General features: G+C 41.6%; 51 protein-coding genes and 1 pseudogene (2 of these 52 cut by a window edge). 16 read left to right on the top strand and 36 right to left on the bottom strand.

The features are described from left to right. From F565_RS0116905 to F565_RS0116775, 24 genes are all read right to left on the bottom strand, one after another. On the bottom strand, positions 1-173 hold the beginning of the coding sequence (locus tag F565_RS0116905; RefSeq protein WP_483299137.1) for a TolC family protein. Its footprint begins 910 nt before the window's first position; 173 of the gene's 1,083 nt are visible here — the first part of the coding sequence; the start codon lies at positions 171-173; the stop codon falls past the left edge of the window. A gap of 1,266 nt (positions 174-1,439) precedes the next feature. Beyond that, entirely contained in the window at positions 1,440-2,165 is a 726-nt protein-coding gene (locus F565_RS21900; RefSeq protein ID WP_231559631.1) for a nucleotidyl transferase AbiEii/AbiGii toxin family protein, read from the bottom strand. 69 nt (positions 2,166-2,234) lie between these two features. Further along, entirely contained in the window at positions 2,235-2,534 is a 300-nt protein-coding gene (locus tag F565_RS23280; protein WP_020214426.1) for a DUF6922 domain-containing protein, read from the bottom strand. 899 nt (positions 2,535-3,433) lie between these two features. After that, positions 3,434-3,718, bottom strand: a complete 285-nt coding sequence (locus F565_RS0116880) for a helix-turn-helix domain-containing protein (RefSeq protein WP_020214423.1) — start codon at positions 3,716-3,718, stop codon at positions 3,434-3,436. Positions 3,719-4,217: 499 nt separating this feature from the next. Beyond that, positions 4,218-5,360 (bottom strand): hypothetical protein, encoded by a 1,143-nt coding sequence (locus F565_RS0116870; protein ID WP_244874858.1) that lies wholly within the window; start codon positions 5,358-5,360, stop codon positions 4,218-4,220. Continuing rightward, on the bottom strand, positions 5,335-6,198 hold the full coding sequence (gene traN / locus F565_RS0116865; protein WP_026300128.1) for a conjugative transposon protein TraN: 864 nt from the start codon (positions 6,196-6,198) through the stop codon (positions 5,335-5,337). Before traN ends, F565_RS0116870 begins: the two co-directional genes overlap by 26 nt. A 16-nt stretch (positions 6,199-6,214) precedes the next feature. Beyond that, positions 6,215-7,492: a conjugative transposon protein TraM gene (gene traM / locus F565_RS0116860; RefSeq protein WP_026300127.1), complete on the bottom strand. Its 1,278-nt coding sequence runs from the start codon at positions 7,490-7,492 to the stop codon at positions 6,215-6,217. Between the two features lie 4 nt (positions 7,493-7,496). Further along, positions 7,497-7,994, bottom strand: coding sequence for a hypothetical protein (locus tag F565_RS0116855; RefSeq protein WP_020214418.1), 498 nt, complete (start codon positions 7,992-7,994; stop codon positions 7,497-7,499). 59 nt (positions 7,995-8,053) lie between these two features. Continuing rightward, positions 8,054-8,617, bottom strand: coding sequence for a conjugative transposon protein TraK (traK, locus tag F565_RS21890; protein WP_020214417.1), 564 nt, complete (start codon positions 8,615-8,617; stop codon positions 8,054-8,056). A gap of 17 nt (positions 8,618-8,634) precedes the next feature. Then, the gene (gene traJ, locus F565_RS0116845) at positions 8,635-9,702 is read right to left on the bottom strand and encodes a conjugative transposon protein TraJ (protein WP_231559635.1); all 1,068 of its coding nucleotides are present in this window, start codon (positions 9,700-9,702) and stop codon (positions 8,635-8,637) included. 144 nt (positions 9,703-9,846) lie between these two features. Further along, positions 9,847-10,485, bottom strand: coding sequence for a hypothetical protein (locus F565_RS0116840; RefSeq protein WP_026300126.1), 639 nt, complete (start codon positions 10,483-10,485; stop codon positions 9,847-9,849). 4 nt (positions 10,486-10,489) lie between these two features. Further along, the gene (locus F565_RS0116835) at positions 10,490-11,113 is read right to left on the bottom strand and encodes a hypothetical protein (RefSeq protein ID WP_020214414.1); all 624 of its coding nucleotides are present in this window, start codon (positions 11,111-11,113) and stop codon (positions 10,490-10,492) included. An 88-nt stretch (positions 11,114-11,201) separates the two neighbouring features. Next, a complete protein-coding gene (locus F565_RS0116830) occupies positions 11,202-11,639 on the bottom strand; it encodes a hypothetical protein (RefSeq protein WP_020214413.1) in 438 nt (145 codons plus the stop codon). 10 nt (positions 11,640-11,649) lie between these two features. After that, positions 11,650-12,354, bottom strand: a complete 705-nt coding sequence (locus F565_RS0116825; protein ID WP_020214412.1) for a hypothetical protein — start codon at positions 12,352-12,354, stop codon at positions 11,650-11,652. A gap of 11 nt (positions 12,355-12,365) precedes the next feature. Next, positions 12,366-14,834, bottom strand: a complete 2,469-nt coding sequence (locus F565_RS0116820) for a TraG family conjugative transposon ATPase (RefSeq protein ID WP_020214411.1) — start codon at positions 14,832-14,834, stop codon at positions 12,366-12,368. A gap of 27 nt (positions 14,835-14,861) precedes the next feature. Beyond that, positions 14,862-15,176 carry a DUF4133 domain-containing protein gene (locus F565_RS0116815; RefSeq protein WP_020214410.1) on the bottom strand — a complete coding sequence of 105 codons (315 nt, stop codon included), beginning with the start codon at positions 15,174-15,176 and terminating at the stop codon, positions 14,862-14,864. A 17-nt stretch (positions 15,177-15,193) separates the two neighbouring features. Next, positions 15,194-20,200 carry a helicase-related protein gene (locus tag F565_RS21885; protein WP_020214409.1) on the bottom strand — a complete coding sequence of 1,669 codons (5,007 nt, stop codon included), beginning with the start codon at positions 20,198-20,200 and terminating at the stop codon, positions 15,194-15,196. A 303-nt stretch (positions 20,201-20,503) separates the two neighbouring features. Continuing rightward, a complete protein-coding gene (locus tag F565_RS23125; protein ID WP_020214408.1) occupies positions 20,504-20,749 on the bottom strand; it encodes a hypothetical protein in 246 nt (81 codons plus the stop codon). Positions 20,750-20,786: 37 nt separating this feature from the next. Next, positions 20,787-21,221 (bottom strand): hypothetical protein, encoded by a 435-nt coding sequence (locus F565_RS0116805; protein WP_020214407.1) that lies wholly within the window; start codon positions 21,219-21,221, stop codon positions 20,787-20,789. Positions 21,222-21,227: 6 nt separating this feature from the next. Next, positions 21,228-21,557 (bottom strand): DUF4134 domain-containing protein, encoded by a 330-nt coding sequence (locus F565_RS0116800; protein ID WP_020214406.1) that lies wholly within the window; start codon positions 21,555-21,557, stop codon positions 21,228-21,230. A 128-nt stretch (positions 21,558-21,685) separates the two neighbouring features. Then, entirely contained in the window at positions 21,686-22,165 is a 480-nt protein-coding gene (locus tag F565_RS0116795; RefSeq protein ID WP_020214405.1) for a hypothetical protein, read from the bottom strand. A gap of 244 nt (positions 22,166-22,409) precedes the next feature. Further along, complete coding sequence (locus F565_RS21880; RefSeq protein ID WP_020214404.1) at positions 22,410-23,603, bottom strand: hypothetical protein; 1,194 nt, start codon at positions 23,601-23,603, stop codon at positions 22,410-22,412. A gap of 41 nt (positions 23,604-23,644) precedes the next feature. Next, positions 23,645-24,574: a helix-turn-helix domain-containing protein gene (locus F565_RS22470; protein WP_026300125.1), complete on the bottom strand. Its 930-nt coding sequence runs from the start codon at positions 24,572-24,574 to the stop codon at positions 23,645-23,647. Positions 24,575-24,870: 296 nt separating this feature from the next. Further along, complete coding sequence (locus F565_RS0116775; RefSeq protein WP_020214401.1) at positions 24,871-25,599, bottom strand: hypothetical protein; 729 nt, start codon at positions 25,597-25,599, stop codon at positions 24,871-24,873. Positions 25,600-25,938: 339 nt separating this feature from the next. Here F565_RS0116775 and F565_RS21870 point away from each other — a divergent pair, with 339 nt between their 5' ends. The 6 genes from F565_RS21870 to F565_RS0116745 all read left to right on the top strand — a co-directional run bounded on the left by F565_RS21870 (position 25,939) and on the right by F565_RS0116745 (position 31,835). Beyond that, positions 25,939-27,639: an AraC family transcriptional regulator gene (locus tag F565_RS21870; RefSeq protein ID WP_020214400.1), complete on the top strand. Its 1,701-nt coding sequence runs from the start codon at positions 25,939-25,941 to the stop codon at positions 27,637-27,639. A gap of 136 nt (positions 27,640-27,775) precedes the next feature. Beyond that, entirely contained in the window at positions 27,776-28,654 is an 879-nt protein-coding gene (locus tag F565_RS0116765; RefSeq protein WP_020214399.1) for a helix-turn-helix domain-containing protein, read from the top strand. Between the two features lie 27 nt (positions 28,655-28,681). Continuing rightward, positions 28,682-29,884, top strand: coding sequence for an FAD-dependent monooxygenase (locus tag F565_RS0116760; RefSeq protein ID WP_020214398.1), 1,203 nt, complete (start codon positions 28,682-28,684; stop codon positions 29,882-29,884). Positions 29,885-30,123: 239 nt separating this feature from the next. Next, the gene (locus tag F565_RS0116755) at positions 30,124-30,297 is read left to right on the top strand and encodes a hypothetical protein (protein WP_020214397.1); all 174 of its coding nucleotides are present in this window, start codon (positions 30,124-30,126) and stop codon (positions 30,295-30,297) included. Between the two features lie 213 nt (positions 30,298-30,510). After that, positions 30,511-30,714 (top strand): hypothetical protein, encoded by a 204-nt coding sequence (locus F565_RS23055; protein ID WP_020214396.1) that lies wholly within the window; start codon positions 30,511-30,513, stop codon positions 30,712-30,714. A 62-nt stretch (positions 30,715-30,776) separates the two neighbouring features. Continuing rightward, on the top strand, positions 30,777-31,835 hold the full coding sequence (locus F565_RS0116745; RefSeq protein WP_020214395.1) for an HNH endonuclease domain-containing protein: 1,059 nt from the start codon (positions 30,777-30,779) through the stop codon (positions 31,833-31,835). 17 nt (positions 31,836-31,852) lie between these two features. On the opposite strand, the gene F565_RS0116740 is transcribed toward F565_RS0116745, so the two are convergent. The 8 genes from F565_RS0116740 to F565_RS0116700 all read right to left on the bottom strand — a co-directional run bounded on the left by F565_RS0116740 (position 31,853) and on the right by F565_RS0116700 (position 40,997). Beyond that, the gene (locus F565_RS0116740; RefSeq protein WP_020214394.1) at positions 31,853-33,079 is read right to left on the bottom strand and encodes a 5'-methylthioadenosine/S-adenosylhomocysteine nucleosidase family protein; all 1,227 of its coding nucleotides are present in this window, start codon (positions 33,077-33,079) and stop codon (positions 31,853-31,855) included. Further along, the gene (locus tag F565_RS0116735; protein ID WP_020214393.1) at positions 33,076-33,522 is read right to left on the bottom strand and encodes a response regulator; all 447 of its coding nucleotides are present in this window, start codon (positions 33,520-33,522) and stop codon (positions 33,076-33,078) included. The genes F565_RS0116740 and F565_RS0116735 overlap by 4 nt, the downstream gene beginning before the upstream one ends. Next, positions 33,515-36,931 (bottom strand): hypothetical protein, encoded by a 3,417-nt coding sequence (locus F565_RS0116730; protein ID WP_020214392.1) that lies wholly within the window; start codon positions 36,929-36,931, stop codon positions 33,515-33,517. The genes F565_RS0116735 and F565_RS0116730 overlap by 8 nt, the downstream gene beginning before the upstream one ends. Positions 36,932-37,488: 557 nt before the next feature. Further along, entirely contained in the window at positions 37,489-38,100 is a 612-nt protein-coding gene (locus F565_RS0116720; protein WP_020214390.1) for an SEC-C domain-containing protein, read from the bottom strand. Between the two features lie 121 nt (positions 38,101-38,221). Continuing rightward, positions 38,222-39,139, bottom strand: a complete 918-nt coding sequence (locus F565_RS0116715) for an RES domain-containing protein (RefSeq protein ID WP_020214389.1) — start codon at positions 39,137-39,139, stop codon at positions 38,222-38,224. A 169-nt stretch (positions 39,140-39,308) separates the two neighbouring features. After that, the gene (locus F565_RS21865) at positions 39,309-40,112 is read right to left on the bottom strand and encodes an SMODS domain-containing nucleotidyltransferase (protein WP_020214388.1); all 804 of its coding nucleotides are present in this window, start codon (positions 40,110-40,112) and stop codon (positions 39,309-39,311) included. A 2-nt stretch (positions 40,113-40,114) separates the two neighbouring features. Continuing rightward, complete coding sequence (locus F565_RS0116705) at positions 40,115-40,636, bottom strand: SLATT domain-containing protein (protein WP_020214387.1); 522 nt, start codon at positions 40,634-40,636, stop codon at positions 40,115-40,117. Further along, a complete protein-coding gene (locus tag F565_RS0116700; protein WP_020214386.1) occupies positions 40,611-40,997 on the bottom strand; it encodes a helix-turn-helix domain-containing protein in 387 nt (128 codons plus the stop codon). Before F565_RS0116700 ends, F565_RS0116705 begins: the two co-directional genes overlap by 26 nt. 615 nt (positions 40,998-41,612) lie before the next feature. Between F565_RS0116700 and F565_RS0116695 the strand changes: the two genes are divergently transcribed. The 5 genes and pseudogenes from F565_RS0116695 to F565_RS0116685 all read left to right on the top strand — a co-directional run bounded on the left by F565_RS0116695 (position 41,613) and on the right by F565_RS0116685 (position 48,626). Further along, positions 41,613-44,633 carry a SusC/RagA family TonB-linked outer membrane protein gene (locus F565_RS0116695; protein ID WP_020214385.1) on the top strand — a complete coding sequence of 1,007 codons (3,021 nt, stop codon included), beginning with the start codon at positions 41,613-41,615 and terminating at the stop codon, positions 44,631-44,633. 9 nt (positions 44,634-44,642) lie between these two features. Then, positions 44,643-45,656, top strand: a complete 1,014-nt coding sequence (locus F565_RS21860; RefSeq protein ID WP_231559633.1) for a RagB/SusD family nutrient uptake outer membrane protein — start codon at positions 44,643-44,645, stop codon at positions 45,654-45,656. Between the two features lie 28 nt (positions 45,657-45,684). Continuing rightward, positions 45,685-45,891, top strand: a pseudogene (locus F565_RS23270) (RagB/SusD family nutrient uptake outer membrane protein); the annotation flags it as partial. Positions 45,892-45,897: 6 nt separating this feature from the next. Next, on the top strand, positions 45,898-46,050 hold the full coding sequence (locus F565_RS23265; protein ID WP_231559634.1) for a RagB/SusD family nutrient uptake outer membrane protein: 153 nt from the start codon (positions 45,898-45,900) through the stop codon (positions 46,048-46,050). Continuing rightward, positions 46,050-48,626, top strand: a complete 2,577-nt coding sequence (locus F565_RS0116685; RefSeq protein WP_020214384.1) for a S9 family peptidase — start codon at positions 46,050-46,052, stop codon at positions 48,624-48,626. The genes F565_RS23265 and F565_RS0116685 overlap by 1 nt, the downstream gene beginning before the upstream one ends. Before the next feature lie 46 nt (positions 48,627-48,672). Here the strand turns inward: F565_RS0116685 and F565_RS0116680 are convergent, their stop codons facing one another. The 4 genes from F565_RS0116680 to F565_RS23050 form a co-directional block, all read right to left on the bottom strand. Beyond that, a complete protein-coding gene (locus F565_RS0116680) occupies positions 48,673-48,945 on the bottom strand; it encodes a DUF6520 family protein (protein ID WP_020214383.1) in 273 nt (90 codons plus the stop codon). Positions 48,946-49,025: 80 nt separating this feature from the next. Then, positions 49,026-50,534 carry a MauE/DoxX family redox-associated membrane protein gene (locus F565_RS0116675; RefSeq protein WP_020214382.1) on the bottom strand — a complete coding sequence of 503 codons (1,509 nt, stop codon included), beginning with the start codon at positions 50,532-50,534 and terminating at the stop codon, positions 49,026-49,028. Between the two features lie 182 nt (positions 50,535-50,716). After that, positions 50,717-51,010, bottom strand: coding sequence for a hypothetical protein (locus F565_RS0116670; protein ID WP_020214381.1), 294 nt, complete (start codon positions 51,008-51,010; stop codon positions 50,717-50,719). 299 nt (positions 51,011-51,309) lie between these two features. Further along, positions 51,310-51,594, bottom strand: coding sequence for a hypothetical protein (locus F565_RS23050; RefSeq protein WP_020214380.1), 285 nt, complete (start codon positions 51,592-51,594; stop codon positions 51,310-51,312). Positions 51,595-51,658: 64 nt separating this feature from the next. Between F565_RS23050 and F565_RS0116660 the strand changes: the two genes are divergently transcribed. The 5 genes from F565_RS0116660 to xseA form a co-directional block, all read left to right on the top strand. Further along, positions 51,659-52,051, top strand: a complete 393-nt coding sequence (locus F565_RS0116660) for a plasmid mobilization protein (protein WP_020214379.1) — start codon at positions 51,659-51,661, stop codon at positions 52,049-52,051. Then, positions 52,036-53,349, top strand: a complete 1,314-nt coding sequence (locus F565_RS0116655; protein ID WP_020214378.1) for a relaxase/mobilization nuclease domain-containing protein — start codon at positions 52,036-52,038, stop codon at positions 53,347-53,349. The genes F565_RS0116660 and F565_RS0116655 overlap by 16 nt, the downstream gene beginning before the upstream one ends. Positions 53,350-53,366: 17 nt before the next feature. Beyond that, entirely contained in the window at positions 53,367-55,349 is a 1,983-nt protein-coding gene (gene mobC, locus F565_RS0116650; RefSeq protein WP_026300123.1) for a conjugal transfer protein MobC, read from the top strand. 57 nt (positions 55,350-55,406) lie between these two features. Then, positions 55,407-56,429 carry a PDDEXK nuclease domain-containing protein gene (locus F565_RS0116645; RefSeq protein ID WP_020214376.1) on the top strand — a complete coding sequence of 341 codons (1,023 nt, stop codon included), beginning with the start codon at positions 55,407-55,409 and terminating at the stop codon, positions 56,427-56,429. A gap of 89 nt (positions 56,430-56,518) precedes the next feature. Further along, positions 56,519-57,671, top strand: partial view of an exodeoxyribonuclease VII large subunit gene (gene xseA / locus F565_RS0116640; RefSeq protein WP_020214375.1) — the 5' portion only. Its footprint extends 287 nt past the window's final position; 1,153 of the gene's 1,440 nt are visible here — the first part of the coding sequence; the start codon lies at positions 56,519-56,521; its stop codon lies off the right edge, out of view.

The raw sequence follows: 57,671 nt of genomic DNA, 5'->3' as shown, positions 1-57,671 counted from the left end.
GATTGCTGGAGGTTGAGTGCTGCCTGCTGCCGGTTGTATTTGTTCGCCCTAAGCCCGGTAAGGAGTGCCTGGTCGTAGAGTACCTGGTCTACCTGCGCCGTGGCATTGCTGGCAAATTTCTTGGTAAGGCTGACCCTTAGGTCCTGGTCACCGAATATCCCTGCCGGTATCACGGTTTGCTGCAGCCTGAGATTGTCGTCGAGCGTGGAGGTCAGGCTGATGCGCGGCAGGTAGTCGGCCAGCGCTTCCCGTGCGCGTGCGTCGGCGGCGCGTTTCTGATTGGTGTAAATAGCATTATTACGGTTGTGTTCAAGGCCGTATTCGATACACTGCCTGAGCTGCCAGGTTTCCTGTGCATAGAGCTGGCAGGATACAGCAATGAGAAGAAGTGTGATGATTTTTTTGCTCATAATTGGATACTCTGGTCATTATGAGTGCCAAAATACCCGTTTTTATAAGGCTGGTTTTGGAAATTATACCAATTCCCCCCGTTCCTATACCAAATGGTGCCTACAACAGCTATTCGATTTTAGAAACTCTTATACCATGCACTTCGCAGTTTTATGTTGTACCTGAGCAGTTACGAGCAAAAAGCATTTATAAGCGGGTAGGGGATACGAAGTCTCCTTTTATAGTTGGGCATTAGATATTCTTTTTTAAAGGGACTAAAGTTATTTAGATAAGATTAGATATGCTTTTCAGAAAGTTAGGGTTTTGTTCCGGCTGGGTTCTTTTTTTCGGCACGCCTTGCTTCTTCAAACGCTCCCAGTAGGGTAGCAGGCGCTCCTGATGGTCGCGTTGGATATTTTTTACAGCCTGGTCTTCATTAAAAATTTATAAATAATAAATAGTTACAGGGCGTTTAATTTGTTGTTTGAGTAGGAGTAGTAGTCCGACAACCTACTCGTAAATACTTATAAAATAATTAGATGTGCCTGAATTTTAACTCTTGCACAGAATAACTCACGCATGAATTTTAACGGTAATTTTAAAGAGGATTTAGTGATTTCTTCACAGAAATACCTCATATTTGAAATTGGTTTTCGGGTGTCATCTGACCTCTTTTTTTATCGCTTATCAGTTTAAGGATATCGCAATATTTATAGTAAAGTATTCCTCCAATTTTGCTATAAGGTGAAGTACCATTTATGCCTAGGTATTGGAGCGTGCCTGTTGATATGTCCAAGAGTTTACGCACCTCCTTACTCTTAAGCCAGGTTTTGCCAAGAATCGAACCTAAGCCCTAAAACCCTTGCAAATACTGAGCTTTTTACTTTTTTAAAATTGGATTGCCCCCGATTTTGCCAAAGATTTAAATACACCCATTTTTAGGGTATAAATTTTTTATGTAGTGGGAAGCTCCTGCACGAAGCTTAAATAATTTAAATGATCGTTATAATCCAATGGATATATAGTGCAAAAGTACTAATAATCTTAGATTACAGATACATCTTTGTAATTTTTCTAAAAGTAATTCTTTTAAAAATCTTGGCTGAATGCAGGAGTTTGATATTCACTAAACTTACTAATTTGCTAGGCATCTTAATTTTAAGGCTGTGCCTGGGCGTTGGGGAGCTGTTCATTGTCGATTGCACTAATAATGTCTTCTTTAATAAAATCCCAATAATAACCACGCAGGCAAACAGGATCAAAATCATCATCGGCTTCAGTGAAATTTTTGAAATTTCGCGGATTAGTGCCTCGTCGTGCGAATACTGGTAACGTCTTTTATGAAGTGCAATCATCTCTTTTATACTATATCGGGGTAATACATCATACAGATCATAAAAGTCTTTCTTGCGGCCTGTACGTTGCACAACATCGACTTTCATGGCTATAATCTCATCTAAAGTTGCCATCCTTATTTCTTCGATTAGTAAAGGTGGTTCCATAAATGGGTCTGTTGTGTAAAAGAGGTCCAATTTTACGGTGTTTTCACGATCTTCTCCAACTAAATAAGACTTTCCCATTCCGGTTATTGTTCCAAACCCTTTGTCAACATACCCAAAATTAGCATCAAGAAAATCCTCAATGATTTTAAAATCAATGGAGCCGTAGTCGGCATCAGTAAAAAGATCTATATCTACCGATAACCTGTGCCCCAATTGCAGGCTGAGCGCAGTGCCGCCTACTAAGCGAAATTCATCAAATTCTGTGGAATTCATAAGTAATACCAAGGTCTTGCGAAGAAGTTCGTTTACCGTTTGCCAATGCATAATTAAGCGTTGTTATAGTTAGGGCTTATGGCTTCTCGTGAACTTAGCCTTTGTACTGGGGTTTGAGATGATACTCCGTACTTTCGGAGTTCCATAGAACCGGATTATTACTTTCTTTTCAGTAATATTCCCCCTTTCAAATATCCGCTCAATGACTGCCTTTGACTTTTTCTCCCAGTCAATTGCATCAATATCCGTATCCCAGAACAAGCTTTTTCTCAGGCGCGTAATATTAGGCTTTGTTATTGTGGCATCTTTTAATTTTTGGATTTCAATGTCATAATAGGTTTGTAGTACCGCTAATGCACCTTCTTCCAAACTAAGCGCTTTTTCTATTTTTAAAGCGGCTGATAAGGGTAAAGGCCTTTTTGCTTTTATAATCTGGTTAAAAGATTGAGGTGCAGTACCTATTTCTTAGGCAAAAGGGCGTTGTGCAAGTGCTCTTTTTTTTAGCTCACGTGCTACTATCGCTCCGGGATGTATTCCTTTATATTTATGAAATTGCATATCCATACATCAAATGTAAGCATTTTTGCTTACAAAATAAGTGGTTATTTAGTTTATATATCACTCTAATTTGATATTTCACAGTATTTATATGTACTATGAAATCTTAAACTATGATCTTTAATTATTTTTAGGTTATACTATTTCATTTCTAAAGTCTGGGGGTGGTAGTAGGGACTACAATTTGTATACCCAAACGATTGAATCTGTTTAAAATAGTTACAATATGGATCAGGACAATATTTGTGCAAGTAAAGCAGCTGTCTTTCTGTCCGTGCTTCTTTCTTAACAAGAACAATTAAAACAAGGCCATTACTTGTGGAAATGATTTTGACATTGAAGACCGCAAAGCAGGGCAGAAGTGCGTTAAATAGTAGAATATATCTACTAAATGAAAAGCCATAAAAAATTAAACGGTACTAACATAAATCCTATGTTAATACCGTTTTAATAAATCTATTTCACTCCTGCAATCAGGATGGAAGGAAGGGATATATTTTATATATCCGAAATCCTGTAGTTCTTTAAAGTATTTATGGTAGGTCGGTAAAGTATTTACATGGGACAATTTCATAATTTTGCTGCGGCTAACTCTAATAGTCTGGTGCTGCTTTTGCTTATACGCTAACGAAATTATTGCGACTAGCAATGCTAAGTGCCAAACATTTAATCTTTCATCCTGCTCGTAGAATGATATATATTTCAATAGTTTATCCGCTTTCATGACTCTTACTATCTTCGTTAAACAATCGCTGTAAGTCTGCTTTATTATAATAGTAGGAGCCAAGGATCTTTTTATACCGTACCTTTCCGGTAATACGCAAATTCTGTAGCGTTCCAGGCGACATATCCAGCAGCTTTCTAACTACCCTGCTCTTTAACCAGTCAGGATGTATATCATCCTTGTCAGGTGCTTTACCAATTATTACTTTTATGTTATCCATTAATAGCAGGCCAAATTGCCTTAAATCGTCTTTAGTAATACCTTCGCTCATGATAGTTTTTTTAATAATTGAATAGTTACATAAACACCTTTTACACTTTTACTAAACAGGATTAGCGAAGTAAATCGTACTCCTTTGATTCCTTTTGCGTGTAGGGAGGTACACGATATATCCGTACTCGCTCAGTTCTTTCATACACCTGTGGTAGGTGTACGGTGCTGAAATCTTAGCAATATCCATTATTTCGTAACGGTATGCCCTCACAGGTACTACGAACCCTTTTGTGATCCAGAACTGTAACAGAGCGGCGTAGATACCAATATGTGTTGTACTGATCCGATAGTCTTTATCAATAGCTGTAAAGAAGTCCGTAAAAGGCTTTTGTAATTCCATTACATGTTAATTGATTTGGTCTCTTTTCCGCTTATTTGGATATAGAGCTTGTATGAAGTCAGGATATTTTACTGTAGTTCAGATTTTAATAACCTAAGCCATTTCTGAGTAGGAACATTTCGTTAGTAAAACTCAGCAATGGCTTAGTGGCTTGCAGTTATTTCATAGATTTGGCCTGGCTTTTCCTTTTCGGCTTGCCGCCTACATCATCTTCAGCATCCTGTCCCTGTTTTGCGCTTTGGTTAGCAGAAGATTTCTGACCCTGCAACTGCGTTTGATCGTTAGACTGCCTGTTGTCAAGCCTTTTCATGTGTTCGTCATAGAGATTCACTGCCTTAAATTGTGGATTAGCCTCCACAAAGTGCATAACTTCCTTGCCATCCTTTTCAAAAGTGACCGCCTGCCTGTTTCCCCTGTTTAAGGAATCAACCAATTGATCTTTTTGCTGTTGGTCCGATAATTCCATGATTGGATGCTTGGCAAGTTCCGCTTCAAGGTCGTAGCCGTAATTCTGGTGAAAATGGTTCAGTTTATAGTTACCCCGCTCGTCGGGATTTTTGAAGTCCATTTGGACCCAAGAATTATATCCCTCGCCTTCTCTATTTATGAGATCTTTATTGACGGCGCGGCCCTGCATAAGGTTGTAGGCCTCCTTTAACGTCATGGTATTCCCGTAATTGATGTAAAAGGTCTGCTCGGTCTTTTCCCTGGAATACTCATTCTCTACATTGAGTTTGTAAGAGTTAAAGAAGTACATATCAGTTTGGTCAGACTTCCTGAAGTTTAAGGTTGCGACAGCTGCGTCCTGGCCATATTGTGACGTGTGCTGTAGGGTAAATTCCGGGAGCTTCTGCTCAATCTTCGCCCTTAGGTCATCTTTCATTTCTTCACCGAATCCTGTAAATTTTACCTGTTTTTCCAGGTACTCAAAATTTTTCTCGTTCATGATCGTATTGTTTAAATTAGTATTTTGATATTCTGTGCTTCCACGGTACAACATAGCCATTCCTGAAATTTCGATGGCTTCGTTAAGAGTGGTATCGATCCCAAATGGCGCTACTGCCTTTAAGTCGTCGATTACCTCTTGCAGGGGCAGGGTTTTGTAAAAGTCAACATCGGTAGACATCTCATAACAATGCTCTGAAGCTTCGTAGGCTGTTTTAAAATAAGCCAGGTTACTTATATCTGATACCTCATCAGTAGGAAATGCCACAAGCACAAACCCTTCGCCCGCCAGTAAAGTCATCGCTTTTAAAAGTTCGTCAGTGTCAAAACTATTGATGATCATTGCTGCCGGCATTTATTGGTTCAAGGAGTACCGAATTAAGGATAGTTTTGTTCTTTACCTTAAGTTCAAGGTGCCGGCCCCCATTTTTTTCCATAAGTTGTATAGCCATGTATTTCTTATCGGGGATGGTGAACTTGGGCAATGCATAAACGACAGTATTTTGGCTATTACCTTTCACCTGTGTAACAGGTCTATCAACATAGACCGGTGTAAGCTCTATCTCCTGGGACGCAGTCCGTTTTGCCTTTTTTTGGTCACGGATAAAGAAGCGCAGTTGCTCAATATCATAGTTAATATTGGAATCGTTTTTAATAGTTATCCTGTAATACAAAATCCCCTCATGAATGAATAAACCAGTAAGACGGAATCTGATGCTACTTTTGTAATCTTTTACACCCCTTAACTTTTTCCTGTGCGCTAAAGCCAATGTTGAAAATTGTTTAAGTTCTTCTGCATTGGCCCCATTAAATGAAAATGCATTTACGGGGGCTCCATTTTCAGATTTAGTAACTTGTATATTAAAAACTTTAGGCTGCTCGTTATAGTTGAGCAAGAAAGAATAGAGTTTTCCATCGGAGGTTATTACCGTCAGGTTCGTTTCTGTAAAGCATTCCACAGCTGCTTTTACCTGTAATACATTTTCAAAGCCTTTAGCTTTCTGGACCAGTATATCCAGGCTGCCCCTGTCAACACTTTTAATAGCGTAAGGGAACACGACACTTGTAGTCTTTGTACAGGTGATTGACAAAGAGTCCGCCTTTACGACGGTACCCGTGATATTTTGCTGCGGGTAGGCCATACTGATCAACAGGAGGAAACAGGTTGTTACAATTAATTTGATATTTTTCATGATACTATAATTAAAATTAGTGGGTAGTTTTTTGTTTTTCATCTTTCAGCAGCACCTGGTAACCGGATTTGACGACCACTTTGATCAGTTTAATTTTCTTACTGAAAAGGGTTTTGGCAGCTTCGATACCTGCACCTGCCGCCTGCGCACTCCAGGAATCGTCGAGGGTGGCCACACCTAAGGTCTGTACTGACCGATCAGCTGATGCTTTGCCCACATCGCGGCTGATCGCACCGGGAATATAAATGCCCTCCATGCCGTCCATATCATAGACCGAGAGTTCCACTGGAAAAAGTGAATTATTAAACCGTAGGCTGTTTATCGTTATAGAAAGCCTTTCACCTTTAAGGGAAGCAGTACCGAACAGGAAATTATCTTTAGGGACTTTAATCCCATTAATGAAGATATCTGAGGCCAGCCTTAGCTTTACCGTGGAGCCGTTTACTACGGTTTGTGTTTCATGGATAGCAGCCTGGACCGCATTTTGAAGGACATCGCCATATAAAGGCTCCTCAATAGAATAAAATCCGTTTCGTGTTGAATGGCCCGCCGCTAAAGCCGTACTGCTATTGGATGCATTTAATGAGGATACACTTTCTTCCGCTGTACCGGTGCCGACCGCGAAAACCTGTCCGCGTTGCGCCTCTGAGGCCTTTTTCAATTTTTCCTGTGCCCTCTGCGGGTGCTGGATGTCGAGGATATTCTCAAGCATCCCGTTAAGTTGCTGCATTTCGGGATCGGTTCCCTGTGGCTGGTTCATCGATTGCATCATCGCTTCCAATTTTGCAATATCTTCGTCAGCATCCTCAGAAGCGGGCTTTGGGTATCGGGATGCTACATTATGTCGCTGGGATGTTGCTGGCTTGTTCATTGCTTTTTGAAGGGCTTCTAATTTCCTGTACACCCTCTCTTCATTAGGGTTGCGGTACCCCGAGGTTTTCAAGCCGTCGTTACTTCCCTGGGATGTGGTATCCTGTAAAGGTTTTTCCGCATCTGTCTTTGCGGCCTTCGATAAATAGTTAGGGTCTTTTTTTATCAGGTCTTCAAGTTTAGCGGAATCAAGCGCAGCCCTCTCATAATAATTCATCTTGTCTAAGGCGGTGCCTTCTTTTAGATTGGAGCCCGGCAAGGTCAGGTTAAATCCTTCCTTCACCGCATTGGCGTTTGCGGTATCCATTTTGCCCCCTCCCAACGCCCAGAATGCCATAGTTATAAAAGGCAGTACAAGCAGGGGCAGTACCAAAAGCATCTTACGTTGCCTGAGCAGTTTTGCTGATTTAGGTTTCTCTTCCATGATTTTAATGTTTAAGATTTCGGTAATAATAATTTTCAACTATAGTTAAGCTATCCAGCAGCCCAGAACAATTTTGTACAATACTATCGTACGATTTAGTTCCGCTTGCTGTTGTTTTAAGGCTGTCCAGATAATGCCTGAATGCTATGATGCGATCCATTTCCTCATCGGTGATAACAGCCCCGCTTTTATGTGCTATTGTTTTAGACAAAGCAGCCTGCCGCGAAATTTTGGTTGTAGTTATTGAGCTTGTTGCTTCGACATGTGTTAGCAGGCTGTATACTATTAAGTATGTGCTGTAGGCCCCTGTTACAAAGCAGAAAAACACAAGGGTTGCGGTTAGTTTCCTTTTGGACCATTTAGAGGTTTTCCTTGCCATCCATTTTGCCCATTTCATCTGGACAAATGAATATCCTTTGGCAAACTGCCGTGCTATAGCATTAGGAACCGGCGCATTATTTTCGCCCGGCTTATCGTTATTTTTTTTAAATAGTGCTTTCATAGTCTACTTTCTGTTTTCGGTACTTAAATCGCGGTTTTCAATGGTGTTCCAACGCTCAATCAAAAATCCATGGGGTTGTTGTCGCTGCGTGAAACGTTTCGCAGGTTTCCCTCTGTGATCAGGCTTCTGTGGGCAATACTTGTCGTCCTTATAATATTTTGTGTGGCATAGCACCTGAAGTGGTATGGGTAATCGTTTATGCTTATCTGGACACTATCCACTGCAATGGTCTGGCTTACATTTCCTGAAATGATACCGGAATAATAATCGTTCTCTTTCAGGTCGTCATAAACCCGCTTTGCGCTGTCATCGGCCAGGTAGAGTGCTTTGGTGACATTGAAGCGGATGACCTTTTCATCGGGATCGAGGGTAAAGAAAAGTTTATGGAACGTCTTTACATGGTCTCTTGCCTCTACAGGTATGTTATCTTTCCTGTCGGAAGCATAGGCTTCGAGGGCTTTGCCATTAGCGAGGATGTATACTTTTTCCTGCATCCCGGCCACAAGGCTAAAGCTTTTGTAAAGCGCAAAGCCACTCAGTAGTACGCATGCCGCAATAATGAGCATTGTAAAACCCCGTACATGCCGGAATGCGGTATCTATATTTTTCATTTTAGTGAACATAGTGGTTGTAGTTTAGGTTAGGAGTTGCCTTTCAATTTGTCGTGCTGGTGCCCGCCGGACTTTTCCTGACCGCCGTTTTGGTAACCATCCATAATGTCTGAGGGTGCGTGGGCCATATTTACAAGGCCACGGCCCATACGCTCCGCAAAAGCCCCGCCTCCAGCTTGGCCATAATGTATTGCCGAAGAACTGCCACTATTGAATAGGCTCGTTACTTTTTGGCTTAATCCGCTGCCGCCGGCCTGTACAATGTAGTTGGCAACCGAAGGAACCGTAAAATAACCTATGATACCAATGATCATAAAAGCGAGATAGGCCATATCGGTCTTACTGAAAAATGTATCGCCGTAATCGTTTACCTGCTCGATATCGAGCATCAGCATCTTTTCCTGTATCTTGCCAATGATACTGCCGAAGATATTGGCCACCGGCAGCCATAGATATATATTGATATAGCGCGCCAACCAGGCAGTGAGGGTATGCTGGAAACCGTCGAATACAGATAGCCCGAATACCAATGGCCCAAGAATCGAAAGTACTACAAGCTGGAAGGTTCGCAGGGTATCGATACACAGTGAGGCAGCTTCAAACAAGACCCTGAGTACTTCACTCATCCATTCTTTTACAGAATTCTGGAAGTTATAGGCCGCCTTTGCCATAGCGAATTTGATAGAAGTCCCTATGCCCGATATAATTCCCTGGTCATCGGGGTCATCGCCGTCATGTGTATATTTGTACCAGCGGTCCTCGTCACCGCTACCGTCTTCCCCAACATACATTTGCCATACATCGGTTGTTTTTATAGCTTCTTCCTTCTTTTGGAGCAATACTTCTATGGCTTTGTTAGAGCCTTCCACCATGGCTGCGGTAGCAGTGACTGTCGGCTTCATGATGCCGTTGATCATAGCCAGTACGGATGGGAATATCATAATGCAGAAACCAATAACGAAAGGTCGGAACAGCGGATAGAAATCTATGGGTTCGGCATTTGCAAGGTGCCGCCAAACCCTTGAGGCGATGTACCAAAGGGCAGCAAACCCTGCAATTCCCTGTCCAACACCGAGCAGGTTACTACATAAAGGCATCATCTCATCATAGAGTTGCTCAAGGACGCCGTGAAGGCTGTTCATTTCATCTCCAAGGGCCTGAGAGTTTGCAGAATAGGGCAGTACCAGCCCTGCGGCTGTAAGGATTACAGCCTTGCTTATCCTTTTCATAGTAGTAATGTTTTAGTTGTTTACCCTGTAAATGCTGCGCATTGTATTTACTTCGTTGCGCTCTTTGGCGCGCTGTACCGCAAGCACTGAAGTGTTATTATTGAAGTCCCTTAAGAATAGCAGCTTGTCCTGCATATCAGCATGGATTTTATCAATGGCTTCAAGGCGTTCACTGTCCGACATGCGCAGTTCCCCGGCAGTAATTACAACAGTAAGTTCATCGAGGTTACGCAGGCTCTGGTTAAAGAGGTTATCGTAGACCCGTTCCAGGTAGCCCAGTTCTTCATCATTAAAATCACCGCTATCCCTGAAACGGTTCAGCGCAGTCGAATATTCATGCACCAACTGTATTTGGTATTCAACGATTTCAGCAACTTTTTTATAATTCCTTACCGTAGGGCTAACTTCAAGAAGAGCATCCAGGAATGTTTTATGGAGGCTGAAGTTCCCTTCCGTGAGGTCCTTTACGGTATTATAGCCTTGAGTCAGTATTTCATAACCTTTTTTCATATCCTTCAGGATCTGTCGGAACTGCGCCAGCTTTTCGATGTTGAGCGCCAGTTGCTGCAATTCCTGGGCTTGTGCATATCCCGTACTTGGGCAGGATAAAGAGATTGTCAGCAGTAGTAGTAGTATACATAGCTTTTTCATAATTTCAGTCGTTTATGCCGCGCAATGCACGGGCGTTTTGTATATCCATCTCTTCTTTAATCCTTGATACGGCGAGTACTTTGGTGCTATTGCCGAAACGCTTACAAAAAATATAGTTGTCCGTCATATTCGCATGGAGCATATCAATGCGTTCCATGCGCTCGTCGTCTTTCATCTCCAATTGGCCGTCGGTAACCACTGGTTCCAGATCATTGAGAATACGTTCGCAGTCTTCCAGCAGCTTGTCGTAGACCTTCCCCACGTATGCCAGCTCATTGCCATTAAAAAGGTCAGCATCCTGTTGTAATAAATTCCGGGTATTGTTAGAGCTCTGCAGTATTTTAGCCTGTAGGGCAATGATTTCAGCAACCTTTATGTACTCTTTAACCGCTGGGTTAACCATCCTCAGGGAGCTGAAATAACCGGCATGCAGGTTGAGTTCACCGCGTTTAAAATCCCCGATAACGTCCAGCCCATTTTTAACTGTACTATAGCCATCCTGTACATAGCCTATATAAATGTGTAGGGCGGCAATTTGTTCCAGCAGTACTTTAGCCTGCTTGTTCTGTGCCTGCAGGCTACCTGATAATAGACCGGTCAGCAGGCAGTATATTAATAGTTTTTTCATCTTTCTTTGTTTAAAGTAGTCCGTAATATTGTACAGTCATGGGCAACGCTAAAGGCCATCATGGCAATACATTTATAGAAAAATGCTTTCATAACTTATATCTTTTAATATTTCTTTTTCTTGTTTCGCTATTTTGTGTAGATAAATTCCTGAGTGTATCGCTCAAATGCTGTTTGTCAGGAATATCGCCAGGTTCCGGTTCATTTAGAAGTTGCCTGGATATTTCACCATTATGCGTACCCCTGTTATAGCTCAGGTCTAAAAGCCTGACGCTAATTTTTTCATCTTTATAGCTGCACAAAACATAACTGGATACATAGGGAGCGCCCTGCCGCTCCCAAACTGGGTAGGAAGACAAACTGAAAGTGCTTATGCCAATCTGACCGGCAAATTCCTGCTGTACCCGCTGCAAACCAGCCTTAATGGTATCTGTGAACTCAAATGATGGGGAATAGAACCGTGTAAGGCCCGTATATCCTTTGGCATCGAATAATTCAAAAAGATTATTAGCTGTTAATTCTGACATACTATTCGCTTTAGGGTAAACCATATATCTTTTTCACTGCATTGGCATCATTAATATCTTTAGCCCTCTGGAGGCTCAATAACATATTTTGCTTGTTAAAGAGTTTCAGGTCGTCGTAGTTGCCATCGATCTGATCCGCCGCTGCATTAATGAGTTCCAGCCTTTTTGCATCGCTCATCTGTGTTGTAAAGGAATCCAGAATCATAAAAATCAGGTCAATATTTTTGATGCTCTCGTCCAGTATCCCTGAATAGACTTTATCCATATACTGCAACTCGCCTTCATTGAAATGATCATCCTGCCTCAAAAGTTCCCAGGCCCTCTGATACTCATCCACCAGACGCACCTGCTTATCGGTAATGTCCCTGATGCGTTTATAGTACGTGATGACTGTTTTCACCTTCATCAATTCATCATAATACTCTTTATAGAGTTCCTTCTGTTTTTCAGTCCATTCCGATATTTCATCCAGCTTTAGCTTTGACAACGTATTTTCGAGTTTCTTCTGGGCATTCTGCAGCCAGATCGTCTTGTTCTGCAAGCGCTGGATTCGAAGGTCGATGGCTTTGATGACTTTTTTAATGGCTTCCTTAATGATATTGACCAGCGGTATAGCAGCCGTCGTAGTTGAGCTTGCAGGTATGGCAGGCAGTACCGGCGGCGTAGCCAGTAAAAAGCAAAGAAGCAAAAGCGTGATTTTAGTTTTCAGTTTCATGGTAGTATGTTTTAGATTCCGTTACGTATATCATTAGCCAGTGCCGCAATGCCCTTTTTAATGTCGCCATCAAATTTTTTGGCATAGGCCTGCACCTTGACTTTTTCCGTTTCTTCCGTTGTGTAGACCAGATATTCTTCCAACGATACTTCGGTACGGTAGACCTTTGACTGTGTGCCGCCGAGGGATATGAAAACTTCTTTGTATTTCCTGGAAGGGTCATTAGCCTTATTCATCGACAGCACAAGGGCTTTTTCCTTATCGGTAAGGCCAAGCAGTTCCTGAATCTGGTCGAATTTGTTTTGGTACTTTGACTGGTCTAAGAGTATTTTACAGTCACTGTTATTCACAATGGCCTGTTTTACCACAGGGGAGGATATAATATCTTCAATATCCTGGGTAACCACTATAGCCTCGCCAAAGAATTTCCTGACCGTTTTAAATAAATATTTTATATATTCTGCGAAACCTTCCTTCATTAAGGCTTTCCAGGCCTCCTCGATCAGTATCGTTTTTCGGATGCCTTTCATCTTGCGCATCTTGTTGATGAAGACTTCCATAATTATGATCGTAACCACCGGAAACAGTATGGGGTGGTCCTTAATATTATCCAGTTCAAAGACGATAAAGCGCTCCTGCAGCAGGTCAAGGTTTTCCGTCGCGTTCAGCAGGTAGTCAAATTCACCTCCTTCATAATAGGGGCGCAGCACATACAGGAAATTGTCAATATCAAAGTCCCGTTCCTTTACATGGTCATCCTTAAGTACCTGAATATATTCATCGCGCAGGAATTCATAAAAACTATTGAAGCCCGGGAATACGTCATCTTTAGCCTCAAGGTTGCTGTAGTAGCCCGCGATGACATTAGATAAGGCTACATACTCACTTCGACGGAACGACTCATCATCCTTCTTCCACAGGGCCAGCAGTAATGTTTTAATACTTTCTTTTTTTTCGGTATCCAATGCGTCGCCCTCCCCGATAAAAAAAGGGTTGAAACGGATAGGATTTTCGGTGGTGTACGTGAAGTAATAGCCATTTACCATATCGCATAACCCTTTATAGCTATGGCCTACATCCACAAGTACGATGTGCGCGTTTTGCTCATAATAGCTCCGTTCCATATGATTCGTGAAAAAAGACTTCCCACTGCCTGACGGCCCCAAAATGAATTTATTCCGGTTGGTAATAATTCCCGTTGCCATGGGTTCATCACTAATATCGACGTGTACCGGCTTTCCGGTCAGGCGGTCCCCCAAACGGATGCCGAATGGGCTTATAGAAGAACGGTAGCCGGTCTCTAAATTGAAGAAACAGGTAGCCTGCTGTGCAAACGTATCAAAGGTGTCGTTCATTGGAAAATCAGCTGCATTACCGGGTATGCCTGCCCAATAGATCTGCGGGGCGCCTACGGTTTCCTGCTTGGCTACGGCATCCATTTGTGCAATAGCCGAGGAGATCATGTTCTTCAAATCTTTAAGTTCCTCTTTAGTATCCGTCCATGCCAGTACATTGAAATGTGCCTTAACCGGTAAACGTTGTTGCCCAATCGCCTCATTGAGAAAATCGTTGGTGGCATCCCTGGAAATCGTATTCTCACGGCTGTAGGCCGATAGCGATTGCAGGCGCAGCCTTTTACTTTCCAGTTTTTGGAGTGTCTTTTGGGCATCTTCAATAAATACATACTGGTTATAAATATGGTTGCACGAAAGCAACTGGCCCAGTGTAGATGCAAATCCCACGCTGAATTTAGTTTTGTCCGTAGAATATTTATCGTAGTTGATACGGCTGCCGCATAGCGCCGGCAGGTCTTCAGCATCTGCAAGGGTATACAGTTGGCAATATTTGTCACCGACCCGCAAGCCCTCATCGAATTTGAGGTCGTTAATAATAAGGTTATCATCCTTCTCTGCCAAGTAGCAGTAGCGCTCAATAAGACCAAGCTTGTGGCTCTGGCTTTTCAGTTCTTCTTCTTTTAACCGCGTAAGTTTTACAAAACCACTGTCTTCCAGTATTCTCTGGAACTGGCCTGCACTGTCCAGAAATTCCTGTAGTAGCTGTGGCTTGAGCGTTTCTTCCGGTACTACGGTAGTACGCAGCAGGCTGGAGAAAAGCGATGTTGACGTCTTTCGGCCTGCCGGCTTTTTAGTCAGCATAATGTAGCAACTGTGCTCTAAAAAAGGACGTTCGTTAAAAAAACGCTCGCTGCTGCGGCTAAGGAAACTTGTATCTTCCTTAGTAAAATCAGCCGTGTAGCTGCTGTCCAGGAACCAGTCCTGTTTATGGAATATGCTGAATTTTGGAAGTATCTTAATGGCCTTTACCCACGTCTGGTGAAAGGTTTCATATTCCTGGTCGGAAAGCGTAAAGATCTCAGGCAGGTCGGCCCGAAATACAATAGTCACATCTCCCTGTTTGCTTATGATACAGTCATGTTCCACATCCATTATAGGAAACATATTTTCAATTGTCTTTTCCATAGTATTGTCGTTACATAGTTTGATGGCTTATTTTTTAAGGAATAGCTGCCTGCCCCGTATTTTGATAATTTTAGGTACCTGCTTTCGCGCCATGGCTTTCATCAGGCCATGCTCACCATATTTATTGCTCATCCCATACACTTTCATTACCAGTAGTGCGCCTGCTATGAGAATTACTCCCACGCAAAGTAAGGAGGGTAGGCCTATGAGGTACATTGCGGAAAACCCTACCAACAATCCGGCGATGCCACCACCGAGATACCATATATATTGTGCTTTCAGCCCCTTGAATTCTATAGATTTATTGATCCCTTTATTGACTTGGTAAACGCTGTTTGACATAGTAGCTTACTTTAAAGTTATAATCGCATCTTGCTGCGTATTCGTTCCGGTTCCGTTTGGGTTACATTTACTGCTTCCTGCACCGTGGGCCCGCGTGCGGCTGCTTCTTGTTCCGCTGCTACCGTATGGCTTATCTCAACAGTACCCTCGTCACCAGCGTTGCCGAGATGTTCCTGCTGTTGCTTGAGTTGGCTTTCCTGGATTTTAATTGTGATCTCCCGTTCCAGGCCTGCAAGCTCATTTTTCATCTGCTGCAGTTCATTTTCCTGCGCGAAAGATTTCTGTAATAACTTTTCCAGTTTTGGTATTTCGGTTATCAGCTCTCTTAATTTTGAATCGTACTTTTCCTTGAGGCTGTCCACCCGGTCAATGGCGTTGAGGAAGTGGCGTGCCGCCAGTTTAGAGTTATCAATATTGGGCAGCCCGTCATTATAGGTATACTTGATCCCGTCTGCCTGCCGCTGCGCATAGAAGCTGTTGGAATACCGATACTCATAGCTGCCTTTTTCTTCGTAGGCTTCATATTTTCGCTGGATGAAAAGGTCAAACCCATAGAGGCTTCCGATCTTCTGCTCCGCTTGTCCTTCCGGGGGTTTCCATCCCTCATACAGGCTGATAATATGTCTTCCTATAGCTTCAGGATCGGAGGTGGCAATACCGTTTAAGGTTACAGGGTTTTCCTTAGCCCCGTCCTGTGTGTATTGCAGCAGTGATTTATAGTGGGCCGCATCATCGGTCAGCTTTTCCAGTGTGGCTGCAGTACTGAACCTTTTATTCTGCATTTTTTCCAACCCGATCCTTGTACGGCTGGCTTCGCGGAAGTGGACGGTCTTCAGGCTTTCCATTACGGCTACTTTCTTTTCCAATTTGCTTTTTTCCAGCAGCGAGGTATCTCCCGAGAGGATGGCAATATATTCCGAGAAGTTCATGCCGCTCTTTTCATCGATTGACCCCTCATCAATGGTGCGTACATTCAGTTCGCAATTTTTCATCTGTGCAATGAACGTTTCTTTGTTTTTCAGCAGGTTGAACTTATAATTGTCCAGTGACTGCTCCGTGGCATAAATAAAATTCTGGACTTTGTTGTCGTAATGTTCCTTTGCCAGTTTATTGCCCTGCCTGCCGCCACGTCCATTGCGCTGTCCCAGGTCAGATGGCCGCCATGGTATATCCAAATGGTGCATCGCCACAACGCGCTCCTGCACATTCAGGCCGGTCCCTGCTTTTTCAGTACTCCCGATCAGTATACGGATTTCCCCTTTGTTCATTTTCCGGAACAATTCCGGCTTTCGCCGATCCGTCCAGTCATGGATGTAGGTCACCTGGCTGGGTGGGATATTAAAATCACTGACTAGTTTATCCTTTAGCGCATCATACATATTAAAGCTGTCCGGCTTGGGTGTCCCGATATCTGAAAAAACGATCTGCGTGCCCTTATGCGGGGTGCTAGCTTCATAGATCGATGCGATATTCCGCGCCGCTGTATTCACTTTATTATGGGGGTGGTCGCTATATTTATCTTCATCTATAAGGCGTAGGTCTGCTGCCATTTTCTTGGCATAATTGGTGGCGATTAGCATACGTCCCAGGTCTTCTTTTGGCGTGAGCTTGGCGCGGCCTATTAATTCTGCATTCCCTGTTTTGGCAAAAGCCATCAGGTTTTTTATGAATTCCCTCTGCTCGTCGCTCGGGGCTATATTCACAAGGGTCTCCTGTAATTCAGGCTTGTCAAGGTTAATATGCTTCGCCGTCTTATAATCCGTGATCTCGTTATAGAACATTGCTAGCTCCGGTACTTTGATAAAATGCCTGAAGCGCTCCTTGGCAACGATTTCATTGGTAACACTAAATTCAAAGTCAGTAGTTTTCTTGGCGAATACTGCTGCCCAGCCGTCAAAATTCTCAATGCGCTGGCGCTCCATTTCCCGTGGGCGCAGGTATTTGAACAAGAGGTACATTTCCGTAAGGCTGTTAGAAATCGGTGTACCTGATAAGAAGGTAACGCAAAGGTCCGAGTCAAAGCGCTGCTGTAGTGTCCGCACCGCGAACAGCATGTTCAGCGCTTTCTGGCTGCCCTCGGTAGTACCAAGCCCTGCTACGCGGTTGTGCCTTGTCGTAAAGGTCAGGTTCTTGAATTTATGGCTTTCGTCCACAAACAGGTGGTCAATGCCCATTTCCTTAAAGTTGATGCCTGTGTCTTTTTTTTCCTCAATATCGCGCAGTATGCCCTTTAAGCTACCCTCAAGGTTATTCTTGCGTATTTCAAGGCCCTTGAGCATCTTTTTGGAAATGTCGCCACCCAGTTCCCGAAGGGTATCCAGATCCCGCTCGATGTTATCCAGCTCCTCCTGGAAAATTTGCTTCTGTATCTCAGGAGATTGCGGGATTTTTCCAAACTGGTCATGTGTCAGGATAATACAGTCCCAATTATTATTCTTAATCTCGTGTAGCAGCCTGGTCCGCTGCGCCGGGGTAAAATCATTTTGCCCGGGTGCCAGTATTTTTGCCGCAGGGTAGGCCTTGCGGTAGGTCTCTGCAATCTGGTCCACGTTCGCTTTAAGGGCAATGATCATCGGTTTATGGATGGTCTTAAGCCGTTTCATTTCCTGGGCTGCCACGATCATGGTAAGCGTTTTTCCAAGCCCCACCTCATGGTCCACCAGCGCACCGCGGTTCTGCACAATGCGCCATGCCGCATTCTTCTGGGAACTGTACAGGTCATCGATCTCAAGTGCTTTTTTATCCAGCCCTGGGAAGGTCAGGTGGCTGCCGTCGTACTCGCGCAGCACATAGCAGTTGAACGTGTCGTTATAAAGGTTCTCAATATATTTCTTGTCTGTATCAGGTAATTCCTTTAGCCAGTCCACAAACCCACTCCTGATCTGCTCTATCTTTTGGTGCGCCAGTTGTATCGCATCGTTATCCGGGACACGGACAGTTTTACCGCCTCCAACCGATACCTCATAGGTAAAGAATGGGGTCGTATTTTCCAGGGCATGTTCCAGTATGGTATAGCCGTAGGTGATCCTTCCATTTTGCGGTGTAACCGCATATTCACGGTCGATTTTGATGTTATGGGCCGTTGCAACCTTAAAGGTGTCCAGTGACGGAAAGTAACTGATATCCGTTTCCTTTTCAAAAAGTTCCGTGGCATACTGCCTGTAATAATCGGTGGGTATCCAGCGCTCCCCGAGGTTAAAGTCCAGCATTTCAAAGGGGATGCGTTCCGGCTGTATTTGCTCCAATGCGGTAACGCTTCGCTCGTATTGTAAATTTCCGGGCGCTTTTTCACGATGTACCCTTGCCACATTGAGTTTTTCCACTACGTTTCCGCTGAGGTACTGGTCTGCAGTTTCCCATTCGTCCGATCCCGGATTGAGGTAAATGGTATCACCAAGGCGTTTTATGGCTTCGATTTCATCGATACCCAGAGCCACTTTTATAAAGTCAAGGTGTACACTGCCGGTATCATTTAAGCTATGGGCAAGCGCTTCTATGGGGTCATCCGTAACAAAACGTTCTTTCGATTTTTGGACCGAATGGGTGAGTATGTCAGATTTCACATAGTGTTCGCCTTCTTTGCGCTCCAGCGATGCCAACAGGGATACACCAAAAGCACTGTCTTCCGTAATGCGCCTGCGGTTGGCAGGGCTATTCAGCATACCGTAGCTTGATACGAAGCGGTCGTATTGCCCGTTCAGGGCTTCCCTTTCGCCGCTGCTGATCGCATTGCCTTCAATTTCGTGGGCGGACAATTGCAGGTAGTTGTCACGCAGTGCGATATAACTCCTATAAAAATTGATATCGCCCTTCCCGCCGAGGGGATGGAACGCAGCCTGTTTAAATTCAGGATCCGGGTTGTCCAGTTTACCTGCCTGTCCCATGTGTACCACCAAAGTGCCCTGCCTGTAAAAAGGCAGCAGTTCCGTAACGGGCCCGATTTCCTTTTCGTGGAAGCGGAACAGGCTTTCCAGCGTCTGGTCGCCCTCAAACCTGAAGGCCTGCCCGAAACCATTCAGCATCGTGTTGATCGCATTAATCTCATACGCTAACAGCGATGCGTTCATCCAGTTAACCGATAGGTTATTGACTTCCCCAAGGTTGGAATGTAACCTGTAGAGGTACCGCTCTCCCTTAAGTTGTTTGGCGGTCAACAGGACAATGTTCTCATGGCCGGGGTTCTCCGTATTGCGGACTGTACCAATTAGCCTGGCTGATTCCTTGCGGATGATACCCTCGTCAGTACTGTTGAGGTAGGCCGAAGCACGGTTACTATTTTCTGCGGGTGCCAGGTCAAACAAGCCGAGCTGTACCGCTGAACCCTGTGCCTTATTTTGCGGCAGGGGCAGGTAAGTCAGCTTTTGATGTAAGGGTGCCGGTTGCCCAACAGCTGTAGCCTGGGCTTGTGCTTTTTTGAAAAGCTCGCTATCAAAGCGGTTCTGGAACTGGTGGGCAAGGCTGGCGTGCAGGCTTTCCCCGATCTGGTTGATGTCCCCGTCCTGCCATATAACTTCGGTAGCCCTCCCGTACTGGTTGGTTCCCGGTTTGCGGGAGTTTCCTATCACCACATCATGGTCGTTTATGGACAGTAAGTAATTGTAAGGGTACCTGCCAAACTCATTTTCTTTTTCACGGACCTCATTTAGGAAATCTTCTTCCCAACTTAATTTCTCCTTGCTGTTATTCTTTTGGACAATCAGTAAATGGCTTGGCGCCTCTGTATTTCCGGTATCCTTCATCAGGTTGTCCGGCATTACTGCCACACTGATCAGGTCCGCATGCTTAAAAAGGTACTCCCTTGCACCTTGGTTGGAAGGGCTGTTTAAAAAGGCATCGGTTGTAATATAGGCCATTAGTCCGCCATCCGCCAGTTTGTCTAGTCCCTTAGCGAAGAAATAATTGTGGATTTTTCCTGAAAGGTCTTTACTGGGGAACGATGCATCAAATACAGGGAAGTTACCAAAAGGGATATTGCTTACCACAAGGTCGTAGGTGCCATTGTCGGTTATCGGTGCCTGTTCCAACCCGCTAATATGGGTAGCTGTTTTTACCGGAAGTGTGCTGTTAAGTGCTGAAAGTATCAGGCCGGTGAGCCGGTCCTTCTCAACCGCCGCAACCTGTTCAAGGCTTGGGAAAGCCTGGACTGCCTCGCTGATAAATACACCGGAACCTGCCGAGGGTTCATAAAGCCTTTTAGGTGCTATCCCTCTTTCTTTTAAAACATTGTATATCGTGCGGGGAATGACTTCAGGGGTATAGAAAGCGGTTAGTACGCTATTTCTAAGGGAGGCTACAATCGCTTTGTATTCCTGTTCCGTATGGTTCTCTTACAACAGGTCGTGCAACGCCATGATATCGGGATACAATTTTAGGTCGTCATTCGTAGCCCCGTTTGCCTGCCAGCCTTCCTCGGAGCCATATGGGTACAGGATGGCTTTAATACCGCCAAAACCTGCGTAACCTTGAAGGGTGGCAAGGTCTTCCGATGAGAGCGGTTGGCCTTTTTGGAAATCCATCGCCACACGGATGGCGCGGACATTGCCTTCGAGTTTTTTTGAGATATTGTAAGCCATAGTACCCTGTTTTCATAGTTCCCTTTCATCAATTGCATTACCCCAGGAGATAGTAATATATTTCTGCAATGACCGCATAGCGAAGATGCCGGTCCTCCAGATTGTCCGTCGTAAAGCCTAAACTTTTAAAAACCGTAGCATTACAGATCGTGATGAGGTTGGCCACCTCAAACGTCAGGATCCCTGTTTCCTTCAGCCGCTCAAAATCGTCACTGAAATCTTCTTCAATTATCGAACGGATATAATGGAATTTTGAGGGTATCAGGTCTGATGTAAGGGCTTTCAAACACAGTTCCTGAATGATATACTGCGGTTTTGCCTCAGCAACTAATTGCGCTATCATTGGCATAATACCTTTCATTTTTTCATCAAGGTATTTTGTTACCGAATGGTCCGCCTGCAGGTTGAGCATGAGGTCCGGATTATGATGGGCAATGTGCGCCGATAGTTTTTCCTTAAGTAAGCTTTCCATAGCTTTTTAAACACCAAAGAAGGACTGGATGATCGTCGCTACAACAACAAGGAAGATGCAGCTGCCGAACCACGCTGCGGCAACTTTGGAGGTATCCTGGTCACCGGAGTTCCATTTTTGGTAGACTTTAACCGCGCCGATAAGGCCCACAAGGGCGCCAATAGCGTACATCAGGTCGGTGCCTGCTGCAAAGTAGCTGCGCACCTGGTCGTTAGCTTCATTGATTCCGGCAAGGCCATCCTGGGCTAATAAGGTGCAGGGGAATACGATTGACAATAGCAGGATATAGATGGCTGCTTTTTGGTTGGGATAATTGAAGGAATTGTGTTTTTTCATGATGCATTAAATTAAGTTGATAGGTAATAAAGCGCAGGTTTGCCGTTGCCTTGTAGCCCGCTTCCTTCTGTCACATTACGTCCTGCCGCATAGGGGACAGGCAAGGGCTTTCCTGTGCTATTTCAGGTTTAATCCCATAATGCATCCGCTTCTTCAGCGGTCACAGTAAGGGTGTCATTTTTATTGCATTCTGAGGCGATAAATTCACTGACCGACTCGCGGAAAGGGGAATTTTTTACCGAGGGAAATTCTTCTAACACCAATTGCAGGTAAGTAAGCAGTTCCTCTTTTACGACACTGCGCTTGGCCGCGTCGGCAATAGTAGATTTGAGTTTTTCAACTACCGCATCCACATCATTGAACGTAGGGTCTTCGACAGCAAAAGCGGAGGTGTCGATCTCATGTGCAATGGGAGGTGCCTGGGCCTCTGGTGAAGGCGGTTCATCCATGGTAAGGGATCTCGGGCCTGTGACCCTGAATTTGTGTTTTCCGGATAACAGGCCTTTTACTTCGGTAAAGTAAAAGCGGAATCCGACAAAGGCGTACCAGCTTGTGAGTAACAGGGCGACGGCTGTAACGTAAGTGCCCCATGAAATGTTTGTCAGCATAATCTTTTCTTTTATCGTTCAACATTTTCGCTGTACCCGGGGTTAACCGGATAGTTTTATTGGGCAAATGAAGCCATCAATCAAAAATGGTACAAGCACAAATTTTTTGTGCCCCCACGCTGTTCCCCTTGTTCCCCCGCTACTTTAGGACAATAGGAAGAAATTATTTTTTTCAGGAGGATGAAAAAAAGGGATGCACCGGTAACGGTGCATCCCTTTCTCATTAGTTTATTCACGGTAGTAGTCAATACCCTTTTATCTTTTCGATCATGCGCTGCAGTGCTAGTACCGCAAGTTCTTTATCCCGGTCTTCGGCATTATAGGCTTTACTGCGCACTGCCGTATAGGATAGCGTTTCTTTTCTGGTAGTGGAGAGGTGCGGTACGATGCTCTTGAAAACTTCGGTCATCGACTTAGCAACCACAACCCTTGACTCGTCCGCTGCACGTAATATAAGAGCCAGCTGGTCTGCTGAGAGGTCACATATTATTTTTTCATCTTTAACAGGTACTGCCGCCGGCGCGCGGCGTTCACTCAGAGGGCTTACCGCGAGGTGCAATGTCTTTTCAAGATAGGCGATCTCCTGGCTGAACCAGTTATTTAGGACCTCTTTCAGGTTGTCATGGTGCGGGTACAGCACCATATTCTGGTTGCTGTGCATCTGCTGGAATTCCTTATAATGGAAACTCAGGCTGTCGATACGTTCAACCTTATTCTGGAGCAGGTTGATCTTATCGGCAATGCATTGTGTAAAATAATTGATATAACTCCTGCTGTTAAAATTCATGTAAACCAATAACTCATGCAGGGCTGCATAGACACTCGTTTGGTTTTTTTTCTCCCCCACAAGTTCCAGTTCTTTTACGAGTTCCTTGCGGTAAAGCATTTCCCGGAAGGTAACGCGTGCATTTTTTTTTGAATTGATAAAACCATACAGGTTACCCAATACCAGGTCTGTAAAACGCGTATCTGCGACATTGGCGACTAGCCGCTTTTTCAACCGGTCCAGCTTAATCTTAAGTTCATTGCAGGAAACAGCCAGGTACGTTGAAGGGACACGCTCTTCAAGGCTCAGGAAATTAGAGAACCTCTTTTCAATAAAGGTCAGCAATTCATCAAGGCAGGAGATCAGCGTTGCCGCAATGTTCAGTAGGTCAGCCTGGATAAAGGCCGGATGCTTTTGATGCTCAGTAATGGTATCCAGCAATATGATCAGTGCCGAATGGTATTTGCGTACCAGGAGCTTGATCTGGTTTTCCTTATGCAGTGAGAAAACCTGGTTCCTGAGTTCCGATTGGATGGCGATAGTTTCTATAGTAGCCTTTTCAGACATAGCCTGTAGCTCATCTTTTGAGATATCCTGAAAATACATCTTATGTGGGCTGAGTACAATGGAAATTTGGGAGTCAAGCCATTCCAGGGTATAGTTCTGTGCCATACATTATCTATTTTGCGGTTCTATATAAGGCGCTATAAAATTTATTGACCGGATTTTTTATCCCAGACTACAAAGAAGGCTCCGTAAACATTGCCCTCCCGGGCAGTATCATCGGGCCTGTTTCGCCGATAGGATGAGGGTGAAATGCCTGTCCGTTTTTTAAAGAATGTACTGAATGATCCCGGGTGGCTGAAGTTGAGAGTTTCTGAAACCTCCCTGACGGTATCTTCAGTTGCATGCAAAAGGTTTTTCGCCTCGGATAATAAGGCTTCCTCTATAAAATGCTTTAAAGTGCTGCCGGTAATATCCCTGACTACTTTATTAAGGTAATTGGGGGTGACGTAGAGACGGCCAGCGTAAAATTTTACACCATGCTGCACGCGGCTATGCTGCGCGACCAGTGTCAGGAATCCCAAAACTAACTTTTCCCTCTGACCACCCCTTTTGGATACCCCGCCCGAGTTTGGGTGGTAAAGTTCAGCGAGTTCAAATAGCAGCAGGTTAAAACAGAGCGTGACTTTCTCCTTTTGAAAAGGGGAAGCATCAGCATTAGTAAGTATTGTTCCCAGATGTGTCAATAATGCGGTAAGCGTGTGGTAAGCCTGTATGCCCGGGTGTATTACATCCGCTGCATTTGTAACCAAAAAACCGAAGGAATCTTTGCCAAGATTTTTCAGGCTATGCTCTACCAAAAAAGGTGTGCTGGCGGTCAAAAGGTAAAGGCCATAACGGTTTCCACTCGCTTTGGCTGTTATAGTGGCAGGGATAGTAAGAATATCCTGTGCGTGCAGCGTACGCTGTTCGGTACTAAATTCAATTTTGATTGTGCCTTCGGTTATCAGCACAATACGAACCGCACTGGTGTTAAAGGCGTCCATTAAAATAGATTCCGGCACTCCTGTTTTTATATAATATAAATACAAGCCCTGGCCGTAGCTACTATACCGCGGGGTGCATTGGGCTTCTTTCATTATTTTCGTTTAGTTTGTTCGGACTGATCATAGCTTTAACACGGCATTATTACTTGAGGAACCGTACGATAAGGGCTATTCCTATAAATAGGAGGTTGGACATCGTTACGGGAAAAAGCAGGTATACAAAGCCACGTGTGCCGCAGCTTTTGAGGGCACCATTGTATAGATAGCCTGTTATCTCATCATAAGTGTACAGGTCTATGATGAAATAAAGGCTTGCCAGGTTAACAATAAGTAGCAGCACGCTTGAAGCGGCTACTACTTTTGATTCGATCGTTAAAAAAGAGCCCATGCTACTGCGTAATGCCGTTATTAATACTAATACCGGTAACTACTGCCATGGATACCGCGCTAATGGTATTCTCTTCGGCACCGCTGGCACCAGCTACTATATTACCAACCGAAGTATCCCAATCGCGGTCTTTTCGTTTCTTCCTGTAATAAATCGTATAGCGTGCGATCGAGGTTGACGTAAGGATTACTTCCTTATCCGCCGAACTGTAGTCCGGATTATTGATTACCGTCGTCTCGTAAGCAATAATCAGGGAATACAGTTCCTCAAAGGTCGCGTCCTGCGCAGCATCCAATGTTACCATAAACTCTGAAAAGCCAGTTGCCGCCGGAGCAGATAAGGTAGGGCTTGTCCCTATTGCGCCGAGCGCCCCGCTGGGGTTTGTTAGAATAGCCGCAATCTGTTCTTGGGATATCGTGGGTGGTGTATCCTGTCCGTCCAGCGCATAGTGTTGGACGGCCAGTAGTGCTACCTTTTCACTTACCTCTTCAATAGAACTGTAGCTGTAGTTGCCATCAAGGTAAAGGTCAAGCAGTTCGTTTTGGGCTGCACCCGCAAAGTCATAGGGATTTTGGGTATTGGCAGGGGTGGCGTCACCCAGGCCCTGCCTGCTAACAAAAGCCTGGTTTGCATTTAAAGTTTGTTCAGTTGCGCCACTCTGGATAGCTTCAGTGGTACACGAAAGGAGTGCAAAGCATAGCAGTGCAGTTCCAGGTAAGAAATTTTTCATGGTCAGAAATGTGTTAAATGTGACTGATTACTTTTTTCGTCAGTTCATTTTACCCGGGTAAGCAGAACCAGTATCCGGCATATGCCAAATGTTTCGCTTTTGAATTCAAGGCCAAAACTATAGCCTGTCCCAACACCGTGCAACACAATAGCTGTGGGTTTCCATGAAAAATGCTATGGATTTCCGCGAAATCCATAGCACGTTTTTGTTAAAGATTTAATGATACTACAAACTTTCCATTACATTTGGTAGTATGCCTGCATAGCAATCCCCAAATCGTTTTAAAAATATTTTTAAAATGGCAATGCAGGCTTTACTAACGCATAAACACATTTTATTATGCTTAAAAAGTACATTCTTATGGGCTCCCTGTGTTCAGGTGGTTCAGCAATCGCACAGCACAAAATTGATGAGCCGGACACGTTGCAAAATTATGCGTACGACTACCTGTATGATTGTATCGATAACAGCGACCCCGGTAGTAAGCGGCAGGCTGTTTACCTTGATGCCTTCCTGCAAAAGGCCAAACGGGAGAACAATGAAGAAGAGCTGGTGAACGGTTACAAAAATTATGTGTACTATGCCCCTGTGAGCCAGCAGCTCAATTATGCAGACAGCATGGTCCTGACCGCAAAGGCTACCCATAACAGGGCATTGCAGGGTTCGGCTTACCTGACAAAAGGCATAGCCTACTACGGGCAGAAAAAGCATAAGGAGGCACTGGATAATTACCTTATTGCGAATGGCCTAATTGCAACCACTAATGATCAATATCTTATCTATAAGACTAAATACAATATGGCGCAGATTAAACAGTATCTTGGCTTCTACCATGAAGCGATATCCCTGCTTAAGGAATGCGCAGCCTATTTCGAAGGGCATGACGACAGGGGGTACCTGAACTCCCTGCACTCCCTGGGATTGTGTTATAATAAAATCGGGAATTATGGGCTTTCTGCGCGAATGAACGCTCAAGGGCTTAGTGAAGGTAAGCGGCTTGGTGTACACGATATGGAGCCCTATTTTATCCATTCCGAAGGCATCAACCAGTATTTTCTAGGGGATTACACTGCCTCCCTACATAATATCAATCAGGCATTGCCCTATATAGCCCGTAAAAAAGATTTTGCCAACGGGGCCGTGGGGAATTTTTACTTAGGGAAATGCTACATGGCCCTGGGAGACCTCCACAGTGCGCTGCCTTACTTTTTAAAAGTCGATAAAAGTTTCGAGGATACCAACTTCCTGCGCCCCGACCTGCGTGAAAATTATGAGATCCTTATCCGCTATTACCAGGATAAGAAAGACCTGGAGCAACAATTACATTACGTTAAAAAATTACTGAGGGCCGACCGCATAATCGAGGAGACATTTGTTTACTTGTCCGGAAGGGTTCATAAAGAATACGATACTAAAGAGCTCCTGGAACAGAAGCAGCGTATAGAACTATTATTGGACCGCAGGCAATACAATGATTATATCTATGGGTCGGCAATCCTAGCCTTGTTTTTGACCATTCTTTATCTTGTTTACAGGCACATAAGCAATCAAAAGATATTCCGTAAAAAGTTTGAAGCGCTGATGCAGAAAGATGCTTTGGCCATAGTTTCCCCGCCTGTAGAAAAAGTACGGGCGGAATACCCTGACCTTAACCCTGATGCTGCGCAACAGCTTGTATTATTACTAGCCAAATTTGAGAGGGATAAACGGTTTTTGGAGGTAGGGTGGACCTTGGTAAAGCTCGCGGCGGCTTTTAACTCCAATACGAAATACCTTTCCAAAGTGATCCGCCATTATAGGGATAAGGGCTTTACAGAATATATTAACGACCTGAAGATAAATTACCTCATTGACAAATTAAAGGAGGATAAGATGATGCTGAACTATACTAACAAGGCTTTAGGAGAGGAAGTGGGCTACAGCAGTACCCAGCGGTTTGCCAATGCCTTCTTTTCTGTTACCGGTATACCGGCAGTATTCTTTATCCAGGAGATGAAAAGGAAAAACGAGGAACAAAGAGAAGGTGATAATCAAGTGTAGGGAAATGCAGTATAAAGGGAATACGATGCTATACATGCCTTTTGTCCACCTTTTTGCGCCTTTCATAGCCCATGTGCCAACTAATAAGTTTTAATTTTGTAGAGCAAATATTCCTGAATGGGAATTATCTACTACTATGAAAAAAGGGACCGGTATTCAATTGGTGGAAATGACTGAGCATGCGCATGGCATTGCCATTGCGCCGATGTCTTCAGATTATCTGGATCAGGGGCTTGATGATCAAAGTAGTGATGCACACCGGCATGATTTCTACACTTTATTTATATTGGACGGGGGTTTTCTTAGTTTTAATGTAGACTTTGAGCCTGTAAGCATGGAACCTCTATCATTACTGCTTATCAATCCCGGCCAGATCCACCATTGCACATCCTACAGGGATATATCGGGTTGGGTAATGGCATTTGACGCAAAACTCATTGACCAAAAGTCCAGGAATGAATTAGGACAGGCGCTCAGGCAAATCGTCACCAAGAGACTCAATCAGGATGAGACAACTGTTTTGTCACAACTTCTTGCTCTTTTATATCAGGGCTCCCAAAATAATACATCAGGGGAGTTCCGCATGCAATATTTGCAATCGCTTCTCAATGCAGTGTTTTACTATATTGTAAACCTTTTTCAGTCTTTGGATAGCGAAGCTGCCGCCAGCCATTCCCCACGGGCAATAACCATTACAAGACAGTTCCAGCAATTAGTAAAGGAACAATGTATAACATGGAAAAAACCGGCGCAGTATGCTTATCAGATGAATATCAGTGTCAGTTACCTTAATGATACCCTTAAGACAGTTACTGGGCTTTCGTCTACCCATTTCATACAGCAGGAAATTATATATGAAGCACGGAGGCTTCTGGTATATACCAATCAAAGTGTTAAAGAGATCGCCGCAACTTTGGGATATGATGATTATAAATACTTCATACGTATCTTCAGTAAGATGGCGAAGACCTCACCGGCAAAATTCCGGCTAAGCGAAAAGGGCAATAAAGCGTAGCCCAATATCAATCAATATAATAATACAATGAACAAAAAAAAAATCCTGATTACCGGCGCAAGTGTGGCAGGCAATACGGTTGCGTGGTGGCTTTCCCTACAGGGATTTGAGGTCACGGTAGTGGAAAGAGCCGATAGTTTTCGTGATGGTGGTCAGAATGTTGATGTCCGTGGCCTTGGGCGTGAAGTGCTACGCCGGATGGGGCTCGAAGAGGCTGCACTCGCATTGAATACAAGTGAACAGGGTACCGACTGGGTAGATGAAGATGATACCGTGCTGGCACGGTTTGCAGTCGAAGATATCGGTGCCGAAGGTCCAACCGCAGAGATGGAAATTTTACGTGGCGATCTATCGCGGCTGATCTATAACCCTGCCAGCGAACGTGCCATCTACTGTTTTGGCGACAGTATAGCTGCAATAGAACAAAATGATTCCAGGGCGGTGGTGACTTTTACAAGCGGCAAACGTGAGCAGTATGATATTGTCATTGTAGCAGAAGGGGTAGGCTCCGCTACAAGGGAATTGGTATTCCCCGGTGAAAACAGGAAGCGCTATATGGACCTTACTATTGCATACTTTGCTATACCGGGCGAGAAGTCGGATAGTAAGTTTGCGCGGCAGTATAACACTGTCGGCGGAAGGGGCGCGACCCTAAAGCCGGGCAGTGATGGTAAACTTCGTGCTTATGTGGGAATCCATAAAAAGCCGGAAGGCGAAAACAAATGGAATACACAGCAACAGAAGGATTTCATCCGTAAGAATTTTGAGCACGATGGATGGGAATTCCCACGGATACTCAAAGGTATGGCTGAAACGGAAGATTTCTATTTTGATGTGCTCCGCCAGGTAAGGATGAAAAGGTGGTCGAAAGGGCGGACCGTGCTTACTGGTGATGCGGCATGGTGCCCCACACCACTTTCAGGGGTCGGTACTACCCTTGCCATTGTAGGCGGGTATGTGCTGGCTGGTGAGATTGCAAGGGCTGAGCATTATAATGATGCCTTTCAGGCTTACAGTAGGATAATGAGGCCTCTTATAACAGAAGGGCAGAGTTTCCCTAAAATTGGAATTCGCCTCCTATGGCCACATACTCGCTTTGGCCTGTCTTTCCTGCGTGGCGCAATGCGCGTGGCGGGTAAGCCTTCAGTACGGAAGATCTTCTCAAAACTGTACCTTCGCGATTCGAAGAAAATCGATCTGCCCGACTACAATCTTATTAATAAGGTGTGAACTCAGTACTCATGAAGTTAAATTGGCTGTTGGCACCTTTCAATCGCAGTTGGCAGCGGTTCCTGTACATTTAATATCATTGATGCTTCCCGATAGTTCTTTGGAATACCGTTAAAGCTGGTAAATTATAATCGGTGGTTCCTGCGGAGCGATTGTTAGGGCGGCATTATTATTTTGTAAAACAGGTTTAATATTGGTTGAGAAGTTTATTTTTGCAGGCTCATTTAATAAATAAACACATGAACGAATTAAACGAAAAGATAGCAGCAGCCATCGAAGTATTCCAGAAAGAATCAGAATCATTTGCACAAGGGAACAAAGCTGCCGGTGCACGTGCCCGTAAAGCGACTTTAGAGCTGGAGAAACTGTTTAAGGAATACCGTAAGGTTTCTATCGAAGAAGGAAAGAAATAATCTTTCTATTTATTTATAAGCCCTTTGATCATTTTAAAGGGCTTTGTTATTTTACGCGTTTCTTTTTATACGTTTTATTCCGGGGGCGTCTGTTCGGGCACTCCGCTGTATCTTTTCCTTGAAAAGGATGCCGCTGCGGTCCCGGTCGCGGACTGTGTCCGGGATAATTTATTTTATACTATGAAGTTTACTGAATTTTTAATGCTTTCCTAGGTGCTCCAGTACCAGGCGGTGTGGGAGCAGGGCGTGCATATCGATAATATACTTTTTGAAAAAATACATTACCAGTTGTACAGTATCAACGACTTTTATGTGGAGGTTCATTATGATGCGATCAGTAATAAGATCATTGGTAAGCTGGCTTTTAAGCAAGGGGAGCACCTTGATAAGTATTTGGGTGATCTTCCAGAAATATAATTTTTCAAACGCTTAACCACGCTGATCTTTTAATTATTTTAGCATAAATACTCTATTTACAAATGTATCTTCCTCCATTATTTAATCTTCCGGTCAATAAACTGGCTGCAACTTTCGGAAATACCTCGGCCACCTATAAATTCTATTGGTTGCTTGCCCTTACGGAGGCACTCGAAGAGGGGAGTACAAACATTCAAAAAAAAGAATTGTTTTCCAGGATGATAGCGGGTGCATGGTACACCGTGAACTACTTTCATATTTCTTTTGGTAAACAGGACCAGATACAGGACGCCATCGAAGTTATCGCAAGAGAAGAAAACATGTCCATTGATATGGGTAAAAGCGATTTATTACACAAGCTTTTAACTTCCTCAAATCCTGTAACGCACAGGCATCTTAACCATTTCAATAAAAATGTACCCCATTGGTTTTTAACCCCATGGTTTCCAAGATTTACAGGCGAAAGTGATGGCGACTACAAAAGAAGGATTTATACGGAGTCGCAATATTTTGAGAATCAGTCATTATATGCTTTACATGACAACCATATTGAAATTAACCCGGAATGGATAACTTATTTGCAAGCCAACGCCAAACTAATTAAAGACTTTTGTTTTTGGAACCTCGCCTTATTCCTGCAATCCCGAAATCCCAATGTTCCCGATATTCCCGGGAAATTATTCAAGCCGCCCTTTCGGGGTACGCTCGCTAATCAAAGGAAAAATTACTGGGATATTGTTTTTAAGGAATTAGGGACATTGGATTGTATCTTTACCAATACAAAACTGCAGGTCGATAAATATGCGCTGGATCATTTCGTGCCCCATGCTTTTGTCTCCCATGACCTGATCTGGAATCTTATCCCTATCGACAAAAGTTTTAACGCATTTAAAAGCGATAAACTTCCCAGTATCGAGCAACATTTTGACAAATTTTATAAATTACAGAAGGAGGCTTTTGATATCATAAGCAGCTACTATCCAAAAAATAAGTTGCTCGAAGAATACCTTACGATTTTCCCGGCCTTATCGGCAAAGTCTGGTTTTGAATACCAGCGCTATAAAGAGAACATCCAGCCATTAATAAGCATTGCGCAGAATAATGGGTTTTTATATTTATAGAACTTTTAATGGACAGACTACAGCATATTAAATATGAAAGAATAAAGAAAATTAGCACTCGTAAATGAGGCGTAATGTTGATAATCATCTGCTTTATGTTTGTCACCAAAGTCACATATTGATTTTATCATTAATGTTTTTGTATTTGAAAAATATTGTGATGCTAAATACATGCCATACCCCTCCATATCAATTCCAAGTAATTTTCTATTTGAACTAGTAATATTATTAACTACACTTTCACTTGACACAACATACGATCCAGATGTTGTAGGCCCTATTTTAGCTTTCAATAATGTTGTAGGTTTTTTTCCCCTATATTGTGTTTGTATCCTCAAAATTTTGTCTTCCTCTCGTAGAAAGCTATTCAGCTTTGCTAATAAGTTCGGGTCAGTTGGAATTTGATGAGGCTCAGGCCTTAAAACTAATTCTCCTACTTCATTCTCAACCATTTTCCCCGAACCGTAATCTGTTATATTTTCACATATAACGATGTCTCCATAATCTAGATCCTTATTCCTAACGCCAGCACATATTCCTGTCATGAATAAATATTTAATATTAAACTTAACCGCCAACTTTGTAGCTACTGCTGAAGAAGCCTGCATTCCCATTTTATTGATTGAACATGCTATGACTTTTAATGTATTGCCATTTACAGTATTTATTACGCCTTCATGATATATCAAAGGATCATCTTCTAAATGAAATCTTTTCCATGAGCAATTTAAATCTAATATTTCCCTAAATTCAGGAATCTCTAACGCACAAATTATTGCAATGTCGAAATTGTTTTTAGACTCAATTGAATCTTTGAATCTTTGTTTTAGAGATGTTATATAGCAAACCTTTGAATTTAGCTTATCCTTCCAAGCATTACTAGAATAACTAAAATTAATCAAATGCCACAATTTATCATCAAATCGGTCTTGATGTATATTTATAAGTTCATCAAATTGAGAAAAGCCAATGATATGTATTGGAATATGTATACTACTATTGTAATAAATCTCATCTAAAAATTTTAAGCTCTCATCAGCATTGGGTTCGGAGTCCATGTCACGAGGCATAACTAGATCTAATAATAATAAGTCATAGTCATTTTCATATAACAATTTCCGACCTTCTTTGATACATCTCCCCTCGTTAATGTTATCAGAAGATATATGACAATCTTCAATTAAAAATCTTTTTATAGAATTTGACTTTTCGGACGAATCGTCTAGAATAAGTATATTTATCATATTTTAATAATTAATTCTTTTAACTTTATTGCCCACTCAGTATTAATATGCGAAAAAAATATATACCCGCAGTAATTGTCAGCAAAATCGTGAGCTAACTCCTCATCTAACTGTTTGATTCTCGTGCCATCTACAAAATTTTCGTACATTGTGACAACAATTACTTTTGTAGGAATATTTCTCAAATAAATTTGCTTTAGTATATTTTTTCCTGCAAGCGGCTCAGGCTCTCCACCAGATTCATCATCAGATATATCATATGTTTGCATACTCATATCTAACAATATTAAATCGTAATTGTTATAATTTAGAACTATTTCTCTAGATGCTGAATTGTATGACATTTTTTCATTTATCAAAATGTTTGAAAATTCATCAGCTAGAAACTTTCTTATTTTCTCCAGCTTTTTTTGGTTATCTTCTACTATTAAAATTCTAAGCATACTTCAAAAGATTTTCGACTTTTAGACATACTACTACCTCAAATTTTTCTGATTCATCAGACGCAACAACGATGTAGTTTTTTTCATTATCCAAATCGTATTTTGCGATTTTAATTGCTTTTGAAATCCCAGATTTTCCTTCAGACAGTAATTTATTTGTATCAAGTACTAGTTGATTGTCTCTGTATTTAAACGGGAGATCTGTTGGCAGAGACTCAACTCTATTTATAAATTTTAATTTAAGGTACCCATCTTCTTCATAGGCGAAGAATTCAAATTCCTTTTTTCCTTTTATGATGTTTCCATATTTGAACATATTATCAAGCAAGATCCTGAATAAGTCAGTAAAATGAATATAGTAACTTGATTTGATTATCGGATTAAAGTTAATGCTTACCGAGCAGTTCGCTAAAACTTTCGGATAACATTTCATGGTATTATTCCATACAACTTCAAATATTTTGTTGACATCAAAATCATTTATAGTCGACCCAGACCTTCTAAACCAAGAACTTATTTTCTTAAGCTTGTTCTCAATTACAGTTGAACTTTCGACAACATTGGTATAGATTGTAGGAAGTTCTTCAACATTTAATATTTCTCTTAATTTAGTATCTAAGATATTTAATTCTTCAGAAAATTTATTTTTAATGGTTGTGTCAATATAGTCTCTAATAACTTCAAGGTTAGCATCTGTTCTTTGCCAAATTAAGTCAATTAAGCTTTGACAAAATGTTTTGGTGTCCACATCGATACTAACTTGAGTTATATATGCTGATAATTCCAATTTATCAAATTCGTAATTGAAAAGACCAAGCTCGTTTTTGCCATCCTTTTTAATCTGTATTTTGGTTTTTATAATGTCATCTATCAAAGAATCTATTTTAAAAGAAAATGTTGACAATACCTGATGAAGTTCTAATCTTTTTTTTTCCGGTAAGCTGTAATTCCAATACCGGTTTTCTTCATATTTATCCGTTTCACCGATCCTGTTTAAAATTAGATTTTGCTTTTCCAGTTCCGGTCTTAATTCCCCTAGTAATACCCCATGTCGGATGCGCGTACTTAAATACGCCACAATTCCAAAATTGCTAAATAAATACTTATCTAAAATAGAATCAAATAATTCGCTGAAAACTTCTAATAATGCACTTTCCGTATACTTAACTTCCGACTTGTTGTAATTATCTGAGCCATCAAACTTTACGATTGCAAACGACTTCTCTGATATAATTAAAATTTTCTTGTCTTGTAAGGATAAGTTGTAAATCGTCTTGAATCGATTAAATAATCCATCTATATCCTTTAGTTCGTAAGTTATTATAGCTTGGTCATTAGCATATATTTTACTTTCTTCTAATTTTAATGTTCCTTCATATATTATAAGTTCATTTGTTATTAAATTTAATTCTTCCACATATTTCTTCTCGTTTGCTTCGAAAATTTCTTTTAAATGATTAATTAAAATTAATCTTTCATTTAATCGATCAACAGTATTATTGAGATATATTGAATGCTTGAGAACTTCAGAACTGCAAACTTTAAAAAGAAATAACTCAACTTTTAATGCATTGACATCGAGATCTTCCTGGAATAATTCAGAGGGCAAAGTTTTGCCATATATTTTACAGTACTGCTCTAAAATAAAGCTTTTTTCCAAATCGTCTTCTGAACATAGCGTGACAAAAATCGGAAGGTCAATAGATCTCCTAACATTAGTGTATCTTCTCGAACGTAATAGCGACAATAAACTGTTGGAATCAATTTTAATTATTGAATTGTTATTTGCGATATAGTGATTAACATATAGTTTAATAGCTTCATTAATATCATCTACTTTCAATAAGCAACTAAACAGATATTTTAACGCTGTTTGTAAAATAGGAATATTATCATTGAATTGCTCTAGAATATTATACCACTGATCTATTGATTCATGATAATTTTCGCTAATAAAAGATATCTTAGCTTTATTTAAAGCATAAATCTCCTTACTTACCGTCGATTCATCTGGATTTTCATTTTTAAGATACTCTAACCATGTTTTGATCGCAGTTGAACTTTGAAAGTATTTCATACCATTCACTAAATAGGTAATGCCCTCATCTGGGCTTGTAAAGAATTTAGCAAAATATGGGTCAAACATGTTTAGAGATAGAAGACGAAATGTGTCCTTTGATCCGATATTCTGCTCCTTTTTGAGAAATGAATTTATACCCGCAGATATTTCAAAGCTTAAGGTGTTTTTATTGATTTGGTATAAATTATATAAAATCTCGCTTCTGTTTTGAGCATTATTCATTAGCTCATAAATCTTCAAAGTAATCTGATTTATTAACGCATCTTTATTGGGAACTATTTCTGAAACTGGTTTTTTTAAATTTACGTGACATCTAATATAGATGATTAATAGGTCGAAATTTGAAGGCTGCTGGTGAATAAAAGACATTATTTCAGTAATAGCATCCTCATAGAAACCCGAGTAGTATAAATCTAATATCCTTAGATAATCATTATTGTAATAATTGGGTGTAATAATATTTTTACTACTGGCATTAATAATTGATAGTAAGTTTGTGTCGTTTACCTTTCTATATAAATAAAGTGCTTTCGCTGAAGCAAACTGGTTCCATTCTTTTTTTAAAAATAGTACCTTAATAATATCTCTCGTGGTTAAATACCTATCTATTAGTGAATTGCAGTTTTCAAAAACGACAATTGTAGAAAAATTATCAATATTAAAGTTTTCAAAATAATTTAATCTGAATGAATAATAGTTCCTCACATCATATTCTTCATCATTCCTTTTTAAATTGAAAAGGCTTTTTATATCATAATCATATTTATAAGCAGATAAATTCCGCTCAGTACGAAAAGAAAGAAAGTGAGCCAGAGTTCCAACAAATAGATTCTTATTGGTTTCATTAATTTTTGATAGAAATTGTTTTTGTTCTTCAGATTTATTCTGATACTCTAACAATAAAAATTTTGCCTCAATGTACCATATAGAATATCCCGTCTCTACTAAAATTGTCTCGAGTGTTTTTTCTGCACTCATATAATCTCCTAGTAAAAAGTAATTTTCAAAATTATTTTTTAAAACCAAAAACAGTGATATTTTTTTTGAGAATTTTCGGATAGAAATGAATGTCCACTTAAATTCATTTTCTAAAGATAATGGCTTAAAAAGCATTTCACCTTTCCCTAAATCTTCTAATAGTTGAGGGAAAGAATTACCATAGACACTGAATTTCAAAGGCAGTACAGCTTTCGAAACGGTCTCAGTTACTTCGCACAAGTCATCAAATTCAAGAAGATTTTTGACATTATTTAATGCGTTTTGTCTTTTTTTTGAGGACAGAATTCTGCCTACTTCACTATGATATAGATTGCTGAGCTTATTTTTCATGAGATTTAATAATGGTGCAATCTAAAATAATTTAATCGAATATTAACTAATCATGTAACAATTCGTAGTGGAATCTGACGAAATTTTATTAATTATTTTAATCTTACTTTATCTAAAAAAGACTTATGCTAGTTAAGTTGATGGCCTTTTTATCTTCATGCCCAGCAGCTCTAAACCAGTTATCGCTTACTTTTTTGTTATCACTACTAGGTAATGGAATTGCTGCATTAGCCTTAAATGTTGCTGGGAGGTTTACAGAATGTCCAAAAATTAGAGATTGCTGAATTGGTATAGAAGGCATCCTTCTCAATATCGTCTCTGAAACATGTGGAGTTATTTGTCTAGTATGGGAAAGATCTTCCGGGTTTTGAATGCGGTGCACAATAAAGTTTCTGCATTGCATTGGCTTAAAACAGTTTCAGAAAGCTAGCTTGGTCTTCAGACGAGTTAAAGAATGCATGTTCGGAAAAAGTTTATGGGATGGCAATAACTGTATCTGAAACTAAAGTTTAAGTAACTTTAATGGAGAGCATCTTTTTAGCAGCGGTTACCCGTAGTTAAATATCTTGAGAAACTTTACTATCTAAATCTTTCCCATGGCAGTTATCAAATTTTTTTCCAGATTTACAAGGGCAGTTAGAATTTCGATCTCCATTTAACTTTAAAATATATTCGACAATTTGTTTCAGGGTTATGAGATACATTTTATGCCCTAATTGATTATCATTTAAAACAAGACTTAAATCATATAAAAATTTTCGCTCACCCTTATTATCAAATCTAAATATCGCTTCGTAAATTTTAAATAAGACATTGACAAATTCATTGTTTGAGTAATTTAATCGAATACTTTCTTTTTGAGTTCCATCATATATGAGATTTTCATCTTCCACAAATAAGATTTTATCTATCGGAATTATTTTTGGTGAAATATCATGTAGCTCTAAATTTAAATCTTCCCAAACTGCATGAAATTCGGCCTCAACCCAATACTTATTTTTCCAAATTTGCCATCCAAGAACCATTTTCCCACCATCTCTTTCTACTTTTCTTTTTACAATATTTAGGCAATCATTAGGTTTTGAATTAAGTTCGGGCTTAACTTCCAATTCAATAGGATGATGTGAAGCATTTAGTTCACTAATTATATTTTGAACAGGATTTTCCATTTGAACTGAGAATTAATGGTCAGTATCTATTGCTTCTGACTTATTATATTTGCTTGGTTTGATTCAATTTTTTTTATCGGTAAAGGGTCGGGCATCAAGATAAAATGTTCTAAATCCAAAATTATACTTTATTGGCAACATGCTCTGACCACATTTTTATTAAAGCTGGCTCATCACATTCATCTAAGTCCCATTCAAAATGAGAATTATTTACACCAAAAGCTTTTACGTGGTAGTAATTTGCCATAGTTGCATTCATTTTATTTTTATGCAGCCTATGAGTAGAAACATTTGTCAGCGTCAGTTGTTTATCTACAATATCAGGCCGCAATACTATATTTTGTCCTTGATGTCCGGTTTGTACGCTTGGATATAAAATACCTGGATGATTACCCTCACTCATTAGTAAATCGGCATAGGCTACAGCAATTTTATAATCATGATGGGAACGGGCCTTGCGGGCAAACTCTTCACTGAAAAGCTCTAGCTGCCTCAATGCCAGCTCTCTCATCGGCTCTTGCATTAAGGCTTGATAATGTTTATGAAAAGAGGCCGCTGTTTGAGGATTTTCTTTTATTGCCTCCACACTAAAAACGATCTCAGGTACTATCAATTCTTCATTAGTTCTCCATCTGCTCAATGTGAATAGCTCCCCTTCGGTATTGATTGCATTATTATCCCTTAACATTAGTGATGTTTCTGCATAGGCAGTCATCCTGTTTTCTTTGATTTTCTCACTTGTGAGAGCACCATAAAACAGAGGTTGATGGGGTTTATTCGCTCTCCCAAATTCGTTTAAATGGTTAGCGATTATATTTTCGTCCGTAATGTATGACAGTTCTTTTTGCGAGGTAAAAAAAGGTTTGTCCTTGTTTAATCTTACCCTGTCAATAGCCGCGCCTTTATGTAATTTAGCTAACGCAATTGGTATATGACGAATGGATTCCTTAATAAGCGTTTTAATATCTTCATATTTAATTTCTTCTAATCGATTTCGATAAGATATGATTTCATTTAGAGCTTTTTCCTGTGTAGTCATGAGTTCTGGATAAAAAATATTGGAAACTAGCGTGTATCGTTTAGATACTTTTTCACAGGGGTAAAACAGATACCTATTATTTCGTGAAAGACGGCACTCGCTTTATATACTGCAAAGCAAGATACATATTATATAATTCATTTTTGATACAGACTAATAACTTGCTGCTTTAATACGGTAAGACCCTATGTAACCAACGTTTAGCGCCGTCTAAATCATTGTTTTCTAAACACGATTTGACTTGTCGTAAATTGTACTGAAGGCTCGTAACTTTATCTTTTTTAGACTGAGGATCACTCCAATTTGCAGATAATTGATTTACTAGATAAAACAAACCTGTTTGAACATTATCTCCATAGAAGTTCATGCCAGTAATTTGTAATTCTAGTAAATAAGAATCATATGGAAAACTATTATAGCAATTCCACGCCTTCATTATCCTTATTAATAGTCTTACTATCTGATTATATTTTGTGTTCGCGTCAATAAGCTTTTGCTTTACGTCATTTGGATCTGTGGTTCTCCAGCCCAAATTTCCAGGAATATAAACTGAAGAATTGTAATATGAAATTTCTTCTTTAGCTGGCACTAAGTCATAGCTGATATTATTCAATCTTATCGCAACAGTGGGAAAAGACTTAACAACCTCTGAACCATAGCGGTCTTTATAATATTTGTCTGCAAAATTTTTTAACCATCCTCGATATGTATCTGGAGTTCTTTCATAATCCGTGTGATTAAAAACCACCATAATATCAATATCAGATTTAGAATCATACTTCCTTGGAAGAATCGTATCTCTATCGTAAGATCCAAAAATAAATCGGCGCTTGATAAGAATACCAAGTTCTTTATCAAGATTTGCAAGCAGTGAAGCAATAGAAGAATTAATTTTTCTTATTTCTTCAGAATCATTTTTAAGGTAATAACCCGAAGCTAAACTTCGTAAATAGCTATCTATCGATACGGCCATAATTAAATATTTAATTCTAAATCAGTATAATTTTCCTCACCTAATTCAATTCCTTTTTTTGCTAACTGATAGTCGGTATTTGAAGTTGGATATGCCTCAGCTTCTTGATTTATGTCATCGATTTCAAGTGCAATCTGCTCCATTTTATTCATAAAGTCACCATTGTTAATCGATTGGTCTAAAAAGTATCCCTGTAGACGATCACATTTTTTCATCGATGCTAAGTATCGATTTCCAATTCTTCTATGTCCTTCAACCTTTTGTTGAAAATTCATATACGTTTGAAAACCACTCAGTAGGGCGGCTATGAAAGCAAGGACTAAGGGAACAAATTTAATCCAATTTTCAATACCGTCAGTCAAAACATAAAACAAGACAGAGCCCGTTAAAACATTAATGATTATTAAAGGAATGCCAAGCTTTAAGTGATTTTTTTCATTCCTGTCTGCGGCATTAAAGTGTTTTTTCTTGCCATATAAAGCATCTACTTTTATTCTTTTAAGTTTTTGTCCTGAATTTTCCATTATTGAGTAAATCATATTGTTTCGCTATTTCTGCCTTGAGCTTATCAAAATAAATCGCTTTTTCTCCTGTAAGTTTATTTTCAAACTTTAGCGATTCGTCAACAATTGATAATAGTTGATCTTTGCTCATGAGTATGAAGAGACTACTATAATCAACCTCTAGTTCTTGGCTAATAGAAAATATTTTATTCCAGGCGCTTACATTCTTGGCTCTTTCAACCCTTCCTATCATAGTTGAATTTGATTCTAACAACGCGGCCAAGTCCTCCTGTGAAAGGTACTTTTGTAGCCGTGCTAATCTAAGCACGCAACCTATTTGAATATTTAAAAGTTTTAGCTCTGCTGCGTCATACTTCCTCATGTAGTAAAATTTGATAAAATTGTTTGATTTATTCGATACATATTTGTATCGAATAAATAAATTGCTATATTTGTCAAAATGAATACATTGAAAAATGTAATTTTGCGATTCTTCAATTAAAATATTTGAAGCATTCGCTTTGAATCTTGCTTAGAAAAACTGGACACTTTTTTAGCGCGCAAGATGATAGGTGTAATTGCTCACGTCTTAAAGGGCGTGGGCTCACTTATTCGCGCGCAGGTAGTCCAGTAAATCCTCTAAGCAATAAGTTGAGTACCCACGCCTCCTTTTAAAGGAATTTTCTCAGCTTTATTCTTAGCGCACTTCACATATATTCATAGTCTCGCATATACGTAATTGTTGAACCAATAGTTGCTGCCTATGAGATAAAAAATCTTTATTATGCTTTTAAGGCCTGGGAGGTACTGATTTTCTTTTGAGTTAGTGGTCGGGAGTCTCGGGCTATTTTCCCAAATCAAGCATTTATTGCGATTGCCTATGAAGGGACAACTACATTGACCTTCTGTAGATTAAAAAAGCCCCCTATATCTTCTTGGCGGACGACTAGGAGGCTCGGCTAACAAAACATTTCGTTTCATTTAACTTAACCAATGTATGAATTATTTTTTATTCTGCAAGGGTAGGGTGGGGCTTTGGTATACGCTTTTTTTAGCTGTATACCTTTGTTCCTTTTCTGCCATTGCAAGCACAGCGCCAACCTTATTTTTGCAGGAGCAAAAAATCAGTGGCGTTATTTCTGATGCCGTCGGGCCTTTGGCAGGGGTAACCATTGCCGTGAAGGGTAGCACTGTCTTGAATATTTCCGATGAAAAAGGCAGGTATACAATTACAGCTTCCGTGGGAGAGATCCTTTTATTTTCTTTTACAGGATTTAGAACCATTGAGATTGCTGCTGGGAATCAGTCGGTTATCAATGTAGTTCTTTCTGAAGATGCTACGCAACTTGAAGAAGTAGTGGTCAATGCAGGATACTATTCCGTAAGACAAAAGGAAAGCACAGGCAGTATTGCCCGTATAACCTCAAAGGATATCGAAAAGCAGCCTGTACCCAATGTACTAGCAACGATGCAGGGGCGTATGGCAGGTGTTGATGTAACACAGACTTCCGGTGTTCCTGGTGGGGGTTTTGATATCAGGATCAGGGGGCTTAACAGCCTACGGAGTAGTGGGAATGCACCACTTTATATTATTGATGGCGTTCCATACTCTTCGGATGCCATTGGGGATTCACAGACTTCGACCACACTCCCGAACCCAACCAGCCCCATCAATACTATTAACCCGAATGATATTGAAAGTATAGAAATTTTAAAGGATGCCGATGCTACAGCCATATATGGGTCAAGGGGAGCCAATGGGGTTGTCCTGATAACCACCAAAAAGGGAAAGACAGGGGAGACAAAATTCACATTGAACGTAAGTAGTGCTTTAGGGCAGGTTACTAAAAAAATGAACTTGCTTAATACCCAGCAATACCTTGCCATTCGCAGGCAGGCTTTTGCCAATGACGGGATAACAGAATATCCCGAAAATGCGTATGATGTGAACGGCAAATGGAGCCAGACCCGTACTACGGACTGGCAGAAAGAATTAACAGGCGGCACGGCACTAATTACCAATGTGCAGGCCGGGGTTTCCGGAGGATCAACCCAGACTCATTTTCTTATTAGCGGAAATACCTATAAGCAGAGCACTGTATTTCCTGGTAATTTTGACTATAAAAAGGGCGGGGTTCATGTAAGCATTGACCATGAAGGCGATGATAAAAAGTTTAAGGCGGCATTTTCAGCCAGCTATGACCTTCAGGATAACAACCAGCCGGCAATAGACCTGACACGCATCTCAAGAAATCTTGCACCAAATGCGCCGGCGCTGTACGATGCAGCGGGCAATTTAAATTGGGAAGGCAATACATGGACTAACCCTTTAGCAGCACTCGGAGCAAAAGCGCTGGCAAAGACGAACAACCTTGTAGCCAATGGTTTATTTTCATACCGCCTGCCGTTGCATTTTACTGCCCGGGTCAGTGCAGGGTTTACCGACCTCCGTAACCATGAGACAAAAACCGATCCATCGACGGTCTATGACCCTGCTTACGGTGTTGGCCCCCAAGTCTCCTCTGTTAACGTTAATACAACAAACAGGCATTCATGGATTATTGAGCCGCAGTTAAACTGGAATTATGCCACAGACAATTATAAATTGGATGTCCTTCTTGGCAGTACTCTCCAAAACCAGGTTACTGACCGGCTGGTGCAATTTGGGGCAGGATTCAGCAGCAACAGCCTTATATATGATTTGGTATCAGCCAATTATTTAAGCACGTATTACAACGATCAGATAAATTATAAATACCAGGCTGCATATGGTAGGGTTAACCTGGCCTATGGAAACAGATATTTCCTCAATCTAACAGGACGACGCGATGGTTCAAGCCGCTTTGGGCCAGGCCGTCAATTCGCAAATTTTGGTGCTGTTGGCGGGGCATGGCTGTTTTCAGAGGAAAAAATGTTTAAAGAAACTGCTGGCTTTTTAAGCCTGGGTAAGCTTCGCGGCAGTTATGGTATCACGGGTAATGACCAGATTGGCGATTACCAATACCTTGACACTTACCAGTCTTCAGGTCTTGTTTACGACGGAACTATTGGCCTTCAGCCCACAAGGCTGTACAATCCTGATTTTAGCTGGGAGAGTAACCGCAAAATTGAAATTGCCATTGAGTTGGGCTTTTTTAAGGACAGGATATTCGCCGGGGCAAACTGGTACCGTAACCGCTCATCAAACCAGCTGATAGGGATACCCTTACCGTCAGCTACCGGCTTTACCTCTATGCAGGCAAACCTCGGGGCTACGGTACAGAATACAGGCCTCGAATTTACATTGCGCACCGTAAACGTCCAAAAGAAGGATTTTGAATGGACAAGCGGTTTTAATATTACCCTGCCCAAGAACAAACTGATCGCCTTTCCGGGGCTTGAAAACAGTACGTACAGAAGCCAGTATGTAATAGGGGAATCCATTAATATCCAGAAGCTCTACCATTATAAGGGCATAAACCCACAAACAGGCGTATATGAATTTGACGATGTTAATGGCGATGGTAGTTTATCATTTGCCGATGATGCCCAGACCGTGCGTGACTTCAGCCCTAAATATTATGGAGGGCTTTCCAACCAGCTACATTACAAGCACATTCAGCTTGACTTTCTTTTTCAGTTCGTCAAACAGCTTAATTGGAATGCAGTAACACAGTATTCGCAGCCCGGGTCAATGGGTAACCAGCCAGCTTCCGTAATAGGTGGATGGCAGCCCAATACGGCTATGGGGCAGAACCAGGTCTATACCACAGGTGTGAACAGCGATGCGGTTAACGCCTATTATCGCTATGCGAGTAGCGATGCAGCAGTTAGTGATGCATCCTACATCAGGCTTAAAAATATTGCCGTATCCTATGAACTTCCTTCCAGGATTAAAGGGATGCAATGCAGGCTGTTTCTTCAGGGGCAGAACCTGCTGACAATTACGCCCTATAAGGATGGAGACCCTGAATTCAGGAGTTTTAATTACCTGCCTCCGTTGCGGATAGTGAGCTTTGGTACCGAAATTAAATTTTAATATAGAGTTATGAGAAATACATTTTACAATAGGCTTTTCCGATGCTTTAAGTATGTCCTGCTGATACTGCCACTTTTAGTGGTAGCTATTTCCTGCGATGATTTTGTTGACGTGTCACAGCCTACCTCCCAGTTAACAGGGCAGACCGTATTTGAAAATAAAACAACGGCGACTGCAGCCTTAAAAGATATTTATAGTCAAATGAGGGACTATGGTATGATATCGGGCCAATCAACCGGGCTATCGGTGCTGTTGGGTGCATACACTGATGAACTTGTCTCTTATGAGACAGGTATATCAGGTTCTGAACCTTTTTACAATAATGCACTGATACCATCTATTGGCGCAATACAGGAAATGTGGACCCGGGCTTATAATCAGATTTATGCAGCGAATGCTGTAATTGAGGGTGTTACAAATTCACAAGGTATTGAGCAGGCTGACAAAGACCAGCTAATAGGGGAGGCGTTGTTTATAAGGGCTTTCCTTCATTCCTACCTGGCGGGTATATTCGGCGCCTGCCCTTATATAACAGTCACAGATTATCAGCAGAATATTTTGGCATCCCGACAGGCTACAGCCGAAATTTACAGTTTATGTATCACGGATCTTGAAGTAGCGGTACAAAAGCTGCCGGGTGGCTATATATCGGGAGAGCGTGCCAGGCCCAATAAGTTTGCAGCCCAAGCACTTCTCGCAAGGCTGTATCTACACAGTGCGCGTTGGGAAGAAGCAGCTAACGCAGCTTCGGCGGTCATCAATACGGATGATATATATACTTGGGAGACCGATCTTGATAAGCTATTCCTGAAAGAAAGCACCACAACCATCTGGCAGCTTTCCTCAGGTGGCGGCTATGCCAATACTCAGGAGGGTGCCACTTTTATTTTTAATGCCGGCCCGCCCACAAGGCTCGCGCTGCGCCCTGAACTGTATAATGCATTTGAACCGGATGACCAAAGGCGTGAACACTGGATAAGGGCGATCGGGTGGGGGATCAGAACTATGGTACCATGCCTATAAATATAAACAGGATAATACTACAAGTGCCACAACTGAATATTCCATTATACTGCGCCTTGCCGAACAGTACCTGATACGTTCAGAGGCAAGGGCAATACAGGGTGACCTTATCGGTGCAAAAGAGGATTTAAATAAAATAAGGAATACTGCAGGCCTTGGGAATACAACAGCTGTTACTGCTACTGAAATCACCGCTGCTGTAGTACAGGAAAGACGTTTTGAATTCTTTACTGAAATGGGAATGCGCTTTTTTGACCTACAAAGGACCGGAACGCTCGATGCTGCGTTATCAGGCATAAAACCCGGGTGGAATACTACGGATATGCTATGGCCATTGCCGCAGTCTGAGCTTATAATAAGCCCTGGTCTGGCGCCACAAAATCCGGGTTACTAATGGAAAAGTATGATAAAATAGTTACAATTTTTTTTGTTGTATTGACCTGCTCATTATATGGGCAGGCGCAACAAAAACGCGAACTCTCGCAAAAAGATTATGGCCTTTGGAGTACAGTTGAAATGCAGAATGCTTCGGAGAAAGGAGAATGGATAAGCTATAATGTTTTATATAAGGGATTGTCGGACACTTTGTTTGTGAAAAATAAGGCGGCTACAAGAACCTATGGATATCCTAAGGCTTATAACGGAAAATTTATTCACGACCGCTGGTTTGTATGCCAGCTCCCCGAGGCGGTGGTACTGGTGCTCGACCTTAAAAATGGTGCTTCGCGTCTAATTGATAATGTGCTGCAATATGCCGTCTCAGTCAATGGGGAATACATTATTTATACAACCAATAATGGAATTACGCTATCTAATGCCGATAGTACAATAAAATGGAAGCAGCCAGGTGTAAAATCTTTCTCATTGAGCCCGGCCGGAACAGAACTGGTGCATAGTACACCTGATCATGTTTTTTATACCAGCCTTAAGGATACGGCGGTATTAAAACCCAGGCGGATTTCGGGAAGTTCCGGCTGTATGGTTACGGGTTTTGCCTGGCAGGCAAATGGAGACTCCTTTGCTTTTGTTACTAAATGCGGAAATGCTACTGAATTATCGCTATATAAGGTGGCGCAGGATAGCCTTATAAATTTTAATATAGCGGCAAGCGAGCATCCTGTCGGAACGCAAACGGATATCATAGGCGATAGCTCGAAATTCAGGATTTCAGATGATGGTACTACAGTCTTTTTCCCAATTAAAAGCCGGGAAAATTTACCTGTAAGTGAGGATAATGTTCAAATATGGAATGGCGGTACAGCATTGACATACAGCGAGGAGGTGCTATATGGAAGGACTGAAGATATACCCAAGATAATGGTGTGGCAGCCTGCAACGGGGGAAAGTATGCAACTGACCAATAATGAGTATCCCAGTATGTTTCTTTCAGGAGATCAGAAGTGTGCTATCAGTTACTATGCTTGGGGCAAGGTGCCGAATTTTGCGTATTACCCCAAAACGGATTATTACATTACAGATTTAAAATCGCTGCAGACAAAATTATTATTGCAAGGTCAGAGTGCGGATCCGTTTGAAATAACAGCGTCACCCGCCGGTAAATATATAGCCTACCTAAAGGATGACAGCTGGTGGATTTATACAATTGACAGCGGACGTCACGTAAATATTTCTGAAATTATTTCGGCATCCATTAAGAGTCGGCCAGTACTATCTGTAGGGAAATTTGTAGTGGATCTTGTCGGTTGGTCATCCGGAGATCAAAAGTTGATAATCAATGACGGATTTGATATGTGGCAGGTAAATTTGGATAACTTCCTAGCGGAGCGGATTACCAAAGGCAGAAAAAATAAAAGGATATTTCGTTTTGTTAATCCCTCAGATAAGCCTGAGTATACAACTAATTTTGACGGAATGATATTTCCCCAGATTGACCTTAAGCAGGAATATATACTCCGGTCATTGGATGTGGAAACTAAAAAGTATGGATACTACATATGGAAAGGCAAACCCCTTCCGATGGTACTCAAGGATAAAAACCTTGCGCAGTTAATATACAGCACAAAAAATGCTATACGCTATTTTGTAGAACAGGACTTTGATGCACCACCGACAATAGTTGCCGCCGTACCAAATGGAAAAGAGCAGGTTATCTACAGAAGCAACAGACAGCACGATAAGTTTCATTGGGGCTGTTCCAAAGTGGTTAGTTATGTAAATTCTAAAAATATCCATCTCCAGGCAGGGTTGTATTATCCCGCGAATTTTGACCCTGATAAAAAATATCCCTTAGTGGTGTATATCTATGAAGAACTGAGTAATGGCATACATGATTATGTAAACCCCACCCTTCAAAATTATATAGGATTCAATATTACCAATCTTACTTCAAGAGGCTATTTTGTGTTATGCCCGGACATTTCGTACCAGCTAGGCGATGTAGGGAAGAGTGCTGCTGATTGTATAATTTCAGCAACTAATTCAGTAATGGGTATACAAGGTATTAACCCTGTTAAAATTGCGTTATTTGGTCATTCATTTGGCGGGTATGAAGCGGCCTTTACCGCTACCCAAACCAACATTTTCACAACTATAATCGCCGGTGCTGCAATTACAGATATGGCCAGTGCGTACCTTGATATCAGTGATAATGGTGCCCAGCCCAATATATGGCGTTTTGAAACCCAACAGTGGCGTATGGGCAAATCATTATACCAGGATCAACAAGGCTACCAGAGGAACTCAACAATATATCAGGCTGAAGAGATAAACACGCCATTGCTGTTGTTTTCGGGAGAAAAGGATGGGCAGGTGGATGTAAAACAGTCCATAGAACTGTACCTTGCCCTTAGGCGGTTAGCCAAACCTGAGATCATGCTTATATATCCTGATGAAGGCCACGTGCTGATGGATAGAAAAAATCAGGAAGATTTCACAATACGGCTCGAACAATGGCTGGATTATTTTCTTAAAAATGATCCGGTACCAGGCTGGATGAAGAATCAGTTTTAAAAAGAAATGCAGTTCCTAACAGGAACTGCATCGCTTTTTGAGATTACTAAGGCAATCTCCATAATTGCTGCGTACAGACATCCGTAGCAGTCATTCTGAAAACCTGTGCGCCCCCGGTTGCTGTTTCGGTACAAAGTATACCGGTGTTGACATTCTGGCATTTTGCATTTTTTTCAACGCAATGGCCACTTTGAAAGATGTAGCCCGTGAACTGGGTGAATTTTGCATCCTCTGCATTTTTAGATGCATTCGTTGCAAAGGCGCCGCCTACGGCAGCCATCAGGACTCCGGCTGTTAGAAGCACTTTAAAATTTTTCATAAAAATAAAATTAAGATTGAATGAATTGATCTACTTTTTTCTACAGGTGTTCGATCTTATTCCTGGTTCTGTATTTTACATTAGTGTCTTGGTTGGTTCTCTTCATTTAAAGTATAGGCAACAATAGCATTGTCGATCAGAAAAAATAATCGCTTTTCTGTGGCATAAATAGCATGGAGTTTTTCGTTATTAACAGGATAAACAGGCAGGCTGTAGGAATATGTTTTTTTCGCAATGTCATATACATCAATTACCGCTGTTTCCTTCCATTGCACTGCAGATTCAAAGCGTCCGCGAAGTCCAGAATTTACATAAAGATGATTACCGGCCGTTGCACTGAATTTATTCGCAAAGTTTGGCGGTGCCGATAATTTTCTGTCCCCATTGTGAAGCTCAGAAATCCTGATTTTTGCATGGGAAGTGGTATCTATGGTATTACCTCGGCGAATGAGGTTGAGGTTTTGGTCGGCTACTACAAATTGGTTGCGGTAGTAATACAGATATATCAGGGATTTCAATTTAGGGTTATAATGCAGCATTCCATCAGTATCAAAAATTCCATCTATTTGTTTCTGAAGTAACTTTTGACTTGTCTTTACATTATAGTGGTTAGGGCCGGTAGCGATTGTACCTAAAATGTTTTCTCCGGATTCTGAACTTTTGCCACGGAATGCGATTTTTGTTGTGTCAACGGGCACAAATGTGGAAAAATAAGTGCCATTAGTAGTGAGTATTGTGGCTTTCCAGTCACTTATTTTACCCTTAAAGATACAGGGCACTGTACCATCTGCTAGGTAAAAATAAGGCGCAGCGATACGGATTTGAGTTGACCGGAAAGGGAATTTATAATCATCAAGCGTGACTTTGTAGTTTCCCAAAACCTTGAGGTTATAGTCAAGTGCAAGTATGGAAAGGGGTGATGAATAGTTACCTAAAAATACTATACTGTCTGTCGCTCCTGCAAAATAATAATCCCGGTATTTGAGGTTTAGCGATGCGTTTTTATCATATACATGGGGTGGAAACCGACGTACGAAATTATTTTGGGCATGCACGATATTCTCCGATTGTAAAAATAGAAATGTCATTATACAAATTGCTACTGTAGTGCCAAAAACTAATGATGCTAAGACAGCCCATTTTTTTCTGGGATTGCTGTGATGCGGCGTATTTTCAGGGGAAATTGTCAAGGCTACAATGGCCAGAAAACAAAATACCAAATTAAAGGCCAGATGTTGCTGCCATGTCATTTTTTCCAATATTCCTCCACAGGAACACGGTACAAATTCACTATAATGAAGTATAATAAAAATATATGCTGAAAACATCACCATAAGCAGGTAGGAGGCGAAAAGCGCTATCAGTCGCAACGGCTTTATCAGAAGCACGATTGACAGTACCAGTTCAGTAACAGGGACTATCCATGAAACCCATCCTGCAAAAGCGCTCAACAAAGGAGATTGGCCAAGTTGCGCCTGAAAATTTTCAAAATCCAGCAGCTTGCTTACTGCTGCATAGACAAACAATAAGATATAGAGGTAACAGACAATCTGGATGATATAATCTCTGTTAGGTGGAGCTATTTTCATTGCCGTAATTTTAAGATTGTTATTTGTTTGGTTAAGCCAAATTAGGTTTAAGTAGTAGAATAAAGCATATCAAAAAACGGCTAAAATGTTTAAAAATCAGGCTATTATAGATGGTTGTGTTTTATTGTAGTGGTAATATTAAAAGGGTTATGGAATTGCATATCCCTTTTACTATACTGGTCCTATTTCTTATCCTTCGCTGAAAGCGAACTGAGCTTTTCGCTGAGTTCAACCAGCCCTGCTTTTTCCAAAAAATCGAGCGCTAAATCTTGTAGCTCTCTGATGGTTTCTTCAGGGGCATTGGAAAAAAAATTGGAGTCCTTTTCCTCAGGATCATTCGATAGCCCACGTTTGATAACACGGTTCAAAAGGAACACATTTTTACGCGAGATCTTCAGGTCGATCTTCACTACATCATTCATGCCTGGGACACTCAACAGGGTGTCGAAAACCATAGCTTCTTCATTTGTTGTCATAACATTTAATGGTTTGAATTACTACTTGATACACTACAAAAATAGAAAGCGTTTTCCAGAAATTCATGGTCGAAATTTAGCCATGATTGTTAGTGCGCTATGCCTTGATTACCTTCGTCGTTAGTGTAAGGCCTATAATATATTTTTGGTTTTTTTTATTGATAATGAACCCACAAAACCCTTCCCTGAAATGGGAAGGCATTTATCGGTTTTCAAAGTTCATATAGGGATTGAAAAAGCACACCTCCCAATCGTTGCTTAAGGTCATCTGCGATGTTTGCTACATTAAAAACCAGAGGTTATAAATGCAGGTGTGCACTTTCATTGAAGGCTAAAAAAAAAGACTGTTTTAAATAGGTTTTTCTCAGATGATGCATAGGAAAATATCCATTACGGTTTTCCTCATTTTTTGGATATGCATAGTAGGGCTTAGACTGTAGCGTTGAATTGTAGTAAGGAAAAGCCTCTGAAATTAAAGCTGTTAAAAGGTCTTTAGGACGTTCAAAGGGCAGGGGAGATTGCAACGTTCCTGCAATCGGCCAGATGTCCGTTTGTATCACAAACGAATCTGGCTGCCCGGTCACTCGGAACTCGTTGGGCAGTGACACTGAAAAGAAAGTAGTGTTGGAGAAATGAAAATGAAAGGAGATGGAAAAGAAAGAACACAACCGAACCAAGTGGATACACCTAAGGCTAAGCCCTGATGAGTACCGGAAAATTGTTGCTGCATTCAACAAATCGACCTGCCGGAAGATCAGTGAATATGTACGTAAAAATCTTTTGGATAAGCCTGTAGTGACCAATTACCGCAACCAGTCCCTTGATGAATTTATGGGGGAGCTTATCCGCTTGCGCGGTGAGCTCAACGCCATAGGGAACAACTTTAACCAAGCAGTAAAAAAATTGCATACCGTGCAGCAAATACCGGAATTTAAAGCATGGCTTGTTAGCTATGAACTGGAGCGGAAAATACTATTTAATAAGGTTGATGAGGTTAAAAAGCACATTCAAAAAATGGCAGAACAATGGTTGCAATCATAAAGACCGGGCATTCCATCCGCAACATTTTCAACTACAACGAAAACAAGGTAAAGGAAGGTGTGGCGAAATGTATTGGTGAGGGAAATTATCCCATGGATGTGGATAAGATGAACCTTACCATGAAGCTTAACAGGTTAATAAAACAAGCGGCGCTGAATGATAATGTGACGCGGAACAGCGTGCATATTTCCCTGAATTTCGACCCGTCGGAAACGGGTTTGCCGCAAGAAAAACTAATGGATATCGCTACTGATTATATGGAGCGGATAGGCTTCGGACAGCAGCCTTACCTTGTGTACCAGCACCACGATGCAGGGCATCCGCATATTCACCTGGTTTCTATAAAAATTAAGGATGATGGCAGCCGGATAGACACCCAGAATATAGGGCGTAACCAGTCCGAGACGGCAAGGAAAGAGATTGAGAAAGAGTATGGTTTGGTTGTGGCACAGGGGCGTAAAAAAGGGGAAGGTTTTGAACTGCAACCCATCAGCACCGCTAAGGTGCGGTATGGTAAAATGCAGTCAAAAAAAGCGATTGCAAATGTATTGGGCGTAGTGCTGCCGAACTATAAATATGCCAGCCTGCCGGAACTCAATGCGGTGCTCCAACTATATAATGTCAAGGCCGACCGGGGCAGTGAAGGCTCACGGATATTTAAAGGGGGCGGGTTGGTTTACCGTATTCTGGACGGGGATGGCATCCCTACAGGTGTGCCTATCAAAGCCAGTGATTTTTATAACAGGCCAACCCTGAAATTTTTAGAACAAAAGTTCCCTGCAAATAAAGTAGCACAGGTGCTGCACAAGGCCAGGGTAAAAAGCGTCATTGACCGGGCATTATTAGGTAATAGTATTGTACTGTCTGGCTTCATCGGCTCCTTGGAAAAAGAGGGTGTAAACACCGTATTAAGAAAAAATTCAGACGGTATAATATACGGGATTACCTACGTTGACCATACGACTAAATGTGTTTTTAATGGCAGCGCCTTGGGCAAGCCCTATAGCGCTAAAGGGATATTGGAGCGATGCAGTACTACCGCGAAGGACGATCAAAAAGTCGGGGCTGTGAAAAACGATATTAGCCGGCGCATTATAGGGAGAGATAGGGCAAAGACAATCACTTATAAACAAGGCGCACCTCCTGTAAATAACCTTATTAAAGCAAGAGGTGATAGTGCAATTGAGAAACTTGCCGGCCTGCTTACTCAGGCTGAACAGGCACCGGGATATATTCCGGGGGAACTTAAAGGCAAGCGGAAAAAGAAAAAACGAAGGGGACGATCAGATAATCCATAATATAAATCATCATGGCAATGCAAACCGGAGAAAATGAACAGGCACTGAGAAAAATTCTTGACATGACCAGGCTGATAAGTATTGTCATCCTGGCACTGCATTTTTATTATTATTGTTATGCCGCATTCCAGGAGTGGCATTGGGTAAGTGGCTTTAGTGACAAGATTTTAGGGAATATCCAGAATACAGGTTTATTTAGTAATTTTCACAAGTCGAAGTTCTTTGCCTTAGGGTTTTTAGTGATTTCCTTGCTTGGCGCTAAAGGGCGCAAGGATGAGAAATTAAGTTACAAGGCCGCCTTTGCCTACATTATTAACGGCATGCTTCTGTATTTTGCAGGCTACCTTGCGCTGCTATTGCCCTTTAAAATTATTTGGGTAGCAACAACCTATATGTGTATAACCGGTGTTGGTTTTTTACTGGTGCTGACAGGGGGCACACTGCTATCCCGCATTATAAAAGACAGGCTGAATAATAAAGATATTTTTAATAAGGAAAATGAAACGTTCCCACAGGAAGAACGGCTTTTGGAAAATGAGTATTCCATTAACCTGCCGGCCCGCTACTACCTTAAAGACAAGGTTCGTCAGAGCTGGATTAATATCATTAACCCATTCCGTGGGATACTGGTATCAGGTACGCCCGGTTCCGGTAAATCGTATTTCCTGATCCGCCACGTTATCACCCAGCACATCCGTAAAGGGTTTACAATGTTCGTGTATGATTTTAAGTTTGACGACCTCTCGCGGATCGCATACAACACATGGCTTAAGTACAAACACCTGTATCCCAAGCCGCCAAAATTTTATGTCATTAACTTTGACGACCTGTCCCGTACGAACCGTTGTAACCCATTAGAACCATCAGCGATGACCGATATTACGGACGCGGCAGAGTCAGCCCGTACGATCCTTATGGGGCTTAATAGGGAATGGATAAAAAAACAAGGGGACTTCTTTGTGGAATCTCCAATCAATTTTGTTACCGCCATAATATGGTACCTGAAAAAATATAAGGATGGGGAGTTCTGCACCCTTCCCCATGTTATCGAACTGATGCAGGCGGATTATGACAGCCTCTTTACATTGCTACGTACCGAGAAAGAAATTGAAGTACTCATCAATCCCTTTGTCAACGCCTACCTAAATGACGTTATGGAGCAGCTGGAGGGGCAAATCGCCTCTGCCAAAGTAGCCATGGCAAGGTTGTCATCACCACAGCTATATTATGTGCTGTCAGGGAATGAGTTTACGCTGGACATCAATAACCCGGATGACCCGAAGATAGTTTGCATGGGCAATAACCCCCAGAAAATCCAGATCTATGGCGCCGTTTTATCCTTGTATGTTACCCGCCTGGTAAAGCAGGTAAACAAAAAAGGAAAGCAGAAAAGCAGCCTGATTTTTGATGAATTCCCAACCATCTATTTAAACAATATGGACAGCCTAATTGCGACAGCCCGTAGTAATAAAGTCTCGACCTGCCTCGGTATCCAGGACTTCAGCCAGCTGCGTAAAGACTATGGGCGTGAGCAGGCCGATGTGATCATTAATATTGTAGGGAACATTGCCAGCGGGCAGGTGACCGGTGACACTGCCAAACAGTTATCGGAGCGCTTTGGCAAGATCATGCAGGACAGGGAGAGCCTCTCGATTAATAGTGGCGACACGTCCATAAGCCGTTCAAAACAATTGGAATCGGCGGTACCACCCTCAAAAATTTCATCCTTAAGTTCAGGAGAATTTGTGGGCATGGTTGCCGATGACCCTGAAAATAAGATAGCGTTAAAAACGTTTCACTGCGAGATTCTCAACGACCATAAAGCCCTGAAGGAGGAAGAGGATAGCTATAAAGATATTGCGGTGATACGCAAGATAGATAATTCGATAGTGCAAAAGAATTATCTACAGATCAAGCAGGACATACAGGATATTACACATTCTGAAATTCACCGCCTGTTAAATGACCCTGCACTCGCATACCTGGTAATCAAAAAGTAAGGCCGGGCTTTACAGGTCTTTAGTATTAATCTACTTATACATATAATCAATCGTATCATGGAACTTAAAAATATAGTAGTTACAGAAGCCAATGAAGACAGCCTTTTCAAAGAATTGTCGTTCCTTATTGAGCAAAGCCAGGGCAATCTGGTGGCACAGGCAAACAGTACCCTGACCATGCTTTTTTGGCATGTCGGCAGCCGTATCAACCGCGAGATCCTGCAATATAAGAGGGCTGAATATTCAAAACAGATTGTGTCGACACTGTCGACACAATTGAAAGCGCAGTATGGGAGGAATTTTGAATTACGCAATTTAAGGCGTATGTTACAGTTTGCTGAACAGTTTCCTGATGAGCAGGTGTTACTTACATTATCACGGCATTTGAGCTGGTCCCACTTTGTAGAATTGCTGCCTTTAAAAACTCAGGAAGCGCAATGGTATTATGCCCAGGTTGCCGCTAACGAAGTGTTGGGGATACGTGACCTGCGCAAAAAGATTGCTTCAAAAGATTTTGAGCGCACTGCTATTGCCAACTTACAAAATGTAAGCAACAACCCCGGTATCCATAACAATTTTAAAGATCCCTATTTTCTGGATTTTTTAGGGTTGCAGGATACCTATCTTGAGAAAGACCTGGAGCAGGCAATCCTCAGGGAACTGGAAAGTTTTATATTAGAACTAGGTAAAGGCTTTGCTTTCGTGGAACGCCAGAAACGGATGATCATTGACGGGGAGGATTTTCATCTGGACCTGTTATTCTATCACCGCATACTTAAGCGGCTCGTAGCGGTGGAATTAAAGCTGGGTAGATTCCAGGCAAAGCATAAAGGACAGATGGAACTGTACCTCAAATGGCTGGATCGCTACGAAAAGGCAGAGGGGGAAGCTGCACCTGTTGGGCTCATACTCTGCGCTGAAAGCAGCCGGGAGCAGGTGGAGTTACTGGAGATGCATAAGGACGGGATAATGGTGGCAGAATACTGGACGGAACTTCCATCTAAAGAAGAACTGGAGCGAAAGATACATAGTATTTTAATTCATGCTAAAGAAAGGATGGATAGCAACAGGTTGGGATAACCATTTGTCTTTCTGCCGTTATCATGCATGTATTATAGCTTTGCATTACATTAATAATGCTAAATTTGTTTTTATAACCTGATTGGCAAGTGTCACAATTTAGTAACCCCATAAAGCTTTCGCAACTGAGCACCCTGATTACAGATGCCGTAGACGTGGCATTCCGTAATAAAAGCTATTGGATAATTGCAGATGTAACCAACCATTCGTATAAAGAAGCGAAGAATTCCCATAATTTTGGCCTGGTAGAGAAAGATGTAAATTCTCATACTATTGTAGCCAAAGTAGCCGGCAAGGCATGGGGTACCAGTGCTGTGAAGATTAAGGATTTTGAAAATATAACCGGGCAGCGTTTTACTAATAATATCCAGGTACTTATACTGGTAAGCATTGAATACCATGCCCAGTACGGGCTATCTGTAGCGCTCCTCAATATTGACCCCAATTTTACCTTAGGCGTGCTGGAACAACAGCGCAAAGCGACCCTTGAAATGCTGGTATTGCGTAATAAATTTATTAAAAAAATTGGTGACGGCTACCTTACAGGCAATAATGAACTCAGGCTGAATCCCGTTCTGCAGCGTATAGCGCTGATTTCGTCATCTATATCAGCCGGTAGTGAAGATTTCAGGCACACCCTCGACAATAACGATTACGGTTATACCTATCAGGTGGATGATTACTTTGCCGGAGTGCAGGGTGAAAAAAATGTACAGCAATTTGTGGATAGGCTGGTAGCGGTCTATAATTCCGGAGTTGCATACGATGCAGTAGTAATTGTGCGCGGTGGCGGTGCACAGACTGATTTCCTTATCTTTGATAATTATCGAATTGCACGCGCCGTTGCAAAGTTCCCCATTCCGATAATCACCGGCATAGGGCATCAGAAAAATGAGACCATAACAGACTTGATGGTACACACCAAAACAAAAACGCCGACCAAAGCAGCAGAGTTTATTGTGGCGCACAATAGAAATTTTGAACTAAGCATGATCCTCTTCCAGAGAAACGTGGTTTTTAGGTCACAAAACCTCATTGCTGTCGCCCAGCAAAAACTAACCATACTGTACTATGGTTTGATAGAGAGTGCACGCAATACTTCGGGTGTGCAAAAGGAGAAGCTCATAGGGTTGGATCATAAAGTAACCGAAAAGGCAAAATCCATGATCTTTAGCCAACAGAACAAATTAATAAGCACTGCTGCTAAACTTGCTGTCAGGCCTTTGATCCTGCTTAACGATA

Origin of the sequence: Flavobacterium rivuli WB 3.3-2 = DSM 21788, from assembly GCF_000378485.1 — a bacterium.
Classification (GTDB): domain Bacteria; phylum Bacteroidota; class Bacteroidia; order Flavobacteriales; family Flavobacteriaceae; genus Flavobacterium; species Flavobacterium rivuli.
The sequence above is the reverse complement of the archived record's forward strand: the minus strand, read 5'-3'. Positions and strand labels throughout refer to the sequence as shown.

Bases quoted from the DNA above. Each gene is read 5' to 3' on its own strand.
- F565_RS21900 (WP_231559631.1), bottom strand. From the start codon at position 2,165: ATGAATTCCACAGAATTTGATGAATTTCGCTTAGTAGGCGGCACTGCG.
- F565_RS0116880 (WP_020214423.1), bottom strand. From the start codon at position 3,718: ATGAGCGAAGGTATTACTAAAGACGATTTAAGGCAATTTGGCCTGCTA.
- F565_RS0116870 (WP_244874858.1), bottom strand. From the start codon at position 5,360: ATGCCGGCAGCAATGATCATCAATAGTTTTGACACTGACGAACTTTTA.
- traN (WP_026300128.1), bottom strand. From the start codon at position 6,198: ATGAAAAATATCAAATTAATTGTAACAACCTGTTTCCTCCTGTTGATC.
- traM (WP_026300127.1), bottom strand. From the start codon at position 7,492: ATGGAAGAGAAACCTAAATCAGCAAAACTGCTCAGGCAACGTAAGATG.
- F565_RS0116855 (WP_020214418.1), bottom strand. From the start codon at position 7,994: ATGAAAGCACTATTTAAAAAAAATAACGATAAGCCGGGCGAAAATAAT.
- traK (WP_020214417.1), bottom strand. From the start codon at position 8,617: ATGTTCACTAAAATGAAAAATATAGATACCGCATTCCGGCATGTACGG.
- traJ (WP_231559635.1), bottom strand. From the start codon at position 9,702: ATGCCTTTATGTAGTAACCTGCTCGGTGTTGGACAGGGAATTGCAGGG.
- F565_RS0116840 (WP_026300126.1), bottom strand. From the start codon at position 10,485: ATGAAAAAGCTATGTATACTACTACTACTGCTGACAATCTCTTTATCC.
- F565_RS0116835 (WP_020214414.1), bottom strand. From the start codon at position 11,113: ATGAAAAAACTATTAATATACTGCCTGCTGACCGGTCTATTATCAGGT.
- F565_RS0116830 (WP_020214413.1), bottom strand. From the start codon at position 11,639: ATGTCAGAATTAACAGCTAATAATCTTTTTGAATTATTCGATGCCAAA.
- F565_RS0116825 (WP_020214412.1), bottom strand. From the start codon at position 12,354: ATGAAACTGAAAACTAAAATCACGCTTTTGCTTCTTTGCTTTTTACTG.
- F565_RS0116820 (WP_020214411.1), bottom strand. From the start codon at position 14,834: ATGGAAAAGACAATTGAAAATATGTTTCCTATAATGGATGTGGAACAT.
- F565_RS0116815 (WP_020214410.1), bottom strand. From the start codon at position 15,176: ATGTCAAACAGCGTTTACCAAGTCAATAAAGGGATCAATAAATCTATA.
- F565_RS23125 (WP_020214408.1), bottom strand. From the start codon at position 20,749: ATGGCTTACAATATCTCAAAAAAACTCGAAGGCAATGTCCGCGCCATC.
- F565_RS0116805 (WP_020214407.1), bottom strand. From the start codon at position 21,221: ATGGAAAGCTTACTTAAGGAAAAACTATCGGCGCACATTGCCCATCAT.
- F565_RS0116800 (WP_020214406.1), bottom strand. From the start codon at position 21,557: ATGAAAAAACACAATTCCTTCAATTATCCCAACCAAAAAGCAGCCATC.
- F565_RS0116795 (WP_020214405.1), bottom strand. From the start codon at position 22,165: ATGCTGACAAACATTTCATGGGGCACTTACGTTACAGCCGTCGCCCTG.
- F565_RS21880 (WP_020214404.1), bottom strand. From the start codon at position 23,603: ATGGCACAGAACTATACCCTGGAATGGCTTGACTCCCAAATTTCCATT.
- F565_RS22470 (WP_026300125.1), bottom strand. From the start codon at position 24,574: ATGAAAGAAGCCCAATGCACCCCGCGGTATAGTAGCTACGGCCAGGGC.
- F565_RS0116775 (WP_020214401.1), bottom strand. From the start codon at position 25,599: ATGAAAAATTTCTTACCTGGAACTGCACTGCTATGCTTTGCACTCCTT.
- F565_RS21870 (WP_020214400.1), top strand. From the start codon at position 25,939: ATGCTTAAAAAGTACATTCTTATGGGCTCCCTGTGTTCAGGTGGTTCA.
- F565_RS0116765 (WP_020214399.1), top strand. From the start codon at position 27,776: ATGAAAAAAGGGACCGGTATTCAATTGGTGGAAATGACTGAGCATGCG.
- F565_RS0116760 (WP_020214398.1), top strand. From the start codon at position 28,682: ATGAACAAAAAAAAAATCCTGATTACCGGCGCAAGTGTGGCAGGCAAT.
- F565_RS0116755 (WP_020214397.1), top strand. From the start codon at position 30,124: ATGAACGAATTAAACGAAAAGATAGCAGCAGCCATCGAAGTATTCCAG.
- F565_RS0116745 (WP_020214395.1), top strand. From the start codon at position 30,777: ATGTATCTTCCTCCATTATTTAATCTTCCGGTCAATAAACTGGCTGCA.
- F565_RS0116740 (WP_020214394.1), bottom strand. From the start codon at position 33,079: ATGATAAATATACTTATTCTAGACGATTCGTCCGAAAAGTCAAATTCT.
- F565_RS0116735 (WP_020214393.1), bottom strand. From the start codon at position 33,522: ATGCTTAGAATTTTAATAGTAGAAGATAACCAAAAAAAGCTGGAGAAA.
- F565_RS0116730 (WP_020214392.1), bottom strand. From the start codon at position 36,931: ATGAAAAATAAGCTCAGCAATCTATATCATAGTGAAGTAGGCAGAATT.
- F565_RS0116720 (WP_020214390.1), bottom strand. From the start codon at position 38,100: ATGGAAAATCCTGTTCAAAATATAATTAGTGAACTAAATGCTTCACAT.
- F565_RS0116715 (WP_020214389.1), bottom strand. From the start codon at position 39,139: ATGACTACACAGGAAAAAGCTCTAAATGAAATCATATCTTATCGAAAT.
- F565_RS21865 (WP_020214388.1), bottom strand. From the start codon at position 40,112: ATGGCCGTATCGATAGATAGCTATTTACGAAGTTTAGCTTCGGGTTAT.
- F565_RS0116705 (WP_020214387.1), bottom strand. From the start codon at position 40,636: ATGGAAAATTCAGGACAAAAACTTAAAAGAATAAAAGTAGATGCTTTA.
- F565_RS0116700 (WP_020214386.1), bottom strand. From the start codon at position 40,997: ATGAGGAAGTATGACGCAGCAGAGCTAAAACTTTTAAATATTCAAATA.
- F565_RS0116695 (WP_020214385.1), top strand. From the start codon at position 41,613: ATGAATTATTTTTTATTCTGCAAGGGTAGGGTGGGGCTTTGGTATACG.
- F565_RS21860 (WP_231559633.1), top strand. From the start codon at position 44,643: ATGAGAAATACATTTTACAATAGGCTTTTCCGATGCTTTAAGTATGTC.
- F565_RS23265 (WP_231559634.1), top strand. From the start codon at position 45,898: ATGCGCTTTTTTGACCTACAAAGGACCGGAACGCTCGATGCTGCGTTA.
- F565_RS0116685 (WP_020214384.1), top strand. From the start codon at position 46,050: ATGGAAAAGTATGATAAAATAGTTACAATTTTTTTTGTTGTATTGACC.
- F565_RS0116680 (WP_020214383.1), bottom strand. From the start codon at position 48,945: ATGAAAAATTTTAAAGTGCTTCTAACAGCCGGAGTCCTGATGGCTGCC.
- F565_RS0116675 (WP_020214382.1), bottom strand. From the start codon at position 50,534: ATGAAAATAGCTCCACCTAACAGAGATTATATCATCCAGATTGTCTGT.
- F565_RS0116670 (WP_020214381.1), bottom strand. From the start codon at position 51,010: ATGACAACAAATGAAGAAGCTATGGTTTTCGACACCCTGTTGAGTGTC.
- F565_RS0116660 (WP_020214379.1), top strand. From the start codon at position 51,659: ATGGAAAAGAAAGAACACAACCGAACCAAGTGGATACACCTAAGGCTA.
- F565_RS0116655 (WP_020214378.1), top strand. From the start codon at position 52,036: ATGGTTGCAATCATAAAGACCGGGCATTCCATCCGCAACATTTTCAAC.
- mobC (WP_026300123.1), top strand. From the start codon at position 53,367: ATGCAAACCGGAGAAAATGAACAGGCACTGAGAAAAATTCTTGACATG.
- F565_RS0116645 (WP_020214376.1), top strand. From the start codon at position 55,407: ATGGAACTTAAAAATATAGTAGTTACAGAAGCCAATGAAGACAGCCTT.